This is a genomic window from Allobosea sp. 05T439 (assembly GCF_056396005.1).
In genome coordinates this window covers 55,857-113,093 of record NZ_JBFTKP010000011.1, presented here as the reverse complement: position 1 = coordinate 113,093, position 57,237 = coordinate 55,857, and the positions used below count along the sequence as shown (strand labels likewise).

Below are 57,237 nucleotides of genomic sequence, written 5' to 3'. Positions count from 1 at the left end.
GCGTCAGGACGTGCAGCAAGCGCATCCTCGGGCGTAATCTCCGGGTTCGGGTTGGCCAGCGCCAAGATCAGCGGACTCGCCGCCATGCGCTTGGCCATCTCGGGCTTCAGGACGCCGGCGGCAGACAGGCCGAGGAAGACATCGGCGTCGCCGATCACGTCGCTGAGCGTCCGCGCATCGGTCTCCTGCGCATAGACCTCCTTCCAGCGGTCCATCAGCGTGTTGCGGCCCTTGTGGACCACGCCTTCAAGGTCAGTGACCCAGATATTCCGGCGCCTGGCCCCGAGCTCGACCAGAAGGTTGAGGCAGGCAAGCGCGGCTGCGCCGGCGCCGGAGACGACGATCTTGACGTCGCCGATCTGTTTTCCCGCGAGATCGAGCCCGTTCAGGATCGCGGCGCTGACGATGATCGCGGTGCCGTGCTGATCGTCATGGAAGACCGGGATGTTCATCCGGGCCTTGAGCTGCTCCTCGATCTCGAAGCATTCGGGACCCTTGATGTCCTCGAGGTTGATGCCGCCGAAGGTCGGTTCCAGCGCCGCAACGACATCGACAAATTTCTCGATGTTCTTCTGGTCGACCTCGATGTCGAAGCAGTCGATCCCGGCGAATTTCTTGAACAGGACCGCCTTGCCCTCCATCACCGGCTTGGAGGCGAGCGGGCCGATATCTCCGAGGCCGAGAACGGCTGTGCCGTTGGTGATGACCGCGACGAGGTTCTGGCGCGAGGTCAGTTCGGCGGCTTCCGCGGGGTCGTCGACGATCGCCTCGCAGGCGGCAGCCACACCGGGAGAATAGGCGAGCGCCAGGTCGCGCTGGTTGCCGAGAGGCTTCGTTGCCTGGATCTCGAGCTTACCGGGCCGGGGCAGGCGGTGGTAGACGAGCGCGCCCGAGCGAAGATCCGTCGACAAGGTGCTTTTCATCGTCCTGCGTTCCTGGCTCCACGGCCCAAGGCCAAATCAGCTTGGAGGTCGCCCGGAAACGCGGTGCCGTCAAGCGTGCCGGGGGCAACAATCATTCAACCGAAACGACAGGATCGCTTCAGGCCGCCATCGCTCCGACGCCGCCGTCATGCAAGTGACAGGCCGCGACATGGCCGGACGCGATCGTTTTCAGCTCCGGCCGCTCCGCCTTGCAGCGCGGCCCGGCATGCGGACAGCGCGGGTGGAAATGGCAACCTGATGGCGGGTGCAGCGGCGAGGGGATCTCGCCGCTGACCGGCGCAAAACGCTTCTTGCGAGCCGTGATCGTCGGCACATTGGCGAGGAGTGCCTGGGCATAGGGGTGCTGCGGCCCCTTGAAGAGGGCGGCGGCGGGCGCGGCCTCGACGACACGGCCGAGATACATGATCACGACCCGGTCCGAGAGGTGCCGGACGACGCCGAGGTCGTGGCTGATGAAGAGGTAGGTCAGGTTGAGTTCGTCGCGCAGCTTCATGAAAAGATTCAGGACCTGGGCCTGAATCGAGACATCGAGAGCAGCCACGCTTTCGTCGCAGACGAGGAATTCCGGCTTCACCGCCAGTGCTCTCGCGATGCCGATGCGGGCACGTTGGCCGCCCGAGAACTGGTGCGGATAGCGCCGCTTGTAGGTCGGGTCGAGGCCGACGCGATTGAGAATATCGTCGACATAATCCGCCTGGCCGGCGCGTGTCGTCAGCCCGTGCACGACGGGCGCTTCGCCGACGATGTCGCTGACCCGCATGCGCGGGTTGAGCGAGGACATCGGGTCCTGGAAGATCATCTGGATGGCCAGCGTCGCAGCGTGGCGCTCCTCGGTGCCCATCTCGTCGGTATAGCGCCCGCGCCAGCTCACGCGGCCGGCGCTCGCCTTGTGAATCCCCGCGACGACCCGTCCGAGCGTTGATTTGCCGCAGCCGGATTCGCCGACCAGCCCGACGACCTCGCCGGCCCGGATCGAGAGATCGACGCTGTCGACCGCGTGCACGACCTCTTCGGTATTGCCGGCGCCGAACCAGTTCGCGAATTTCGCGGCCGCGTCGAGCGGTTTGGCGAAGCGCTTCGAGACGCTTTCGAGGGTGAGGATCGGTGTATCGTTCATGCCGCAACCCCGGTTCCGCTCAGGGGATGATGACAGCGCACGCCGCGCTCGCCGGGGAAAGCCGTCGTGGCTGGCGCGATCGTGAGGCAGTCGCCCTGAGCGTAGTCGCAGCGTGGGGCAAAGGCGCAGCCCTGCGGCAGGCGAGCGAGCGAAGGCGTCGAGCCCCTGATCTGGCGCAGCATCTCACCAGGGTCCCCCTCGCTCGGCAGCGAGCCGAGCAGGCCGGCGGTATAGGGGTGCAAGGGCGTGTCGAGCACGGGATCGACCGCGCCCGCCTCGACGATGCGGCCGGCATACATCACCGCGATCCGGTCGGCGAGCCCGGCGACGACGCCGAGGTCATGGGTGATCCAGACCAGGGCAGTCCCGGTTTCGGCACAGAGGGATTGCATCTCGGCAAGGATCTGGCTCTGGATGGTGACGTCGAGCGCGGTGGTCGGCTCGTCGCAAATGATCAGCGGTGGACGATGCAGCAGCGCGATCGCGATCGCGACACGCTGGCGCATGCCGCCCGAGAACTGGTGCGGATAGGCATTCAACCGCTCTTCGGGCGAGGGGATGCCGACTTTGGCGAGGGCATCCCGGGCGCGGGCCCGCGCTGCCTTGTGCGAGACCTTGTCATGGGCGGTGACGGCTTCGATCATTTGCGTGTCGATGCGCAGGACCGGGTTCAGCGTCATCATCGGATCCTGGAAGATCATCGCGACCTCGCGACCGCGGACCGTCCGGAATTCGTCTTCCCCGAGGCCGACGAGCTCCTTGCCGTTGAGCTTGATCGAGCCCTCGACAATGCGGCCGGGGGGATCGATCAGCCCCATGATCGAGAAGCCGGTGACCGATTTGCCCGAGCCGGATTCGCCGACCAGGCCGAGCACTTCCCCGCGACGGACATGGAACGAGACGCCGTCGACCGACTTCACCGTGCCGGCGCGGGTGAAGAAATGGGTCTTGAGATCGCTGACCTGGAGCACGTGATCGCTCATGGCTTCACTTCTCCAGGCGCGGGTTCAACACGTCGCGCAACCTGTCGCCGACCAGGTTGATCGAGACGATGGTCATGAGCAAGGCGAGGCCGGGGAAGACCGAGATCCAGTAGCTGCCCGAGATCATGTACTGGAAGCCGTTGGCGATCAGCACGCCGAGCGACGGCTCCGTTTGCGGCAGGCCGACTCCGAGGAACGACAGCGTCGCCTCCAGCGAGATCGCATGCGCGGTCTGCACGGTCGCGATCACGATGACCGGGGCGAGGCAGTTCGGCAGGATATGGCGGAAGACGGTGCGCGCATGGGAGAGGCCGAGCGACTGCGCCGCTTCGACATATTCCTTGCGGCGCTCGACCAGCGCGGAGCCGCGGACGGTGCGGGCGTAATAGGCCCATTGCACGATGACGAGGGCAATGATGATCTTGTCGACGCCCTTGCCGAGCGCAGCGACCAGGATCAGCGCGACGAGGACCGAGGGCAGCGATAGTTGCAGGTCGACGAGCCGCATGATCACGGTCTCGACCTTGCCGCCGGCATAGGCGGCGATCAGTCCGACGGTCATGCCGACGGTCGCGGCGATCAGCCCGGAGAAGGCCCCCACCATCAGCGAAATGCGCAGGCCGTAGAGAATGCCGGAGAGCAGATCGCGGCCGACACCGTCGGAGCCCAGCCACATCGTAAAGCCCTCGCCGGCCACGGCGCCTGGCGGCTGGCGGGAGTCCATCACATCGACCGCCGCGAGGTCATAGGGGTTTTGCGGGGCGATCAGCGGCGCGGCGAGCGCCAGCAGCACGATCGTCGCGAAGACCAGGAGGCCGATCAGCGCAACGCGATCCTCGATGAAGCTGCGGACGAAGCGCCGCAGCGGCGTCTCTTCCCTGGCCGGCGCGGTCGGGGTCGTCGTGACCGTGGGCAGACTGGTCTCGCTCACGTGCTGGCCTCCGTCAGGCGGACGCGCGGATCGAGCGCGGAATAAACCAGATCGACCAGCAGGTTGATCGTCACGAACAGCACGACGACAACCATGACATAGGCGACGATGACCGGTCGATCGAGCCGGGTGATCGCCTCCAGCAGGAGGCGGCCCATGCCGGGCCAGGCGAAGATCGTCTCCGTCACGACGGAAAAGGCGACGAGCGAGCCGAATTCGAGCCCGAGCACGGTGACGATCGGGATCATGATGTTCTTCAGGATGTGGACGCCGATGATCCGACACTGCGAAAGGCCCTTGGCACGGGCGAATTTGACATAGTCCATCAGGGCCGCCTCGCGTGCCCCGGCCCGTGCCAGGCGGATGACAAGCGAGATCTTGAGCAGTGCGAGGTTCAGCGCCGGCAGGGCCACATGCTGCCAGCCGTCGAGCGTCAGCAGCGAAGTCTCGATGCCGAAGACGGAGACGGTTTCGCCCCGGCCCGTGGCGGGGAACCAGCCCAATCCGACGGCAAAGGCGAGGATCAGCATCAGCCCGACCCAGAATGTCGGCAGCGAGAAGCCGAGGATCGAGATCGCCATGATCGCGCGCGAGGCCTTGCTCTCCGGTTTCAGCCCCGCATAGAGGCCAAGCGGCAGCCCGATCACGATCGCCATGAAAAGCGCGACAAGGGCGAGTTCCAGCGTCGCCGGCATGCGCGACAGGATGAGCTTGATCGCGGACTCGCCATGCACGAAGGAGCGGCCGAGATCGCCTTGCATGGCATTCTTCAGGAAGATCAGGAACTGTTCCCAGATCGGTCGGTCGAGGCCGAGCGAGCGGGCCGTTTCGGCGATCTGCTCCTGGTTCATCTCCGGCGAGACGAGCATGTAGATCGGGTCGCCGACGACGTTCACGCCGAAGAAGACGATGACCAGCATCGCGCCGATGACGAAGAGGGCCTGCGCCAGGCGACGAAGGATGAAGGCAGCCATCGGGTTGGTTCCTTCGCGAGCGGGATGGTGTGCGCGAACGCAGCGCTCAAAACAGCGTGGCCGGGTTTGCTCCGACCCTTCGGTGACCAGCGGTCATCGGCGAGAGGTTCCCGGGCCTGAGCCCGGGAACGACGTCAATCCGCCGACGCGGTCACTGCTTGGTGACGGAGGTCGCGAGCGTGTACTCGTCGGAGCGCGGCTCGACCTTGAAGCCCTTGCGGGCAGCCCAGGTGTTGAGCTGGAAATGTGTCGGGATCAGCCCGACATCGTTCATGCCGATCTCCATCGCCTCGCCGAAGATGGCATCGCGCTTCTTGTCGTCGACCGTGCGCAGGCCTTCCTCGACCTTCGCGTCGAAGGCCGGGTTGGAGTAGCGGCCGCGATTTGTCGCTCCCATGCCCTTCTGCGGGTTGAAGGTCGCAAGCAGCGCCTTGAGCGAGTCCGAGGACTCGCCCGTTCCGGCGGCCCAGCCGACGAGGATGAAGGAGAATTCCGGTACATTGCCCGCTGCGCCCTGCGAAGCGCGGGTGAAGAAGTTGGCCGGGGGCAGCGTCTCGACCTCGGTCTCGATGCCGAGCCGCGCGAACATCTGGGCGACGGCCTCGATGATCTTGGTGTCGTTGGTGTAGCGCCCGTTCGGCCCGTGCATCTTCATCTTGAAGCCGTTCGGGTACCCGGCCTCGGCCAGCAGCTTCTTGGCGCCGGCGAGATCGAAGGCGACCGGCTTCAGGTTCTTGGAGGTGCCGAAGAATGAATCGGGCAGGAGCTGGCCAGCGGGGATCGCCTCCTTCTCCATGATGCGCTCGACGATGCCTGGCCGATTGATCGCCATCGAAAGCGCCTTGCGGACGCGGACATCCCTCAGCGGATTCTTGATCTCGGAGCCGTCCTTGCCCTTGATGAAGGGGGAGACGTCGCGGAAATGGTCCATGTGGAAATAGACCACGCGGTTCGAGACCTGGCTGACGACATTCAGGTTCTTGTCGCCCTTGAGCTTGGCGACATCCGAGGTCGGAACGGCTTCGATCATGTCGACATCGCCGGCGAGCAGGGCCGCGACCCGGGTGGGCGCCGAAGTGACGACACGGAACGTCACCTTCTTCCAGAGATCCTTGCTGCCGCCCCACCAGCTGTCATTGGCGGTCATGACGACGCGGTCGCCCGAGACGAACTCGGCCTGCTTGTAGGGGCCGGTGCCGCCCGCCGCGCATTTGCCGGCGTTGAATTCCTCGGTGGTGGTGTCCTTGCACTTGGCGGAGATGACGCCGAAGGTCGAAAGATCGGTCGGCACCAGCGGCGCCGGCGCGGCGGTCTTGATGCGGATCGTGTAGTCGTCGACCTTGCTGATCTCCTTGCCGCGGACATAGGCCGAGAAGCTCGAGGGGCTCTTGGGCACGTTCGGMGCGCGCTGGAAGGTCGCGAGCACGTCGTCGGCGGTGAAGGGCGAGCCGTCATGGAACTTGACGTTCTGGCGGAGCTTGAACTCCCAGGTCGTGTCGTCGATCGCCTTCCAGCTTTCGGCGAGGCTGGGAACCAGCCGCTGCGAGGCGTCCTGGCCGACCAGCGGCTCGTAGATGTGCCGGGCCAGCATGTTGTTGGGGGTCAGGTTGTGATAGTGCGGGTCCATCGCGCTCGGCTCGGCCGAGATGCCGATGCGCAATTCCTGCGCGACAGCGGCACCCGCGACCAGAGACAGCGCCGCGGCCATGGCGGCGCGGCTGGCGAGTGTGGCGACGTTTCTCATTGAAAGAACCTCCCGAGTTCAGTGGATATTTTGGCGGATCGGAGCCGGCATGGCCAGCAGCCACCGCGTGGAGAATGTCCTTCTCCACGGATTCGTAGGGCCGGAGCATGCCTGCGCGTGGCAGGATGAGGACGGTAAAGGGCCTCAGAACGCCTTGAAGGTGATGATCGTGTGCGTGTCGGCGATCTCGGGGATCGACTGCACCTTCTGCGCTACGAAATGGCCGATATCGACATCCGCGGCGACGTGGAACTTGGCCAGGATGTCGTAATTGCCGGCGGTCGAATAAATCTCCGAGGCGATCTCGCGATCAGCGAGTTCGCTGGCGACCTCATAGGTCTTGCCGAGCTTGCATTTGATCTCGACGAAGAAGGTCTGCATCACGCGCTCCGAAAATCCTGTCCCTCTGGATAGAGCCTCGCGCCGGAAGATCAAGCGCCTGCGAGTTCGGCGAGGCGCTTGCTCATTGCACTGTCGGGGTCGGGAAGATCGGCAAGGACGGTGAAATGGTTCGCGCCGTCGATCTCGCCATACTGCGTCCTGACGCCTTCCAGGCCCCAGACATCGGTGATGCGGCGGCTCTGCTTCAGGTATTCATCGCTTTCGGCCCCGCCGACCACGGCGTCCATCAGCAATCCCGAGGGGGCCGGCCAGAACAATGGGCTCTCCCGCTCGGCCGATTCCATGTCGAGTCCGAGCGCCTTGTTGATGCTCGTCTCGGTCAGGGGCTTCAGGTTGTAGAGGCCGGAGATGCCATAGGCTGCCGGCACCAGCTGGTCCGGCAGGTCGGGGTCGACATTCTTCCAGTCGGTGGCGAGCAGGCAGGCGGCGAGATGCCCGCCCGCCGAATGGCCCGATGCGACGATCGGCCGGTTGAACTGCCGCCAGAGGGCCGCCGCCGCCTGCTGCAGCTCCCAGACGATGTGGCCGAGCTCGACCTGTGGGCACAGATCGTAGCCCGCGACCGCCATGGGAACGCCGAGCCGGTTCACGCCGCGCGCCATATGCGAGAAATAGGAGCGGTCGAGCGCCTGCCAGTAGCCACCATGGATGAAGAGCACGATGGCGTTGCCCTTGACCGCCTCGGGCTTGAACAGGTCGTAATGTTGCCGCTCGCCCGGGCCATAGGAGATGCCGAGTTCGCTGACCGCGATACCGCGATAGGCCGCAGCGTCCGCCTGCCAGCCGGCAATGATTCCGGGATGCTCCGGCACGCGGGCGCGGTTATTGTATTCTGTCTCGTAATCCGTCGACATGGCTGGCTCGGCTTCTCCGGCTCTGCGGCTGTGGACCACGTCCTGAATCGCAGGCCACGCCAGTCTGCGCTATGGCTTTTGACAGGTCGAGCCGCAAACGCCACAAGGCTGGGCACCATGTGCATGGCCTCTGCGAGCCTGGAGATCGTTATGGAAAACCCCGTTCTTGCCGAGGTGATGCGCGGCGCCGTCGTCGAATCGCGCCATCGCGGCGCTGCAATCGTGGTCGATGCGGACGGCGCTGTGGTGCTTTCGCTGGGGGATGTCGAGCGCCCCGTGTTCCCGCGCTCGGCGGTGAAGGCGATCCAGGCCCTGCCGCTGTTCGAGAGCGGCGCTGCCGACCGCTACGGTTTGACCGAAGCCGAGATCGCGCTTGCCGTCGCCTCGCATTCCGGCGAGCCGGCTCATGCCGAAACCTCGCTCGGCATGCTGAGGAAGGCCGGTCGGGATGCCGGTTGCCTCGAATGCGGCGCTCATTGGCCGATGAACGAGGCTGCGGCGCGCGCCATCTCCAAGGCGGGCCAGGAGCCGACCGCTCTCAACAACAACTGCTCGGGCAAGCATGCCGGTTTCGTCTGCCTCTCCTGCGGCCTGGATGAGGACCCGACCGGTTACGTGAAGGCCGGGCACGCCGTCCAGAAGGCGGTGCGCGGCGCGCTCGAAGAGGTGACAGGCGCGGCCCACTCCGCCGATCTCATGGGCACCGACGGCTGCTCGATTCCGACCTATGCCGTGCCGCTGACGTCGCTGGCGCTGGGCTTCGCCCGTCTCGGCTCCGGCCACGGGCTTGGGCCGAAGCGCGCCGAGGCCGCACTGCGCATCCGCAAGGCGGTCGCTGCTCACCCCTTCATGGTCGCGGGAACCGGCCGGTTCGACACGCGCGCGATGGAACTCCTGCGCGAGCGCATCTTCATCAAGACCGGCGCGGAAGGCGTCTATTGCGGCGCGATTCCGGAACTCGGGCTCGGCATTGCGCTGAAATGCGATGACGGGGCAGGGCGCGCGGCCGAGGTGGTGATGGCCTCGCTGATCGCGCGCTTCCTGCCGATGAGCGAGACGGAAGCGGCGAGCTTTGCGCCGCTGCGCGAAAGCGTCCTGAAGAACTGGAACGGCATCGAGGTCGGGCGCGTGAGGGCGGCAGCCAGCGCTTAAATCATCGGATCGGATATCGTATCCGGTCCGATCGTCTACCCTTTTATGATCGCGTCGGCCTTCCCGAAGAACCGCTATCCACTTTCGGGCCGGTGCTTCAGCTCACCGCGTTGTTCTCGACACGGATGCCGGTCGCCCGCTTGTCGGTGCCTTGCGTCAGGTCGCCAGTGACGATCTTGCCGTATTCKGTGCCGAGKACGGCACCGAGCTTCGCGTCCGCAATGACATTGTTGGCGATCAGGGCGTTGCGTTCCTTCGGCACCAGCGAGACCGATATGCCGATCCCGGTCTTGCGGACGATGTTGCCGGTGGCCACGAGGTTGCGCATGGCCCAGGACCAGCCGAGCGAGATGCCGACATCGCTGGCATTCTCCACGACATTGCCGGTCACGGTGGCCTCCGCCTCGACATGCACGCCCATGCCCCCGACCGGCTCCTTGCCTTTCGGGGCATAACCCTTCTGGGCGTTGCGGATGATGTTGTTGGCGACGACGGCGAGCCGCCCGCCATGGTCGAGATTGGTGACGTTTATTCCCATGGCGCAATCCTCCAGCAGATTGCCGCTGATGATGGCGCCCTCGAAGGCGAATTCCGAATAGAGCGCGGTCTCGCCGCAGCGCTTGCCCTGGTTGCCGATGATCTGCACCGTCGAACCGGAGTTGTTCCGGATGAAGGTGAGCGCGCAGTCGCGCAGGCTGTTGCTCTCGATGATGACGCCGCCGGCGCGGAATAGGCTGATGCCGTTGCCATTTGGCCCGTCGCCGCCGGAATCCGAACGGATACGGTTGATCCGGTTGCCGCGAATGAGTGACTGATCGTCCCCCGCCTGGCTGCGCCAGATCTGGATGCCGTTATTGCCGCAATCCTCGATCTGATTGCCTTGAGAGCCCGCGCGAATCGAGCGAGAACAGCGCCGATTCGCGCATGCTGCGAAACCTGCTGGCCTGGATCCGCCCCGCCGTTCGGGTCAGGACGAGGCCGACCGAGCTCGCATTGGCGAACTCGCATTCATTCAGGGTGAACTCCAGGACCTCCTCGGCTGCCACAAGTCCGGCTCGCTCGCTGGCGCGGATGTCGAGCCCGTCGAGACTGAGCCCTGTCAGCGCCGTGCGCTTGATGCGGCGGGCGATGAGCAGCGGGCCTGCTTGCGCCGCGACGAGCTGCGTGGCGCCGGGGACACCGACCAGCCGTGAGCCCTCGGGCAGGATGACGTTGGACACGCGGTAGCGCCCCGGCGGCAGCAGCAAGGGCGCGCCGCGCCTGGCCGCTTCCGCGAGCGCATTCTGAAGTGGCCGCGACTGATCGTCGGCGGAGCCGGGGCGAAGTCCGAAATGAGTGGCCTCCAGTCCGAGCTGACCGAGCGCGCGCACCGGTTCGCTCCGCATTGCCTGCTGCGCTGCCGCCGGAGCAACGGATCCTGCTGTCCCAAAAAAGGTCGCGGCGAGCAGGGAACGTCGAGAAATCGCCATGAGGGCCTCCATGACGCCGCAGGCGTACAAGCCGCGTGCCGGCCTGGTTGTACCGTTTCAGGCCCGCGCGCCGGCCGGCCAGCCCCATCCGTCGCGATCACTCACCTCAAAGGCCGAGCGCCCGCGCGATCTCGTCGGCCGCCAGGGTGGGGTTGAGTTCTCCTGCCCCTACGGCTGCTTCAAGCGCGGGGGTTCGTGCCTTGAGGACGGGATCATGCCGGAGCCTGGCGCGCAGGCGGTCTTCGACCATGGCCCACATCCATTTGACGTCCTGCTGGCGACGCTTCTCCTGGATCAGATTCCTCGCACCCATCCGCTGGCGATGATCCTCGACCTTCGCCCAGAGCGCGTCGAGCCCATCGCCCGTCAGCCCCGAGACCGTCACCACCGGAGTGGACCAGACGCTCGATACGGGGGCGAGAATGTGCAGGGCCGCGCGGTACTGCGCCGCTGCGGCCTTCGCCGCCACGGCTCCGGCACCGTCCGCCTTGTTGACGGCAATCATGTCGGCGAGCTCGATGATGCCCTTCTTGATGCCCTGCAATTCGTCGCCGGCGTTGGGCAGCATCAGCACGAGAAAGAAATCGGTGAGATCGGCGACCGCGGTCTCCGACTGGCCGACGCCCACCGTCTCGACCAGGATGACGTCGAAGCCGGCGGCCTCGCAGAGCAGCATCGTTTCGCGCGTCTTGGCTGCGACGCCACCGAGCGTGCCGGAAGACGGGGAGGGGCGGATATAGGCGCTGGGGTCGATGGCAAGGCGGGCCATCCGCGTCTTGTCACCCAGGATCGAACCGCCGCTCCGCGTCGAGGATGGATCGACCGCCAGCACGGCGACCTTGTGACCGAGCCCTGTCAGGTAGGTGCCGAGTGCATCGATGGTGGTCGACTTGCCGACCCCGGGAACGCCGGTGATGCCGACCCGGATCGATTTTCCGGTGTGCGGCAGCACCTGCTGGATCAGTGCATGGGCCTGCCTGCGATGATCGGCCCGGCGGGATTCCACGAGCGTGATGGCACGCGCCAGGGCCGCCCGTTCACCGGAGAGAATTGCATCGGCGAGGGTGGAGACGTCAGCCATGACAGGCACCTAGCAAGCCTTGGCCTCGGGCGACAAGCCGCGAGTTCGGTCATCACTGTGTCATCCGCGCCTCTTGAACATCCGCAACGTCAATGAGACGAGATCGGTCATGATGCGTGCGGCGTTCCGGGTTCGATTGATTGCGCTGGCCTTGCTGGCTCCACTTGGCCTCGCGGCATGCGGCGGCCCGCCCAGAGACCTGTCGCTTACCAGCGTCAATCCAGCCGATATCGTCGGGACCGTGCGGATTTTCGTGGCCTCGACCCGTGAGATGGGAGCGGAACCGCAATACTTCACCGGAGAACGGGGACGGCACCTCTCCTTCGCCAAGATCGATATCTCGGTGCCGAAGGCGCACAAGTCGGGTGAGCTCGAGCTTCCCGGCAGCTACGGCAAGACCAACCCGGCCGAGCATTTCGCGGTGACTTCGGTGGAGCGGATCAACCTCTCCCCGATTGTCGCGCGCGTCCGGCGCGAGATCGCGGCAAGGCCGGCAAAGGAGCGCGAGGTCCTCGTCTTCGTTCACGGCTACAACACGAGCTTTGCCGACGCGGCCTATCGTTTCGCCCAGATCGTCCATGACTCGGATTTCAAGGGCGTGCCGGTGCTGTTCACGTGGCCCTCGCGCGGGCAGCTATTGGCCTACCCTTACGACCGGGAAAGCGCCTTCTATTCCCGCGATTTCCTCGAGATGAACCTGCGCGCGATCGCCAAGGACCTCGGTCCGAGCCGCATCGACATCCTCGCCCATTCCATGGGAACGCAGCTGACGCTGGAAACCCTGCGGCAGGCATCCATTCGCGGCGACGGCAATTTCGGCGGAAAGCTCCGCAACGTCATGCTGGCTGCGCCCGATGTTGATCTCGATGTGTTCAAGACGGTGATGCGCGAGATCAAGACGCCGGTGACGGTCTTTGTCTCGGCCGACGACAAGGCGCTCGAATTTTCGCGCCGCTTCGCCGGCGACAAGAAGCGCCTGGGGGCGATCTCCGCGAGCGACAAGGATACGGTCGCGGAGCTGGCGAAATCCGGGGTCGATATCATCGATCTGTCCGAAGTCTCGACCAGCGACAGTCTCAACCACGGCAAGTTCGCCGCCTCACCCAAGGTCGTCCAGATGATCGGCAAGCGGCTGCAGGCGGACAGGGGAATCGCAATGCGCGGCCCTCAATTCGGCGATCGCCTGGGCGATATCGCCGACGGCGTGGTCGGCACCGTCGGCGGCTCGCTGGAGCTCGTGGTCACGGCCCCGGCTGCAATTATCCAGCAATAGAGCGGCTGTTGCACCAGGGACACGCGCGAGCCTTGCGCGAAGATTGCTGCAAGGTTGCCCCATTATGGCCGCGTTAGCTTGGCCTTAAGGCCGGGCTGGCCATTTCCGCCCGCATTCCTGCAACACTGGAATTCTCGATCGCCCATGTCCGCTGCGCGGCACGCCCCTTCCCGTCGCTTCGTTGCGCTTGCAGCGCTGCTTTCGCTCGCATTGTCGGCCTGCGCGCAGACAGAGGCGGCGATCTCGCCATTCTCGGAAACGGCCCATGCGGAGTCGTCCCCTTTCGGCAGGGAGCCGGTGCTCCTGGTCGCGACCACGCGAAAGTCTCTCGGTGACCGCGAGCCGTTCTTCGGGCCGGATCGCGGCACGGGCCTGAGTTTCGCCGAAGCGCGGCTTTCCCCTCCGGGACGCGGGGTTGTCGCGGCGACCGTCGGCAGCGACTGGCGCGTCGTCGGTGTCAGCAACCGGACCTCGACCAATGCGGCCCGTGCCTTCGGCGAGGCTGCGACCGGGCGTGACGTGCTGCTCTACGTCCACGGCTATAACGAGACATTCGAATCCGCCGCCCGCAGCGCCGGGCAGCTTTCGCATGCGCTGAAGTTCCAGGGGCGCACCGCGCTCTTCACCTGGCCCTCCGGCGGCAAGCTCTTCGACTACGGCTATGACCGCGAGAGCGCGCTGTGGTCGCGCGAGGGCTTCGTCCAGGCCTTGCGCGCCCTCGTCGCCAACCCGACCGTGGGGCGCATCCACATCGTCGCGCATTCGATGGGCACATTCCTGACGCTGGAAGGCCTGCGGGAGCTCCGGGACTCCGCCGACGTCTCCTCGCAGATCGGCTCGATCGTCTTCGCATCGCCCGATATCGACATCGACGCGTTCGAGCAGACGGTCTCGCGGCTGGGTCCGCTTGCCCAGCGCATGACCCTGATCATCGACCCCGATGACAGGGCCCTCGCCATCTCCTCGCGTATCGCCGGTGGCGTGGCGCGGGCCGGCGCGGCCGAGCGCTCGCGGCTCGAGGCTCTGGGCGTGCGTGTCGCCGACACTTCCGGCCGCGGCTGGAGCATGCTGAGGCATGATCTGTTCCTGACGGACAGCGAAGTGACGCAGGTGGTGCGGCGCGCCATGGACCGTACAGGCTCCTGAGGCTTGCGGAGCGGTTCGTCTTGGGGGCAGCATCGCGCTGCCTTCAGGGAGACGCCGATGCCACGAGTGTTGTTGCGCGCTGCGTGCCTGCTTGTGCTCATGCCTCTGGCCGGGCAGGCGCATGACCTGACCCCGTTCCAGGAAGCCGGGCGCTCGCATGTCCTGCATGAGGACGTTTCGCCCACCGGTACCGAGACCATCAACATCGAGACCTATGTGCCGCAGGCCTGCGCCGACAAGCGTTGCCCACTGGTGATCTCGCTGCACGGACTGCTGCGCAACGCCGCGTCGGCGCGCGACAGCTGGGTCGAGGCGGCAGACCGGCACGGCCTGATCATTGCCGCCCCGCATTTCGACAAGGAGCGCTTTCCGACACGCCTCTATCAGCAGGGCGGAGTCCAGGGGGAGCCGGACCGGGCGAAATGGGTCTACTCGGTCATCGAGCGCTTCTATGACCAGGCCTTGAAGAGCAGTCGTGTCACGGACACGGGCTATGTGCTGTTTGGCMATTCAGCCGGGGCGCAGTTCGTCCACCGCATGGCGATCCTGATGCCGGAGGCGCGGTTCTCGACAGCGGTCACCGCCAATGCCGGCTACTACACATTGCCTGTCGGCAAAGAGGCGGCCGGCGGCTTCAGCTACCCCTATTCGCTCGACGGCACGCCGGCGACCGAGGCGAGCACGAAGGCCGCCCTCGCCAAACCGACGCTGATCATGCTGGGCGACCAGGATACCGACCCGGGCCACCCGCAACTCAACAAGTCCAGGGGCGCAGAGGCGCAAGGCCCCAACCGCTTCGCGCGTGGAGAGAATTTCACGCGAGTTGCAGCCGCAGAAGCCAAGCGCCTCGGTGTTGCCAGCCCATGGCGCGAAATCGTCGTGCCGGGCGTCGGACACGAGCAGGGGAAGATGGCGAATGCGGCGGCGCAGGCGCTGTTTGGCGGCAGATAGGGCTCAGAGCGGTGGCAGGCCGTTGCGCTTCTTGATGGTCGCCATCGCGAAATTGGATTCGACCGAGTGGATGCATTTCAGCCGCGTGATCTTCTGCTTCAGGAAGCGCTCATAGCCCTCGATCCCGTCCGTCAGCACCCGCAACAGGTAATCCTGAGACCCGGTCATCAGGTAGCACTCGGCGACCTCGTTCCAGCTCTCGACGGCCTTCTCGAACTCGCTGATATGCTCCTGGGTCTGCTGGCTCAGGCGGATCGAGACAAAGACGCTGAAGGGTAGGCCATAGGCCTTGGGATCGACGACCGCGGCATAGCCCCTGATCACGCCCGTCTCTTCCAGTCGCTTCAGCCGGCGCAGGCAGGGCGTCGGCGACAGGCCGATCTTCTGTGACAGGTCCTGATTGGTGATGCGTCCGTCCTCCTGCAGCACGGCAAGCATACGGCGGTCTGTCGTATCGAGCATAAGATGCTCCTCGAATTCGATATCTGAGCAGGAAGATGCGCAAACGGGATGTAATCCCGACGGGATCATTCATGCAATGCCGCGCGGATCGGCCTAACCTGCCTTTCTGGTGCCGCAAGGTCGGCAGCCTGACCGGCAGAGGAGAGTGCGATGAGCCAGGACAATTATCACAAGGACCGCATCGCCAACCGCAAGCTCCATCCCGAGACGCTGATGATGGGCTATGGCTACTCGCCGGCGATGTCGGAGGGTTCGCTCAAGCCGCCGGTCTTCCTGACCTCGACCTTCGTTTTCGAGAGCGCGCAGCAGGGCAAGGATTTCTTCGACCTCACCTCGGGGCGCCGCCAGCTCAAGCCCGGCGAGAAGTCCGGCCTGGTCTATTCGCGCTTCAACCATCCGAACATGGAGATCCTCGAGGATCGCCTGGCAATCTGGGACGAGGCCGAACGCTGCGCGGTCTTCGCCAGCGGCATGGCGGCCATCGCAACGACCTGCTTCGCCTTCCTGCGCCCCGGAGACACCGTCATCCACAGCCGGCCGCTCTATGGCGGCACCGAGACGCTGCTGAAGAACCAGATGGGTGCTTTCGGGGTGACGCCGTTCGGCTTCACCGACGGCGTCGATGTCGCGCAGATGCGTGCGACCGCCAAGGCCGCCGCCGCCAAGGGGCGCGTCGGGATGATCCTGGTCGAGACGCCGGCCAACCCGACCAATGGGCTGGTCGATCTCGCAGCCTGCGCGATGATCGCCGACGAGCTCGAGAAGTCCCAGGGGCATCGCCCGCCCGTGGTGGTCGACAACACCATGCTCGGCCCGAAATTCCAGAAGCCGCTGCAGCATGGCGCCGATCTCTCGCTGCTGTCGCTCACCAAATATGTCGGCGGGCATAGCGATCTCGTCGGCGGCTCGATCAGCGGCAAGGATGCGCTCGTCCGCCAGGTCAAGGGCTGGCGCTCGTCGCTCGGCACGCAGCTTGATCCGAATTCCTGCTGGATGCTGATGCGTTCGCTGGAGACGCTCGACATCCGCATGAGCCGCGCCAACGAGAACGCCCGGCTGGTGGCAGAATATCTCGCGGGCCATCCCAAGGTTGCCAAGCTGCATTACCTTGGCGATCTGAAGGACGGCGATCCGCGCAAGCCGGTCTTCGACAAGCAGTGCTCGGCGCCGGGCTCGACCTTCTCCTTCGACGTCAAAGGGGGCGAGAAGGAAGCGTTCGCGCTGCTCGACAATCTCCAGATCATGAAGCTCGCGGTCAGCCTCGGTGGCACGGAGACGCTCGTCTCGCATCCCGCCGCGATGACCCATTCGGGTGTCGCCCGCGAGTTGCGCGAGGAGATCGGCCTCACCGATGCGCTGATCCGCATCTCGGTCGGCATCGAGAATATCGAGGATCTGATCTCGGATCTGGCGCAGGCCTTCGAGGCGGTCTGAGCGGGAGCTTCATGGCCGGTGTCGAACCGGCCATCCCTGCTTGCCATTTACGGGCATTCGGCCTCTGATTTGGCGCGGCATGCCGAGCGCGCCTAGACGCCCACTCTTCCCCAGCCCGGCAGCTTCAGTGCCGGCTGGCGGATGTCGAATCCGGTGACGAGCCCGAGCAGGTTGACCTCGACGCCTTCGACCCAGGCCAGCGTGATGCCGGCGACCCCGAAGAGCGAGACCTGGATGCCGGTGCGGCTCGGCGCCATGCCGAGAAACAAGCCGTCATCGCGCCAATCCTTCCCGATCGCCGTTGGCGGCAGGGCATGGGCGAGTTCGGGAATCTCGGCGAGCACGTGCTGCACGAAGCTGTTCGAATTGGGCCCCGGCCAGGCGGAATAGCTGCCTGACGTACTGTAGGCATAGCTCTGCACGGCAGCGCGAATGCGCGGAATCAGCGCCTCGGCTGCGTCGCCCTTCACCTCCGTCACCAGCTCCGGCACGTTGCCGAACCAGCGGCCATCGGCCTCGCGATGGTTGATGCGCACCGGATTGCCCCAGCCGACGACATCGAAGCGCGTATAGGCGCTCGCGCCCGCCTCCTTGACCACCACCCAGGAATGATGCGCGAAGATCCCGCGCCAGCGTCCGACGCGGGCGGCGAAGACATGGATCGTCGCCTCGGGCACGGTCGCTGCGGCCGGCAGGAGCCTGGCGCTGGACCAGTCCGCCCGGCGCCAGTCGGCGGCGAGCGGCTGCAGCTGCCACCAGGCCGCATGCGTTGCGACGGGCAGCAGGAAAAGGACGACAAAGAGAGTCAAGACGCGGCGCAGATGATGCATCGCAGGACGATAGTGAGCCCGATTGCGGCATCGCAAGAAAAGACACTGCGACATGACTTCACGAAAAGGTGGTTGAGGCTTCGCTGCAAGCTGATAGCGTGCCGCGCGCCGGGTGGAGATTCACCCGCTAAGGAGGGGCAGATTGGGTTCATCGGTACGGGGGCTGAAGGGCCTTGCGACAGCCATGGCGCTTGGATGGGCGCTGGTTTCGGGCACGGCCGCTAGCGCGCAGGACAAGCAGCTGCGCATTTTCAACTGGTCGGACTATGTCGATCCGGAGGTGCTCGATGCCTTCAAGAAGGAAACCGGCATCACCGTCGTCTACGACACCTTCGACCAGATGGAGACGGTCGAGACCAAGTTGCTCGCGGGCAAGACCGGCTATGACCTGATCGTGGTCACGGCCTCGTTCCTGCCGCGCCATATCCCGCTCAATCTCTACACGCCGATCGACACGGCCAAGGTTCCGAACCTGAAGAACGCCTGGCCCGAGATCCAGCAGCGTCTCGCGAAATATGATCCCGGCAACAAGTTTGCCGTGAACTACATGTGGGGCACGACCGGCATCGGCTACAACGTCGCCAAGATCAAGGAGCGGCTCGGCCCCGACGCGGTGATCGATTCCTGGCGCATCCTGTTCGAACCCGACCAGCTCAAGAAGCTCTMGAATTGCGGCGTGCACGTCCTCGATGCGGTCGAGGAGATGTTCCCGGCGGCGCTGCGCTATCTCGGCCTGAATCCGGATTCGAAGAACGAGGCGGATCTGAACAAGGCCGGCGAATTGCTGCGCAAGATCCGCCCGCACATCCAGAAATTCCATTCCTCGGAATACATCAACGCTCTCGCCAATGGCGATATCTGCCTCGCGGTCGGTTATTCCGGCGACATCCTGCAGGCGAAAAAGCGGGCGGAAGAGGCCAAGAACAAGGTCGAGATCGCCTATTCCATCCCGAAGGAAGGCGCGCTGATGTGGTTCGATTCCTTCGTCATTCCGAAGGATGCCGCCAATCCGGATGCGGCGCTGAAGTTCATCGATTTCGTCAACCGGCCCGAGATGGCGGCGAAGAATTCCGACTTCATCCAGTATGCCAATGGCAATATCGCTTCAAAACCGCTGCTTTCGGCGGCGGTGCGCGACAATCCCGGCATCTATCCCTCGGAAGCCGTGATGAGCCGGCTCTACACGATCACTCCCTACGATCAGAAGAGCCAGAGGGTGGTCAACCGGCTCTGGACCCGCATCAAGACCGGCAAATGAACGCGCGCGATGCCGGGGCTGCGGCTCCGCTCCGGGCGAAGCGCAAGGCTTCGCCCGGCAGCGTTCGCCGGGCCTTCCAGCCATGGAATGACCCGGCGGCAGAGCCGCTGGTGGTCTTCCGAAATGTCACCAAGCGCTTCGACATGGTGACGGCGGTCGACAACCTGTCGCTTGCGCTCTACCCGCGCGAATTCTTCGCGCTGCTCGGCGCGTCTGGATGCGGCAAGACCACATTGATGCGCATGCTGGCAGGGTTCGAGCAGCCGGATGCCGGCGAGATCCTGCTCGACGGCGTCGACATCACCGCCGTGCCGCCGCATCGCCGGCCGATCAACATGATGTTCCAGTCCTATGCGCTGTTCCCGCATCTCAGCGTCGGCGACAACATCGCCTATGGCCTGAGACGGGAAGGGCTGCCGCGCGAGGAGATCACGCGCCGCGTCGCCGAGATGCTGGCTCTGGTCAAGCTCGACGGGCTCGAGAAACGTCGCCCGGACCAGCTGTCCGGCGGCCAGCGCCAGCGCGTCGCATTGGCACGCTCGCTCGCCAAACGTCCGAAGCTCCTGCTGCTCGACGAGCCGATGGCGGCGCTCGATCGCAAGCTGCGCGAGTCGACGCAGTTCGAGCTGATGGATCTGCAGAGCGAACTCGGCCTCACCTTCATGGTCGTCACCCACGACCAGGACGAGGCGATGACCATGGCCGACCGCATGGCGGTGATGAACCATGGCCGGCTCGTCCAGATCGGCCCGCCCGATGAGATCTACGAGGCGCCGACCAGCCGCTACGTCGCGGAATTCGTCGGGGACATCAACATCCTCGAAGGTCGTGTGACATCCGTCGCCGGCGAGATCGTACGGGTCGAGACGGCGATGGCCGGCGCGGTCGAGCTCGACGAGGAGACGGCCTCGCTTGCCACGGGAGAGACGATCTTCGTGGGCCTCAGGCCCGAAAAGATCACGCTCAGCCATGACGAGCCGGTGCAGGCGGTCAACAAGGTCGCCGGCGAGATCTGGGATATCGGCTATCTCGGCGATTTCACCATGGTGCAGGTCATGGTCGGCGGCGATGACGGGCAATTGCTCAAGGTTGCGCTTGCGAACCGCACCCGCCGGATCGAGCGTCCCTTCGCCTGGGAGGACAGGGTCTGGCTCTCCTGGGATGTTGAGGCCGGGCTGGTCCTGCCGCCATGAGGACGGGGAATGCTTCGGCGCGCCGGCTCGGCCGCCTGGTCGTGGCCGTACCCTATCTCTGGCTGCTGCTGTTCTTCCTGGCGCCCTTTGCGATCGTCCTGCGCATGGCGTTCTCGGACGCCGCGACCGATCTGCCGCCCTATGCGCCGCATTTCCAGGGCTTCTCCCAGCTCGGCGAGTTCATTGCTGCGCTGGACCTCGAGAACTTCAAGCTCCTTGGTGACGACCCGCTCTACTGGCAGAGCTATCTTTACTCCCTGCGTATCGCCGCGCTGACGACGCTGATCGCGCTCGCGATCGGCTATCCCCTGGCCTATGCGATGGCGAGTGCGCCGAGGCGCTGGCAGGGCATCCTGCTGGTGCTGGTCATCCTGCCGTTCTGGACCTCCTTCCTGATCCGCGTCTACGCTTGGATCGGAATCCTGCGGCCCGACGGGCTGCTCGACACGGTCCTGACGGGCATGGGTGTGACGAGCGAGCCGCTGCGGTTGCTCAACACGGAAGCCGCCGTACTGATCGGCATGGTCTATTCCTACCTGCCCTTCATGGTGCTGCCGCTCTTCGCGACGCTGCAGAAGCTCGATCGCTCGCTGCTGGAGGCTGCCGCCGACCTCGGTGCCCCGGCATCGACCGCCTTCGCGACGGTGACGCTGCCCCTGTCCATCCCCGGCATCCTGGCGGGTTCGGTGCTTGTCTTCATTCCGGCGGTCGGCGAGTTCGTCATTCCCGATCTGCTCGGCGGCCCCGATACCGTGATGATCGGCAAGGTGCTCTGGAGCGAATTCTTCTCGAACCGCGACTGGCCGCTTGCCTCCGCCGTCGCGGTCGTCCTGCTGTTCGTGCTGGTCGCGCCGCTCGCTTTGCTGCAGCGGGCGCGGCTGACGCGGGGAGGGGCGGCATGAAGCGGCTCGGTCCCGGCTTGATCATGGCGCTGGTGGCGGGCTTCGCCTTTCTCTACCTGCCGATCCTCGCGCTCATCGCCTACTCCTTCAACGCCTCGCGGCTCGTGACGGTCTGGGGCGGGTTCTCGACGCATTGGTATGGCGCGCTGATGGCGAATGAGCCCTTGCTCACCGCAGCTTGGCTCAGCATCCGTCTCGCTTTCGTCTCGGCGACGGTCGCCACCGCGCTCGGGACCTTGGCCGCGCTGGCGCTCGCACGCTATGGCGCCTTTCGCGGGCGCACCCTGTTCTCCGGCATGGTGCTGGCGCCGCTGGTGATGCCGGAGGTGATCACCGGCCTGTCGCTGTTGCTACTCTTCGTCTCGGCGCAGGTAGAGCGCGGCTTCTGGACCGTCACGATCGCCCACGCCACCTTCAGCCTCGGCTTCGCCTGCATTGTCGTGCAGTCGCGGCTCGCCGGCTTCGACCGTTCGCTGGAGGAAGCGGCGCGCGATCTCGGCGCCACTCCTGTCGTCACCTTCTGGACCGTGACCCTGCCGCTGATCTGGCCGGCGGTCGCCGCCGCCTGGATGCTCGCCTTCACGCTCTCGCTCGACGATCTCGTGATTGCCAGCTTCACGACCGGGCCGGGCGCGACGACCCTGCCGATGCGGCTCTATTCGGCAGTCAGGCTGGGCGTCTCTCCTGAGATCAATGCGGCCTGCACGATCATGATCGGCGCAGTCGCGCTCGTCGTCATTGCGGCTTCCCTGCTCCTGAAGCGCGATCAAATGGCCAGCGCTTGAACGGCTGGTGAATAGCCCCCTCAAGGGCCGTTCAGACGGAACCTGCGAATGTCGGTGTCAGGCAAGGGGATCGCCCGGGCCGCCACACAGGATCAGGACCATGTTCCGCAAACTCGCCTCAGCCGGCCTCGCGACCTTCATCATCGGCGCTGCGACCCTGGGCGCGGCAAGCCTGGCGGGGACGGGCTCCGCCGCAGCCTTTGACGGCCGCTGGGATCGCTATCAGGAGCGCCCGGCCTATGGCTGGCGCCCGGCACCGCCCGCGTTCCACGGCTATTGGGGACAGCGTCAGTGGCGCCGCTTCGGCGAGGACGACCGGCGCTATGCCCGCCCTCGTCACTACGAGAGCTACGGCTACGGCTGGCGTTGATCTCGTGTAGCGACAGCTGGTGATCATGGCGCGGGCGCGGCTCTTCCAGCCGCGCCCGTCTGCTATTCCGCAGCGGTGCGCTGGCTGTAGCCGAGCCGCTGGTTGAGTTCCTCGAGCAGCTTCTCGGCCGCATCGGCGATCACGGTACCCGGCGGGAAGATCGCGCTCGCACCGGCTTCGATCAGCGCCTCGAAATCCTGGGGCGGGATCACGCCGCCAACCACGATCATGATGTCGGGCCGGCCGGCCTTGCCCAGCGCCGCCTTCAGCTCTGGCACCAGCGTCAGATGCCCGGCCGCCAGCGAGGAGACGCCGACGATATGGACGTCGTTCTCCACGGCCTGCCGCGCGGCTTCGTCCGGCGTCGCGAAAAGCGGTCCGATATCGACGTCGAAACCGAGATCGGCGAAGGCCGACGCGATCACCTTCTGACCGCGGTCATGCCCGTCCTGGCCCATCTTGGCGACGAGGATGCGCGGCCGGCGACCATCGGCCTCCTCGAAGGCTTCAGTCATCATCTGCACGCGTGTCACCGCCGGATTTTCCATGCCGACCTCCCGCTTGTAGACGCCGGAAATCGACTTGATCTCGGCCCGGTGCCGCCCGAAGACTGTCTCCATCGCCATGGAAATCTCGCCGACGGTCGCCTTGGCGCGGGCCGCCTTGACCGCGAGATCGAGCAGGTTGGCGTCGCCGGCGGCACCATGGGTGAGCGCCGTCAGCGCGGCTTGTGTCTCGGCTTCGTTTCGCTCGGCCTTGAGACGACGGAGCTTGTCGAGCTGCTGGGTGCGAACCGAGGCATTGTCGACCTTGAGCACATCGATCGAGGCCTCGTTCTCCGGCTTGAAGATATTGACCCCGATGATCGCCTGCTGCTTGCCGTCGATGCGCGCCTGGGTCTTGGCGGCCGCTTCCTCGATGCGCAGCTTCGGAATACCGGCCTCGATCGCCTTGGCCATGCCGCCGAGCGCCTCGACCTCCTGGATATGGGTCCAGGCCTTGGCCGCGAGTTCGGCGGTGAGCCGCTCGACATAGTAGGAACCGCCCCAGGGATCGATGATCCGGCTCGTGCCGCTCTCCTGCTGCAGCAGGATCTGGGTGTTGCGGGCGATCCGGGCGGAAAAGTCGGTCGGCAGCGCCAGCGCTTCGTCGAGCGCATTGGTGTGGAGCGACTGGGTGTGGCCCTGCGTCGCCGCCATCGCTTCGATCATCGTGCGCGGCACGTTGTTGAACACATCCTGCGCGGTCAGAGACCAGCCGGAGGTCTGGCAATGCGTGCGCAGCGGCAGGGATTTTTCGTTCTGGGCGCCGAAATCCTTGACGAGCTTGGCCCAGATCAGCCTGGCCGCGCGCAGCTTTGCCACTTCCATGAAGAAGTTCATGCCGATGGCCCAGAAGAAGGAGAGCCGCGGCGCGAAGACATCGACGCCGAGACCGGCCTGCTGCCCGGCGCGGATATACTCGACGCCATCGGCAAGCGTGTAGCCGAGTTCCAGGTCCTGCGTCGCTCCCGCCTCCTGCATGTGATAGCCGGAAATCGAGATCGAGTTGAATTTCGGCATGTTCGCCGAGGTATAGGCGAAGATGTCGCCGATGATCCGCATCGAGGGCGAGGGCGGGTAGATATAGGTGTTGCGGACCATGAACTCCTTGAGGATGTCGTTCTGGATGGTCCCCGAGAGCTTGGCCGCCGGCACGCCCTGTTCCTCGGCCGCGACGATATAGAGCGCAAGAACCGGCAGGACCGCGCCGTTCATCGTCATCGACACGCTCATCTGATCGAGCGGGATGCCGGAGAACAGCGTCCGCATGTCGTAGATCGAGTCGATCGCGACGCCTGCCATGCCGACATCGCCACCGACGCGCGGATGGTCGCTGTCATAACCGCGATGGGTCGCGAGATCGAAGGCGACCGAGAGCCCTTTCTGCCCGGCGGCGAGATTGCGCCGGTAGAAGGCGTTCGAATCCTCCGCCGTGGAGAAGCCGGCATATTGCCGGATGGTCCAGGGCTGGTTGACATACATGGTGGGGTAGGGGCCACGCAGATAGGGCGGCAGGCCCGGCAAGCTGTCGACGAAGCCAAGCCCGTCGCGGTCGGCCGCGCTATAGATGGCTTTGACCGGGATGCTCTCCGGCGTCAGCCAGGGCTCCATTGCCGGGGCCGGAACCAGGGCCGCTGCCGGGGTGCGATCGTCGAAGGCGAGCGTCGTGAAATCCGGGATCGCGGTCATGGCTTTCTCCCGTCGGTCCTGTCCCACCAATGGTGGAAATGATGCACCGGTCCATGGCCATGGCCAACCGGAACCTGGTCGGCGGCAGCGATGGCTGCCGAGATATAGGTCTTCGCCTGGCCGACCGCTTCGGGCAGCGCCAATCCCTTGGCCAGGCCGGACGCGATCGCCGAGGACAACGTGCAGCCGGTGCCGTGGGTATTGCGCGTATCATGGCGCGGCGCGCTGAAGCGCTGGCGCTGGCCTCCGGCCAGGAGCAACAGATCCGTGCTGGTCTCGCCGCTGCCATGCCCGCCCTTCAACAGCACGTTTTCGGCGCCGAAGCCGATCAGCCTCTCGGCCTGTTCGTCGATCGCCGCATCGCTTGTCGCCATCGCGGAGCCAAGCAGCGCCGCTGCTTCCGGCAGGTTGGGCGTGACCAGCGTCGCGAGCGGGAAGAGCAGGCGGCGGATGGCGTCAATGGCGTTGTCCTCGAGCAGACGAGCCCCTGAAGCAGCGACCATCACCGGGTCGAGCACGATGTTGCGTGCCTTGTGTCGAACCAGGCCCTCTGCAACCGTCGCGATCAGTTCGGCCGTGGCGAGCATGCCGATCTTCACCGCCGCCACGTCGAGATCGGAAAAGACGGCGTCGATCTGCTGGGCGACGAAACTGGCCGGTACGGCGTGGATGGCGGTGACGCCCGTGGTGTTCTGCGCGGTCAGCGCGACGATGACGCTGGCGCCATAGACCTGATGCGCCGCAAAAGTCTTGAGATCGGCCTGAATTCCGGCGCCGCCGCTGGAATCGGAGCCGGCAATGGTGAGGGCGATGGGCGTCAAGGCACTGCTCTCCGTATCAGGCAGCCGCGATCGCCTGCGCCTGTTCAAGCGCGGCGACGACATCGGCTCCCGCAAAAACGAACGCGGCCACACCGGCCTGGTTCAACGCATGTTCCATTTCACCGGGCTTGCCGGCGAGCCAAACCGTCGCGCCCTGGGCGCGCAGCGCCTCCGAGGCGGCAACCGCTTCTGCCGCATAGCCGGCGTCCGAGCCGCAGAGGCAGGCGAGGCGCGCGCCCGAGGCCCGATAGGCCGCAACCAGTGCCGGAATGTCGGTCCCGCCATTGCCGGGGAAGCCGTCATGGCCCGGAGCCGAGAGGCCTCCGGCCTCGAACAGGTTCCGCGCGAAGCCGGCGCGCCCCGTGAAATCGGCGACAGGCCCCAGCGTCGCGAGGAAGACGCTCGGGCGCTTGCCGCGCTCCTGCGTCAGCACATCCGCCTTGTCGCGCAGGGCCTCGAACGCCTCGGCCAGCCGCATTGAGGGCAGCGCTTCGACCTTCAGCCCATCCTGTTCAGGAGCCGTCGAGGCATCCGCGCGCGTCGCACCCGTTGCAAGCTGGCTGATCAACACCGCTTGCTCCTGACCGGCTGCCCTGGTCGTGGATGGCGAGGAGCGTGTCCGCTCGACCGGCGCGATGTCGAGCACCTTGACCGGAGCCTCTGCGAGATTCGGGAACTCGCTGGTTCCCGTGATCGGCTCCCGGCGGGTCGCGATGGCCTTGGCGCGAATATCGCGCTGTCGGGCAAGGCCCTGCTGGACATGTCCGTTGGTGAGTGCCGCGACGATGCCGGGCCGGCCGTCACTGGCTTCGCGCTCCAGATCCTGCATTTTGGTCCAGGCCTGCTCGCATAGCGCCTGGGTCAGAGCCTCGAAACCGCCAGCCCCTGCGGCGGGGTCGGCGACGCGCCAGAGATTGGCTTCCTCCAGCAGGACGAGCTGGGTGTTGCGGGCGACGCGGCGGGCAAAGGCGTCGGGCAGGCCGAGCGCGGCGGTGAATGGCAGGACGGTGAGAGAGTCCGCCCCGCCTATGCCGGCCGAGAAGGTTGCGACCGTCGCACGCAGCAGATTGACCCAGGGGTCGCGCCGGGTCAGCGAGCGCCATGCCGTCTCGGCGTTCAGCACCATGGGCTTGGGATCAAGCCCGCACGCCTGCTGCACGCGCTGCCAGAGCAGCCGAGCGGCCCGGAGCTTGGCGATGGTCATGAACTCGTCGGTATCGGCGAGGAGGACGAAGGATATGGCGTCGCGGGCCTGATCGAGCGACATGCCGTCGGCTTCCAGCGCACGCAGATAGGCGATCGCGGTCGCCATGACCGCGCCGAGTTCCTGCGCCTCGCTCGCGCCAGCCTCCTGATAGGGGCGTCCATCGGCCGTGAGGAAGGGGCCTGCGAATCCGCGCGCCTTCAGTGCGTCGATCGTCTCGACAAGGCGGCKACCGATTTCGGGCCAGGAGGCCGCGAACACGCCCTGGCTGGCCAGGATGCCGATCGGGTCGAGCCCGAAGTCGATTGTCGTCGTCGCGGGGTCTAGTCCACGACGCTCGACAAGCGCGGCAAGCAGGAGCGCATTGATGCGGCCGCCCGCCGCGGGGTCGATCCGCAAGTTGATCAGGTCGAGCATCACGCCGTCGAGCGCGGCATCCAGCGTGGCGACATCATCGGCGACAAGCCCATAGCCTCGGGCCGCGCGGGCGCCGGCAAAGCTGAGAACGAGCGCGTCAGCGCCGCCTTCGAGATCGGCGAGCGCCAGGTCGCGGGCCTCTGCGGGGGAGGGGTGGTCGACCCGCGTGCTGACATGCCAGCGCCCGGCCTGTGACCGCGCCGGCCGCGTCTGCGGGCTGACTGCCGCATAGAGCGGTTCGATGCGGATGCCGTCGGCGGTCCGCCCGACGAGGCGCTTCTTGAAGTCGGCACCCTTCAGAACCTTGTCGACGGCGGCGCGCCACTGCGCCTGATCGGGCAGCGGAAAGGCCTCCATGAAGGGCAGATCGGATGTCGAGGCCGAGTTCATGCGCGCCGGTCTCCCTGCTTGCGGCATGCTGCAATTGCGAATGCGTGATGCCACGTGCGCAGACGCACCGCCATCCCTACTTCGTCCAACGCCGCGTGCGCAAACCCCCGGCCGAAACGAAAAACGCCGCCCGTTGCCGGGCGGCGTTCCGACCTCAAGCCGGAATGGCGATCAGACGAACTGGCCGAGCCCGGGAATCGCTCCGACGATCGCGCCCATCGCGTCTTCGCCGGCCTTTTCGCGGCCGACCGCGAACATCTCCTTGGACACGCTCTGGATCTGGCCCATCGAGAGCCCGGCGCCCATCAGTTGCCCGCCGAGTGCCATGACGCCGCCGCTACCGCCCATCAGGCCGCCAACCATGCCCATCAGGCCGCCTTTGCCGCCATTGGCGGAATCAGCGAGCTCCTGTGCGCCGGGCAGGGCGGACATCAATTGTTCGATCTCTGCGGCGGGGCCTTCCTTCTGCAGGAAGGCGAGGATGATGCCGATCGCCTTGCGGGCGAGGCCTTCATCAAGACCGGAAGCCGCCACGATGCGGGAGATCAGTTCATCCATCGGTTTGTCCTCTTCAAGGGGTCGGCCTGTGCCGCTGGGCGATAGTTTACATATTTACGATCTGAATCAAACAGGGTTCAGGCTTCCGCCGGTCGGCCCGTTTCGCTACACCCATCGCCTGACGCTTCGACAACAGCATAGGCGAATCTCATGGCGGATGACGGCACGATTCTGATCGGCAAGAGCTGGAAGCCCGAATCGCTCCTGCTCAAGCTTGCCAATCGTCATGGCCTGATCACCGGCGCAACCGGCACCGGCAAGACGGTGACATTGCAGGTTCTGGCCGAAGGCTTTGCGCGTCACGGCGTTCCCGTCTTTGCAGCCGACATCAAGGGCGACCTGTCCGGCGTCGCCGCGCCGGGCGATTCGAAGCCGCCCTTCCTCAAGCGCGCCGAGGAGATCGGCGTGACCTACCAGCCCGACCAGTTCACCACCGTATTCTGGGACGTGTTCGGCGAGCAGGGCCATCCTGTCCGCGCCACCATCTCGGAAATGGGGCCGCTGCTGCTCTCGCGCCTGCTCGATCTCAACGACACGCAGGAGGGGGTGCTCAACATCGCCTTCCGCATTGCCGACGAGCAGAAGCTGCTGCTGCTCGACCTCAAGGACCTGCGCGCGATCCTCTCCTTCATCGCTGAGAACGCGCAGTCGCTGACGACGAAATACGGCAATGTCACGGCCCAGTCGGTCGGGACGATCCAGCGCTCCCTGCTGGTGCTGGAAAACCAGAAGGGCGATCTGTTCTTCGGCGAGCCGGCGCTCGACATCAACGACCTGATGCGGACCGACCGTGACGGGCGCGGCGTCATCAACATGCTCGCGGCCGACAAGCTGATGGCCAATCCACGGCTCTATGCCACCTTCCTGCTCTGGCTGCTCTCGGAGCTGTTCGAGCAACTGCCGGAGGTCGGCGATCTCGACAAGCCGAAGCTGGTGTTCTTCTTCGACGAGGCTCACCTGCTCTTCAACGGCGCGCCGAAGGCGCTGCTGACGGCTGTCGAGCAGGTCGTCAGGCTGATCCGCTCGAAGGGCGTCGGCGTCTACTTCGTCACGCAGAACCCGCTCGATATTCCCGACACGGTTCTGGCCCAGCTCGGCAACCGTGTGCAGCACGCGCTGCGCGCCTTCACGCCGCGCGATCAGAAGGCGGTCAAGGCGGCCGCCGAAACCTTCCGCCAGAACCCCAAATTCAAGACCGAGGAAGCGATCACCCAGCTTGCGGTCGGCGAGGCGCTGACCTCGACGCTGGAGGGCAAGGGCACGCCGACCATGGTCGAGCGCACTCTGATCGCGCCGCCCATGGCGCAGGTCGGCCCGGTCTCGGCGCAGGAGCGTGCCCAGTGCATGCGCGATTCCGGCTTTGCCGGGAAATACGACACGATGATCGACCGCGAGTCGGCCTATGAAGAACTGATGAAGCGCAAGGGCCTGAACGCCGATGGCTCGCCGGTCGAGGCCTCGACTGGCGGCGGCGGCATCATGGATACGATCGGTGGCTGGCTCGGGGATGCCGTCGGCAATGGCGAGCGGCCGAAGACCGGCCCGGGCAGCCGGGGCGGGAGGCTTCCGCCCAGCATGACGGAAAAGATCATTACGTCGGCAGCCCGTTCGGCCGCCTCGACGATGGGGCGCCAGATCGGCTCGGCCATCCTGCGCGGAGTGCTCGGATCGATGATGGGCGGGCGAAAATAGCCGGCGACGCGGGGCAGCCATGCCGGCCGGCCTGCTGGCGCCGGCCCCGTGGCTTGTCATGATGATGCAACCTAAAATCCGCTCATGCCTTGAGCCCATAGTGAGATCGAGCGACATGCCCAAGCTTCCTGCGATTCTCTCCCGCCTCGATGCCGAACTGGATGCCTCGCTGGCCCGGTTGGCGTCGTGGATCGCGATACCGTCGATCGCCACCGATCCGGCCTATGCCGCCGATAGCCGCCGCGCCGCGGAATGGCTGCGGGACGATCTCGAATCGCTCGGCTTCAAGGCCTCGCTGCGCGAAACGCCCGGCCAGCCGATCGTCGTCGGCCATCGGCCCAAGCCTGGTGCGCCGCATGTGCTGTTCTATGGCCATTACGACGTCCAGCCGGTCGACCCGTTGAACCTGTGGGAGAGCGACCCCTTCAAGCCCGTGGTCAAGGAGATCGCGCCCGGCCGCAAGGTCATCACGGGGCGCGGAGCCTGTGACGACAAGGGCCAGGTGATGACCTTCATCGAGGCCTTGCGGGCGACGCTGAAGGAAACCGGCGACCAGCCGGTCGGCATCACCATCCTGGTGGAGGGCGAGGAGGAGTCCGGCTCTCCCAATCTGCCGCCCTTCGTCTCGGCGAATGCCGAGGAGCTCAAGGCCGATGTGGCGCTGATCTGCGACACCGGCATGTGGGACCGGGAAACGCCGGCCATCACCGCCTCGCTACGCGGGCTGGTCTATCAGGAGGTGACGATCAACTGCGCCGACCGCGACCTGCATTCGGGCCTGTTCGGTGGCGCCGCCGCCAATCCGATCCATGTGCTCTCACGCATCGTCGCGGCGCTCCACGACGAGACCGGGCGGATCACCATTCCCGGCTTCTATGACGGGGTCGAGGAACCGACCGCCGAGCAGAAGGCGGATTGGCAGGCGCTCGGCCTGACCGAAGCGGAATTCCTCGGGGGGATCGGCCTGAAGCACTCGATCGGGGAGAAGGGCCGGATGCTGATCGAGCAGATCCAGTCGCGCCCGACCTGCGACGTCAACGGCATCTGGGGCGGCTATATCGGCGAAGGCACCAAGACGGTGATCGCGGCCAAGGCTTCGGCCAAGATCTCCTTCCGCCTCGTCGGCAAGCAGGATCCGCAGAAGATCGCGGCCGCCTTCCAGGCCTTTGTGCGGGCGCGACTGCCGGCGGATGTCACGGCTGAGTTCGTAGCGCATGGCGCCTCGCCGGCGATCGCCGTTCCCGTCGATTCGCCGGCCCTGCTCAAGGCGCAGGCCGCGCTGACCGAGGAATGGGGCCGCAAGGCGGTGACCATCGGCTCGGGTGGCTCGATCCCGGTCGCCGGGGACTTCAAGCGCACGCTCGGCATGGACACTCTGCTCGTCGGCTTCGGTCTCGATGATGACCGCGTTCACTCGCCGAACGAGAAATACGACCTCTCTTCCTTCCACAAGGGCCAGCGTTCCTGGGCCCGCATCCTGCAGGCGCTGGGCGCATGAAATCGGTTTGTATCTTTTGCGGCTCCAACCCGGGCAATGACGAGGTCTACGCCGCCGGCGCCCGGGCCATGGGCGCCGAGATCGCCAGGCGCGGGCTGACGCTCGTCTATGGCGGCGGTGCTGTCGGTCTCATGGGCACCGTTGCCAATGCGGCGCTCGCGGCCGGAGGCGAGGTCCACGGCATCATCCCGCGCGCGCTCCGCGAAAAGGAGATCGGCCATAACGGGCTGACCCGGCTCGAAGTGGTCGACACCATGCACACGCGCAAGGCGAGGATGGCCGAACTCTCGGATGGCTTCATCGCGATGCCGGGCGGCATTGGCACCTTCGAGGAGATTTTCGAGATCTGGACCTGGGGCCAGCTCGGCATTCACACCAAACCACTCGGCTTCCTGAATATCGGCGGCTTCTACGATCCGCTCGCGACTTTCCTGGACAACACGGTTGAGGCCGGCTTCCTGAAGCAGAACCACCGCGCCATGGCCATGACGGATACCGAGCCGGCGACCCTGCTCGAAAGGATGGATCAATATGTTCCGTCCGCGACGTTCAAATGGGTGGAGAAGGAGGAGACCTGAGTCTCCTTCAACCGCCGCGCTTCCCCGTGGTCTGCCCTCTGCAGCCCGGCTCGGGCGTTCCCGGCCGGGTTGTGAACCTCACGCGTCGCGCGGCCCTGCCGACGCGAGCGGACGGAGTTCCCCCGCCTGAGCCGCCGGGTTCGGCTCAGCGGCTGAACCACCAGCTATAGCTGGCGCGCGGCGCGACCGGGGCCTCCTGGCGCCCGCCTTCGCCAAGCGCCAGAAGCCGGCCGCTGGCCTCGGTGATCCAGGAGCGGTGCTCGCTGATCGGCGTAATGGCGGTGAAACCGCCGCAAATCCGTCTGACGCGCGAATTCAGCGGGCCGCTCGACCAGCTGACGATGCCGACCAGATCCCGCGAGGCCGCCGAGCCGCGCAGGACGGGGCCGCCGGAATCGCCACGGCAGGCACCCGCGCCAGGCGTCTCGCCCAGTGCCTGCGTGTCGACCGCGACCTTCACCGTGTTCGACGTCGTGTAGTTTCCGGCATTGACGAGCGGCGTCTCCCGCAGCCGCCGCGCGGTGCGCTTGTTGTTCTCGGACGAGAGGCCATAGCCTGCCATCGTCACGGTCTCGCCCTGCCAGAGACCGCTGCCCAGCGAGAGTGGTTCGATATCGGCGGGAAGGGGAGAGGCGAGCCTGAGAACGGCGAGATCGGTCCCGGGCTGGGTGCGCGGCGTGGTGCCGGGAACGAAGCTCGGATGCGGCAGGACCCCGATCACCGGGTGGCTGCGCTCGCGAAAGCGCGTATCCAGGCTCACCACACGGACGGCCCCACCGCCCATCAGGCAGTGCGCCGCGGTCAGGACGAGTTCAGGCGCKATCGCCGCGCCGGAACAGAGCTCGCCGCGGCTGGTCTCGACCCTGACCGTCCACGCGCGCGGGCCATCGAGCCCTCGCGAAGGAGCGCCACCGACGACGGCCGCTGCCGGGGAGGCTGCCGCGCAAAGTGCTGCGGCAAGGGCAAGGATCGGAGCACGAGACATCATGAAGCAACCGCCGGGTTCACATTGCCACTCTATGGCCTGTTTCGAGCCAGTCCAGTGTTTCGATCAGCGACCGGTTGTCCAGGATGCGCTCTCGCCCCATTGCGACAAGGTGCGGTCGATCCAGTTTCGCTGCGGCGCGACGAGAACGCCCTGGCTGAGCAGGCCGCAATTCCTGCCCTTCGGACCAGTGGACCAGCTTGTCACCGCGATGACGCCGTCACTGCCCTGCCAGATCGGGCCACCGGAATCGCCCTGGCAGGCGCCGGCGCCGGGACGACTGCCCGCACCAGCAGGATCTGCCGCCCAGAGCAGGATTTTGCCTGGTCCATAGGGCTCGACCGTCGCCAGAGTGGCGGATCGATAGGTGCCGGTGGTGCGGGCCTCTCCCTCCCGGGAGACCCCATAGCCCGCAAGCGTTATCTCCGAACCGGCGGGTGGGAGGCCGCCATCGATCAAGGCGGCGGGCGAGAAGCGCGACGGGAGCGGCGCGGAGAGGCGCACCAGGGCGAGATCAATTGAGCGGCGCCGCGCCGTGATCGCCTTCGCATCGAAGCCGGGATGGAACGAGACCGTGGCAGGGGCGATCAGCACCGGTTCGCCGCTGCCGTCCTTCCAGTGGATGCGCAGCTCGACGCCGCCATCGGCGCAATGGGCCGCGGTCAGGATCGTTCGCGGTGACAGGACGATCCCGGAGCAGACGCCGCCGCGCGCATTGAGAACCATCAGCGTCGACGCGGCAGACGGTCCGCCGTCGCGTCCGCCGAGCACGGCCAGGGCAGGCGTTGCCGCCAGAATCGCTGCGAGCGCGAGCCCGCCAGGGCCAATCGAACCTCTGACGCTCATCGGATCTCCTCTCCTCGTGTGCTGGGAGCGATAGCGCGTCGAACCGCATAATTGAACCTGGAATCGGAGCCGGCGGCTGACGCTGGAGGGTCTTGTTCGTCAGGCCAGCCAGCGGCGCGCGCGGCCGGCGAGGTGCGGAAATGCCGGACTCCGCGAGACGGGCGTCTGCAAACCGAGATTGAGATCGCCGATGCTCAGATCCGCAAGGTTGTGGGCAAGGGGCAGGAATGGCGTGGACGGCTGGCGGTGMACTGGCATATCCTGACGATACGCGAGCCGCCCATTCATGGCGTGTTCAGTTGCTCGGGATTAGCGAATGTCGATGATGCCCGTCGAAACGATCTTCGCCCTGACACTGCTTGCCCAGCCCCTCCCGATTGTCACGATCGACAGCCAGGAGCCCATCTCCTGCCTGTCGGCGGACGAGATGCGCGAGGCGGTGTCGGATGGGCGGGTGATCCAGCCGGCCCAGGCCTCCAGGCATGCGCGCAACGCCGCGCCGGGGGAGGTCGTCCGTATCAGGCTGTGTCGCCAGGGCGATGATTTCGTCTATGTTGTAACGACGTTGAAGCGCGACGGTCGCGTGGCCCGGGTGACGCTCGAGGGCCAGTCCGGCAAGGTCTCAACCATTCGCTGAGCGGCAGCCTTCAGGCGAAGGCATCCGGCCCCGGGACATCAAGACAGGAGTGAGCCGACGTGAGACTGCTCGTCGTCGAGGACGACAAGGACCTCAATCGCCAGATCGTGACCGCGCTGGAGAATGCCGGCTATGCCGTCGACAAGGCGTTCGACGGCGAGGAGGGCCTCTATCTCGGAGAAACCGAACCCTATGATGCAGTGATCCTCGATCTCGGCCTGCCGAAGGTCGATGGCGTGACTGTGCTCCAGGGTTGGCGCCGGGCCGAGAAGACCATGCCGGTTCTGATTCTGACTGCACGGGATCGCTGGAGCGACAAGGTCTCGGGCTTCGATGCGGGCGCCGACGACTATGTCGTCAAGCCGTTCCATATCGAGGAACTGCTGGCCCGCGTCCGGGCGCTGCTGCGCCGCGCGGCCGGCCATGCCACCTCGGAGCTGACCTGCGGCCCGGTGCGGCTCGACACGCGCGCCAGCCKGGTCGTCGTCGACGGCAATCCGGTCAAGCTCACCTCGCACGAGTACCGGCTGCTGGCCTATCTGATGCATCATCAGGGGCGTGTCGTCTCGCGTACCGAGCTGGTCGAGCATCTCTACGATCAGGATTTCGACCGGGACTCCAACACCATCGAGGTTTTCGTCGGCCGTCTCCGCAAGAAGCTCGGCGTCGAGATCATCGAGACCGTCCGTGGGCTTGGCTACATCGCCGCTGCGCCTGCCAAGGTCTGACGACGGTCCATGCCGGGCAAATCGCATCGCTATTCGCTCGGCGCTCGCCTCTTCCTGTCGGCGGCAGTGTGCTGCGCGCTGGTGCTGGCGCTCGCCGGGTTCGGCCTGACGACATTCTACCGTCGCTCGGCTGAGCGTGGCTTCGACGAGCGACTCAGCGTCTACATCAAGGAACTGGTCGCGGATCTTGCCGCGCCGCCGGAAACCGAACGCCAGGCGATCGGCGATCTCGGCGAGCCGCGTTTCGATCTGCCGCTATCCGGCTGGTACTGGCAGATCGTCAGGCTCGATGGCGAAAAGCCCGTGGTGCGCACCTCGCGCTCTCTCGTCGGCGGGCAGTTGCCGAAGCTTCTCGACCAGCAGCTGACGCCGAATGCGCGCGGCTTGCGTGAGAGCTATGTCTCTGGGCCGGACGAGAGAGGCCTGCGCATCATCGAGCGCGAGATCGATGTCGGCGAGGATGGCCGCTTCATCGTCGGCGTCGCGGCCCCCGCCGACGAGATCGAAGGCGACATTCGTGATTTCCGCCTGGCGCTGACGCTGACCTTCCTGCTGCTCGGGCTCGCGCTCGTGGCTTCGACCCTGATCCAGGTTCGCTTCGGCCTGCGCCCCCTCGTCAGGCTTGGGACAGCGGTCGGCTCGGTGCGAACCGGCGAGGCCGCCCGGATCGCCGGAAAATACCCGCCTGATCTTGCGCCACTGGCTGGCGAACTCAATCAGCTCATCGACGCCAACCGCGAAATCCTGGAACGGGCCCGGACCCAGGTCGGAAATCTCGCCCACGCCCTGAAGACGCCGCTCAGCGTGATGCTGAACGAAGCCGAGGCAAGCGATCCGCATCTGCCGCAGACGGTGCGGAACCAGGCGGCGATCATGCGCGACCAGGTGCAGTATTATCTCGACCGCGCGCGGGCGGCTGCACTCTCCGGCGCGCTCGGCAGCGTCACCGAGGTTGCGCCCTCGCTCGACGCGCTGATCCGCACCTTTGCCAAGATCTCGCAGGGGCGCGGCATCACCGGCATGCACCACGTCCCGCCCCATGTCCGCTTTCGCGGCGAGCGGCAGGATCTGGAGGAAATGCTCGGCAATCTGCTCGACAACGCGTTCAAATGGGCGCGTTCGACGGTCGAGGTGAGCCTGACCCCCGAAGCCGAAGAGGGGCGGATCGCGCTGCTGATCGACGATGATGGTCCCGGGCTGCCGTCCGAGGCCGTGCTCGACGTGCTCAAGCGCGGCCGTAGGCTCGACGAGACGACGCCGGGCTCCGGCCTCGGGCTCTCGATCGTGGTCGATCTCGCCAAGCTCTATGGCGGCGAGCTCACGCTCGAGCGCTCGCGCCTCGGTGGCCTGCGGGCGCGCCTGCTGCTTCCTTCGGTCTGACGGTGCCGACGTGACCCTTTGTCGCCATCGGCAGACATGATACGGCGTCAGCGATTGGCTATGAACGCGACATGCTGATCTGGATCATCTTTGCGGCAATGACGGCGGCGGCGGTTTTCGCCTTGCTCTGGCCCCTTGGGCGCGGAGACGCGAACGCGTTTGCCGAGGTCACCGACGCAAAGAGTCTCTATCGCTCCCAGCTTGCCGAGATCGACCGCGATTTTGGCCGCGGGCTGATCGGCGGCACCGAGGCGGACGCTGCGCGCGCCGAGGCCGGCCGCAGGTTGCTGCGTGCGGCGGACGGGGAGGCTGTCCCCACGGGAGACAGCGAGCCTGCGCTGCGTCGGCGGCGTGCAGCCTCGGCGATCGCACTGTCCTGCGTGCCGCTCTTTGCTCTTCTGCTCTATGGCGCCCAGGGCTCGCCCGAGCGACCGGATCAGCCGCTCTCGGCGCGGCTGAAATCGGACCCTTCTCAGGATTTTGCGCTCGCGGTCAGCCGCATCGAGGCCCATCTGGCGGCCAACCCCGGCGACGCGCGGGGCTGGTCCGTCGTGGCGCCGGTCTATTTGCGCCAGGGTCGTTACGACGAGGCGGCGCGGGCCTTCGCGGCGGCGCTGGAGCATGGCGGAGCCAATGCCGAATTGCTGGCCGGCCTTGGCGAGGCGCGTGCGCTTGCCGCAGGCGGCGTGGTGACGGCTGAAGCGCGCCAGCCCCTGACCGAAGCGGTCAAGCTCGATGGCGGCAATGCCCGGGCCCGCTTCTTCCTGGCGATTGCCAAGGAGCAGGACGGTGACAGTGCCGGCGCGATTGCGGATCTGCGCGCTCTGCTCGCCGATGCTCCAGCTGATGCGACCTGGGTCGGGACGGTGCGCCTGCGCCTGGAGGGGCTGGAGGCCGCACCGTCCACCGGCGCCTCGATCGCGGCGTTGCCGCCGGGCGAGCAGCAGCTCGCGATCCGGGGCATGGTCGATGGTCTTGCCGAGCGCCTCAAGATGGGCGGCGGCACCTTCGCCGAATGGACGCGACTGATCCGTTCGCAGGTCGTGCTCGGCGACAAGCCGGCAGCGCGAGAGGCGATCATCGCGGCCCGCCAGCGCTTCGCCGATGATGGTGCGGCGCTTGGCCAACTCGATGCCCTGGCCGGAGAACTCGGATTGCGGGAGCCCGCGCCATGACCGCCACAGAACCGTCGCGAGTCTTGGCGCCGCGCCGCGGGATGAGCCGCAAGCAACGTCGCCTTGCCCTGATCGGAGCGGCAGGCGCAGTCCTGTGCCTTGCCGCCGGCCTCGTGCTCTTCGCCATGCGCGATTCGATCGTCTTCTTCTACGGACCGACGGAAATCGCCGAAAAGGGGCTGCAGCCCGGCACGCGCATGCGGCTCGGCGGCCTCGTCGAGACGGGGTCCGTGTCTCGCGGGCCTGGCCAGCGCGTGACTTTCGCCATTACCGACAGCAAGACCACTGTCCAGGTGAGCTATGATGGCCTCCTGCCGGATCTCTTCCGCGAAGGGCAGGGCGTCGTCACGGAAGGCGTGCTTGAGGCCGCAGGCCGGTTCCGAGCGGATTCGGTTCTCGCCAAGCATGACGAAACCTACATGCCGCGCGAAGTCGCGGACGCACTGAAGAAGCAAGGCCATTGGCAGCCCGGCGACGCCGGTGCGCAGAAGCCGCAGCGGTGAGGGCAGGATGATCGTCGAGATCGGACATTTCGCGCTCGCGCTGGCGCTGGGTGTCGCCGTCGTCCAGGCGCTCGTCCCACTCTGGGGCGTCTCGCGGCGGGATGCCGCCTTGGCTTCGGTCGGCCCGACGGCGGCGGTGACCTGCTTCCTGCTGGTCGCCTTCTCCTTCCTTGCGCTCGTCGTGTCCTATGTGCGCTCGGATTTTTCGGTCGAGAACGTCGTCGCCAATTCGCATTCGGCCCAGCCGTTGATCTACAAGGTGACGTCGACCTGGGGCAATCACGAAGGCTCCATGCTGCTCTGGGTGCTGATCCTGACGCTGTTCGGCGCGCTGGTCGCCGTGTCGCGCCGGTCTCTGCCGACGCGTCTCAGGGCCGGAACACTGGCGGCGCAGGGCTTCGTCACGGTCGCCTTCCTGGCTTTCGTGCTCCTGACCTCGAACCMGTTCCGGCGGCTCGATCCGGCGCCGGGCGAGGGCCAGGATCTCAACCCGATCCTTCAGGATCTCGGCCTCGCGATCCACCCGCCGCTGCTCTATGTCGGCTATGTCGGCTTCTCCATCACCTATGCCTTCGCCGTCGCCGCCTTGATCGACGGGCGCATCGATGCGGTCTGGGCGCGCGCTGTCAGGCCGTGGACGCTGCTGGCCTGGGTCTTCCTGACGCTCGGCATCGCGATGGGGTCCTACTGGGCCTATTACGAGCTTGGCTGGGGCGGCTGGTGGTTCTGGGACCCGGTCGAGAATGCCTCGCTGATGCCCTGGCTGGCCGGCACCGCGCTGATTCACTCCACCGTGGTGATGGAGAAGCGCGATGCGCTGAAGGTCTGGACGATCCTGCTCGCGATCCTGACCTTCTCGCTCTCGCTGCTCGGTACCTTCATCGTTCGCTCCGGCGTCCTGACCTCGGTGCATTCCTTCGCCAGCGATCCCGGGCGCGGCCTCTTCATCCTTGCGATCCTGGTCTTCTTCGTCGGCGGCTCGCTGGCGCTCTTCGCCTGGCGCGCGCCGCTGCTGCGGCAGGGCGGCCTCTTCGCCCCGATCTCGCGGGAGGGCGCGCTGGTCGTGAACAATCTCTTCATCGCGACCGCCTGCGCGACCGTCTTCATCGGTACGCTCTATCCGCTGGTGCTGGAGATGCTGACGGGCGACAAGATTTCCGTCGGCCCCCCGTTCTTCAACGCCACCTTCGTACCCGTGGTCGTGCCTCTGCTGCTGCTGCTGCCGATCGGCCAGACGCTGGCCTGGAAGCGCGGTGACCTGCTCGGTGCGGCGCAGCGCATGTCGGCTGCTCTCGTGCTCGCAATCGTCTCCGGGCTTGCGGTCGTCGCGGTCATGCGTGGCGGCCCCGTCCTGGCGCCGCTTGGTATCGGGCTTGGCGTCTTCCTCATCGCAGGTGCGGCCTGGGATATCGGCGAGCGCGTGGTGCGGCGGGCGAGCGGCGCCTCGGCGATGCTGTCGCGCGCAATCGGCCTGCCGCGTTCGGCCTGGGGTACGGCCTTCGCCCATGCCGGCGTCGGCCTCAGCGTGATCGGTATCGCGGCTGCCGCATGGAGCGCGGAGGGGATCGGCGTGCTGAAGCCGGGCGAGAGCCTGACCAGCGGCCGCTATACCGTGGTCCTGGAGACGGTCACGCCGCGCAAGGGCCCCAACTTTACCGAGGATGTGGCGCGCTTCCGCGTTTCTGCCGGCGACAGACAGCTGAAACCCGTCGAGGCGATGAAGCGGGTCTATACCGCCCGCGCCATGCCGACGACGGAGGCCGGCATTCGGACCGACGGCCTCAGCCAGGTCTATGTCAGCCTTGGCGAGCCGCAGGGCGGCGGAATCGCGGTCAGGGTCTATGACAAGCCGCTCATCCTGCTGATCTGGATCGGTGCCGTCGTCATGGCTTTCGGCGGAGCGCTGTCGCTGACCGACCGGCGCTTCCGTCTCGCCGTGCCGCGGCGTGCCGCGACGCGCGCCGTCATCCAGCCGGCGGAGTGAACGCATGCGTCGCGTCCTTGCCTTGCTGATGCTCGGCCTGCTCTGCGCCAGCCCGGTCAGGGCGGTGCAGCCGGACGAGGTCCTGCCGAACGCCACGCTCGAGCAGCGGGCGCGCCAGATTTCCGGCGGCCTGCGCTGCCTCGTCTGCCAGAACCAGTCGATCGACGATTCCGACGCGCCACTTGCCCGCGACCTGCGCATCCTCGTGCGCGAGCGGCTGGTGGCCGGAGATACGGATGAGGCCGTGCGCGATTTCGTCGTCGCACGTTACGGCAATTTCGTCCTGCTCAGTCCTCCCCTCAATATCCGCACCATTGCGCTGTGGGTCGCGCCGTTCCTGATCCTTGCCTTCGGCCTTGCCTATCTCGGCCGGAGAAGCCGGCTGATGCGGACGTCGGCCGGGCAGCAGACGAAACCCCTGAGCGACGACGAACAGGCACGGGTTGATGCGCTGATCAGGCGGGACGGCAACTAAGGCATCGGCCCGAAGGGCGGATTACACTCTTCGGGAAATCCGCCGCAAACACCGACGCTCAGGTCAGATGGAGATGCCGCACTGACTCTGCATCTCGCCCGTTATGGCAGGGCCCAGGTTGGCGCTCCAATCCACAAAGCCGGTACGGATCGGCGATGGCCTGAACGTCGCGTGCTCGGCGAAGACCCGGGCAAAGCAGGCCGCCTTGTCTCCTGAATATCCGCGCTGAGCCGCGATCTTCGTGCCCGCAAGGTAGGCTCCGCCCTGGGTTTGGGGCCCCGCATAGGTGTTGCGGCCTGCGATGCGGGCGGGCTTGCGGGCCGCGAGATCGGCCAGCCGGTCGACGCCGCAGCGGCGGCGGAGCTCGGCATTGTAGGCCGGTGTCGAGGGAGCAAACCAACCTCGGTTTCCGCTGGCTTTCTCGACCACGACGGCATGCCGTGCAAACACCTGCGCGTAGCATTCCGCGTTCGCGTAGCCGCGCTTCTGGGCGAGCCGCAAACCGGATTGGTAGGCCGTGATGGTTTGCGAGGAGGCGGCACTGATGCCCAGTGCGAGGGCGGCAATCGCCGCGAATGTGAGAACGCGCATCGTCAAGGCCAGTCCGGCAAAGTCATCGTCCCCCATGAGACAGGAGCGCCGTCTCAATCGTCAAGCGCACTGGGGGCGCCGTCCGCTCAACCTTACAAAAACGTCATCTCGGCGCGAAAACGGGGTAAGGCGCCACCCGTCATGGTCACGACACCAAGCAGGGAATGCCCCTGCCGTCAGTCGCAGAGGTAAAACCATGACGACCCCTACCACTTCCAAGTCCATCCTCAAGCGCGGCGCCTTGATCGCCGGTGCGGCCACGCTGGGCATCGGTCTTGCCGCTGGTCTCGCGGATGGCGCTCTCATGCAGAATCACAGCGCCTTTGCCCAGCCGATCCAGCTCTCCGGCGTCCAGACCCAGCTCCCGTCCTTTGCGGACATGGTCGATCACGTGAAGCCGGCTGTCGTTTCCGTTCGCGTCAAGACCAGCGTCGCTGCCGCCTCCGCCGAGGATGGCGAGAGCGGCATCGAAGGTCTGCCGCCCGGCCACCCGCTCGAGCGCTTCCTCCGCCGTTTCGGTGAAGAGGGTCAGGGCCAGGGCCAGGGCCCGCGTCAGGGCAAGCCGCAGCCGCGTCAGGGCATGTCGCAGGGTTCGGGCTTCTTCGTCAGCCAGGACGGCTATGTCGTGACCAATAACCACGTCGTTCAGAACGCGACCGAGGTCCAGCTCGTCACCGATTCCGGCAAGACGCTTGCGGCCAAGGTCATCGGCACCGATCCGCGGACCGATATCGCCTTGCTGAAGGTCACCGAGGAGGGCAACTACCCCTTCGTCCAGCTCGCCAAGACGAAGCCGCGCATCGGCGACTGGGTGCTGGCTGTCGGCAACCCCTTCGGCCTCGGCGGCACCGTGACCGCGGGCATCGTCTCGGCCCAGGGGCGCGACATCGGCTCTGGTCCCTATGACGACTTCCTGCAGATCGATGCGGCCGTGAACCGCGGCAACTCGGGTGGCCCGACCTTCAACCAGAAGGGTGAGGTCGTCGGCGTGAACACCGCGATCTACTCGCCGTCGGGCGGCAATGTCGGCATCGCCTTTGCCGTTCCCGCTGCCACGGTCGACAGCGTCGTCGCCTCGCTGAAGAAGGATGGCTCCGTGGCCCGTGGCTTCATCGGCGTCCAGATCCAGCCGGTCACCGCCGAAGTCGCCGATGCGATCGGCCTCAAGGAGCCCCATGGCGCCCTGATCGCCGAGGCGCAGGCCAATGGTCCCGCCGCCAAGGCAGGCATCAAGCGTGGTGACACGATCATCGCCGTCAATGGCGACAAGGTCGCCGACGCCCGCGATCTCTCCAAGAAGATCGCGGTCTTCGCACCGGGCACCAAGACGACCCTGACCGTGTGGCGCGACGGCAAGGAGCGCGAGGTCAGCTTCGAGGTCGGCCGTCAGCCGGCCGCCTAAACAAGGTTGGGCAGGCTTCCTGGCCTTCAGTCGCCCCTGCCAGGTAAACCAGCCTTAACGCGGCAGGCCGGATGTATTCATCCGGCCTGCCGTTTTTCAGTTTCCTGAGGTAACCTGCCGTCATGCGACTCCTTATCGTTGAAGACGACGCCGAAGCGGCGGCCTATCTCGTCAAGGCCTTTCGCGAGGCTGGGCATGTTGCCGATCATGCCGCCGACGGCCTGCAGGGCTATGCGATGGCGGAGGGGGGCGGCTATGACGTTCTGGTGGTCGATCGCATGCTGCCGCGCCTCGATGGCCTGTCGCTGATCCGTTCGCTCAGGGAGCAGAACGATGCGACGCCGGCGCTGATCCTGTCGGCGCTCGCGCAGGTCGATGACCGCGTCAAGGGCTTGCGTGCCGGCGGCGACGACTATCTGCCGAAACCTTATGCCTTCTCCGAGCTGCTGGCGCGCGTCGAGGTGCTGTCGCGGCGGCGTGCGGCGCCGGCCTCGGAGCCGACGACCTATCGCGTCGGCGATCTCGTGCTCGACCGGCTGGCCCACCGGGTCACGCGCGGCGACAGCGAGATACCGCTGCAGCCACGCGAATTCCGCCTGCTCGAGTATTTGATGAAGCATGCCGGGCAGGTCGTGACGCGCACGATGCTGCTCGAAAATGTCTGGGACTATCATTTCGATCCGCAGACCAACGTCATCGACGTGCATGTCTCGCGGTTGCGTTCGAAGGTCGACAAGGGCTTCGAGCATCCGATGATCCACACCATTCGCGGCGCGGGATACATGGTTCGTGACACGACCCGCTGACATCGTCTCGCCGGGCTCCGGTGCGTCTCAGGCTCCGAAGAGGAAGCAGCGCTTCCTGCCGAACCTGTTCCGCACCACCGCCTTCAAGTTGACCGCGATTTATCTCGTCATCTTCGCGCTCTTCGCCGGGTTTGTGCTCGGCTATGTCGCCTGGAATGCCAAGCGGCTGCTGGATGACCAGATCCGATCGACGATCGACGCCGAGATCCAGGGGCTCGCCGAGCAGCAGCGCCTGGGTGGCATCAGGCGCCTCGTCAATATCATCGAGCGGCGTTCGCGCGCGCCGGGCGCTTCGCTTTATCTCGTGACGACGCCGGTCGGCGAGCGTCTGGCCGGAAATGTCGAGGCACTGCAGCCGGGCGCTCTCGACCTGCCGGGTGAGAGCGAGATCGAATATTCCCGCAGCAGCGACGCGCTCGACTCGCCGAGCCGCGCCATCGTCCGGGTCTTCGTGCTTCCGGCCGGCTTCAGGCTGCTCGTCGGCCGGGACCTCGAGGAACGGGATCGGCTGGGCGTGGTGATCCGGCGGGCGGCCGGCTGGTCGCTTCTGCTCGTCTTCGTGCTGGGCTGCTTCGCGAGCTGGTTTGTGGCGCGGCGCGTGCTCAAGCGCATCGACGACATGACCGATACCGCGCAGACCATCATGGCGGGGGATCTCAAGGGGCGGCTCGCGATCTCCGGTACCGGCGACGAGCTGGATCGGCTGGCGCTCAATCTCAATGCCATGCTCGACCGGATCGGCGAGTTGATGTCTGGCATGCAGGAGGTCTCCGACAATATCGCGCATGATCTCAAGACGCCGCTGACACGTCTGCGCAACCGGGCGGAGGAGGCGCTCCGGACCGCCCAGTCGCCGGACGAACTCCGCGGCGCACTGGATGCGTCCATCGATGAGGCCGACAATCTGATCCGCGTCTTCAATGCGCTGCTGATGATCGCGCGGCTGGAAACGGGGCGGATCAATGACAGCATGGCCGAATTGGATCTCTCGGAGGTTGTTTCGGGGCTCGCCGAGCTCTACGAACCCTTGGCGGAAGAGGCGGGTCTTGAGATCGTCACCGAGGTTACGCCTGACCTGCGCGTATTGGGCAATCGCGAGCTGATCGGACAGGCGCTCGCCAACCTGATCGACAATGCCCTGAAATATGGCAAGCCGACCGGGGAGGCCGCCCCCATCGTGCGCGTTGCCGCCGGGGTGGTCGGGCAACAGATCGAGCTCTCCGTGACCGATAATGGGCCAGGTATTCCCGAGGCCGACCGCGGTCGCGTTCTCGAGCGCTTCGTCAGGCTGGATCAGAGCCGCAGCAAGCCCGGCTTCGGGCTCGGCCTCTCGCTCGCGGCCGGCGTCGTCCGGCTCCATGGCGGCCAGATCAGGCTCGAGGACAATGCGCCGGGCCTGCGCGTTGTCATGCTGTTGCCGGAAGCTCCGCCCAAGCCTGTGGAAACAGCCGGGGAAGGAGCGCTTCCCGCCTCGACAGCGCAGGCGAACCCTGCTGGCCTCCAGTCGGCTTGATCGGCGGGGTTATGCAATGGACGGGCAGCTTTGCGAGAGAGTTTCGAGCGCGCCCGTCCTGCCGGCGCGGGCCAAGGCCGATGCGCTCATCGCGCATGACCTGATCGATCGCCTGCGGGACGAGAAGGCCGCCCAGGCTCTCGCCGCCCATTTCGCGGACTATCCGCGTTCGACCGAACTCGTCGCTGGTCTGCTGGCGCATTCGCCTTTTCTCGCGCAGGTCATGCGGCTTGATCCCGAAGGGCTGCTCGCCTCCCTGACCTTGCAGCCGGAAGCGCGGCGGGACGCCCTGCTCGGTGATATCCAAGCTCTGGGTGCCGCCGCCGAATGCGAGACCGGCGAACTGATGCGGGGCTTGCGGCGCTTTCGCCAGGCCATGGCGCTGCTCGTGGCGCTCGCCGATATCGGCGGCCTCTGGGATGTCGAGACGGTGACGGCCGCCTTGACCGCGACCGCCGACATGGCGGTGCGGCTGGCGGTTGCGCATGCATTGCGGCAGGCGGCCGACCTCGGGCGGATTACCCTGGCCGATCCAGCCAATCCAGGCCCGGGCTCAGGCCTCGTCGTGCTCGCGCTGGGCAAGCACGGCGCCKGCGAGCTGAATTACTCCTCCRACATCGATATCGTCGTCTTCTTCGATCCCGAAGCGGCCGAGGCCGCGGGCGTCGCCGAGCCATCGAGCTTCTTCGTCAAGCTGACGCAACAGGTCGCCCGGATCATCCAGGAGCGGACCCCGGACGGTTACGTCTTCCGCGTCGATCTCAGGCTGCGGCCCGATCCCGGCTCGACGCATGTCGCCGTCGCGCTGCCGACCGCCTATTCCTACTATGAGACCGTCGGTCAGAACTGGGAACGGGCGGCGATGATCAAGGCGCGTCCCGTGGCGGGCGACCTCGAGCTCGGCCACCGCTTCATCCGCGATCTCGCCCCCTTCATCTGGCGCAAATATTTCGACTTCGCCGCGATCGCCGACATCCATGCGATGAAGCGCCAGATTCAGACGGTGAAGGGCCACGAGACCGTTGCGGTCGCCGGCCATAACGTGAAGCTCGGGCGCGGCGGCATCCGCGAGATCGAGTTCTTCGTGCAGACACAGCAGCTCGTCTTCGGCGGCAGGCGTCCGGCTTTGCGCGGTGCGCGGACCCTCGACATGCTGGCCGAACTGAACCGCGAAGGCTGGATCACGCCCCAGGCGCGCGACGAGCTCGGCGAATCCTATCGCTTCCTGCGCACGATCGAGCACCGCCTGCAGATGCGCAATGACGAGCAGACGCAGACGCTGCCGACGCAGAAGGCCGATCTCGAGGCCTTTGCCCGTTTCTGCGGCTATCCCTCGACGGCCGCTTTCGGCAAGGCGCTGACGGCTCATGCCAAGCGCGTCGAAGGCCATTATGGGCTGCTGTTCGAAGAAGGTCCGAGCCTGGCGAGCGAGGCAGGCACATTGAGCTTCACCGGCACCGAGCTTGATCCCGATACGTTGGAAACGCTGGGCAAGCTCGGCTTTCGCGCCCCGAAAACCGTGGCGGAGACCGTGCGCGGTTGGCATTTCGGCCGCCGTGCTGCCGTCACCAGTGCGCGCGCCCGTGAGGTGTTGACCGAGCTGACGCCGGCGCTGCTCGTGGCGCTGGGCCGCACGGCCGATCCCGATGGTGCACTCGCCCATCTCGACAACGCCTTCGTTCGGATGCCGGCGGCTGTCGAACTGCTGACCCTGCTGCGTTCGCATGGCTCGCTCTTGACGATCTTCGCCGAGATTCTTGGCAGCGCCCCTCGCCTGGCCAAGGTCGCCGCCCTGCACCCGCATGTGCTCGACGGAGTGATCGACCCGGCCTTCACCTCATCCGTGCTCGATGGCGAGGCGGTCGCGCGGCGCATTCGCGCCGCTGTCGGGACGCCGCCGCCCAGCGTGGAGGACGGGCTCGATCGACTGCGCGACGCGGCCCGGMAGGAGAACTTCCTCGTCGGGGCGCGGCTGCTTTCGGGCGTCTATGCCGCCCAGCAGGCCGGTCAGGCCTATTGCGCGGTGGCCGATGCCTGCCTGTGCGTCGCCTTCGACGACACCAAGACGGCCTTCGCAGAAGACCATGGCGTGGTCGAGGGGGCGGAGACGGTGGTCCTCGGGCTCGGCCGGCTCGGGGCGGGCGAGCTGACGCCGTCCTCCGATCTCGACCTGATCCTGCTCTATGACCGACCTGCTGCATCTGAGGTCAGCACCGGGCGCAAATCGCTCGATCCGGTGACCTGGCATATCCGGTTCACGCAGCGCCTCGTTGCGGCCCTGACGGTGCCGACGCGGCGTGGCACGCTCTACCAGGTCGACATGCGGCTGCGGCCCTCCGGCAACAAGAGCCCGGCCGCAACCCAGTTCGCCGGCTTCGAGGCCTATCACGGCGGCGAAGCCGAGATCTGGGAGGAGATGGCGCTGACGCGTGCCCGCGTCATCACCGGCGATGCTGGGCTCGCGCGCCGCACTGAAGCGGCGATCGCGGCCATCCTGGGCCGCAGGCGCGAGCCGGCCAAAGTCGCTGCGGCGGTTGCCGATATGCGGGCGCTGATCGCCAGGGAGAAGGGTGAAAGCGATCCATGGGATCTCAAGCTTGCTGCGGGCGGGCTGACGGATCTGGATTTCCTGGCGCAGTTCCTGATCCTGGCTCACGCCAGCGCTCATCCCGGGCTTCTGGTACGCGATACCGCGTCGGTCTTCGTCGCTGCGCGCGAAGCCGGGCTGCTGGCGCAAGCAGATGCCTCGGTTCTCGTGGAGGCGCACCGTCTGATTGGCGACGTGCAGCTCTGGCAGCGCTTCACCGTTGAGGAGGCCTTCGATCCGAAGGCGGTGCCGGAGCGTGTGCTGCGCCGGATCGCGACGGCCGTTGGCCGGCCGGATGCCAAGGTGCTGCGCGCAGAACTGGACGAAACGCGGAGCGCCGTGCGCGGAATCTTCAAGCGGGTGCTGGGCGCAGCCCGTCAGGGCTGAGGGAGCCTTACGCAGCCTGGGCGTTGATCCGCCCGGCGCCCCCGTTCAGGGGCAGATGCACCATCACGATCGTGCCAGCGCCGCTGGTCGAGCGCAGGCGCAGCGAGCCGCCATGGAGCTCCGTCAGGGACCGGGCGATGGCGAGACCGAGGCCGGAGCCGCCATGGCTGCGGATGAGCTCGCCCTCGACCTGCTCGAAGGGCCGGCCGATACGGTCGATCTTCTCCTTCGGGATGCCGATGCCGGTATCCTCGACATAGATGTTGAGCGCGTCCGGCACCTGCCGCGTGCGGATGGCGACGCGCCCGCCGGTGGGGGTGAACTTGATCGCGTTGTCGAGCAGGTTCTGGAGAATCTGGTAGAGCGCATGCGGATCGGCGACGAGGTGCAGGTTCTTGGCCCCCTCGACGGTCAGGGTGAGGTCCTTGCGCGCGATCTGGTCCTGGGCCTCATGCACGGCCTCGGCCACGACGAGGTCGACCGCGACATCGGAGGCTTCCAACCGGCGCTTGCCGGATTCCAGCCGCGACATGTCGAGGATGTCGTTGATCACGCTGAGCAGATAGCCGCCGCTGGTGCGGATGTCGCGGACATACTCGACATAGCGTTCGCTGCCGAGGGCACCGAACATCCCGTTCTCCATGATCTCGGAGAAGCCGATGATGGCGTTGAGCGGCGTGCGCAGCTCGTGGCTCATATTCGCCAGGAATTCCGACTTGGCGCGGTTGGCGGTTTCGGCGGCAGCCTTCTGCTCGAGATAGCGCTCGGCGAGATCGGCGAGTTGCTGAGCCTGCGCCTCGAGCTTCTGGCGTGAGGCCTTGAGATTGGTGACATGCATCAGGAGTTCATGCTCGGACTGGGTGAGCCGCTCTTCCTGCTGCTTCAGCGTGGTGATGTCGGTGCCGACCGAAACCGAGCCGCCATCCTTCGTGCGGCGTCCGTTGATCTGGAGCCAGCGGCCATCGGAGAGGCGCGCCTCGTAGGAGGTGCCGTTCTCGCGGGAGTGGCGGGTCGGCTCGCGGTCGATATTGGGCTGGGCGCTGAGGCTCATCACCTCTTCGTGGCTCACGCCCCGATGGACGGCTTCGGCGGAAAGCTGGTGCAACTGCTGGTATTTGGCGTTGCAGAGCACGAGACGATTATCCGCGTCCCAGAGCACGAAGGCTTCCGAGATGGCCTCGACGGCATCGCGCAGGCGGGCATCGGCTGTCGCGGTCTGCTCGGCCATGCGGCGTTGCTCGGAGATGTCGACTGCGATGCCGACGAGGTGCTGCGAATGGGTGCGCCGGTCGGTGACCAGCTCGGCGCGGGCCTTGAGCCAGACCCAGCCGCCATTGACGTCGCGAACCCGGAATTCCTGGTCGAGATGGTCGGCCTCGCCGCGGCTGATCGCGTCGGCGAGCGCGTAGAGATCGACATCGGCCGGATGGATGAAGGCATTGACTTCGCCAAAGGACATGAAGTCGCCGGCGCGGTCATAGCCGAGCATCGCATACATCGAGTCCGACCAGTAGATGCGGCCGCGCGCGAGGTCCCAGTCCCAGAGGCCGCAATGGCCGCGGTTGAGCGCGGTATCGATACGTTCGCGCACGCAGTCGCAGTCCTCGTCGGCGGCGCGGGCGCGCTTCGACTGCATCAGGAAGGCGACGGTAAGGGCAGAAAGGACCAGCGCGGCCGAGCCGAACAGGATGGTGAGCGCGCGACTGCGCTCATTCCAGAGCGACAGCACCCGCGACGCGGGTTGCAAGACCGCAACCTGGCCGAGCGGGGCGGCGAGGTTGCGGACGGTCGCGAAGGTCTCAAGGCCGCCTGGGAGGACGATCTTCATGACGCCGGCCCGGTCGCCGAACACGGTCAGCGGCTGGGTCTGGCCAAGGAAATCGACCAGCGTGCGCCGGGCCTGTCCAATCACCGGCTCGCTGGCGATGACCTGACCGCTGGCATCGCTGACATGGACGAGGCGGCCATGTGAGGACAGGTGCTTGGTCGCAAGTGCGGCAAGAACAGTTGCAGGTGCCGCATCGATCTTTGTCGCGATGTCGAGTTCTCGCGCGATCAATGACGCGACGAGGTCGAGATCAGATATCGCATCCGACAATGCATCGTCACGCATCGCGGAGGTCTGGATATAGGCGCCGGCACCGAACAGGACAAAAAAGCCGAGGACGAGGGCAGGAATGACTTTGCGAAAGGTCGGCTCAGCCTTCTCAAACCGCTGGTAGAGCGGATGAGTCAGCGATCTTGCGACACCCAGAATCGTGCCTGCGCGCGTTGCCGCGCAGGTCGCGTTCGCACGCGCCATGCCCGTTCCCCCTTCGGATAACAGTACCGTCAGTAAGATCGGGAGACGTGCCGCATCCCCTCGAATCACCGCCAGTTGAATCCGACCGAATCGGTTTGTCTAGCTTTGAGTTGAATCAGGGGCTCAGAATTCACCCTATGGTTGTAGTAATTCATAGAATGAATCTTGTGCGGGTAATAAATCGTTAACGAACTGGACAGGCGGTGCGCGCCCCGCCTCTCAGGCGAGTGCGCGCTCTGCGATATCGGCGACGTCCCGCGACAGATTGGGGGTGCGCGACACCATGGTGAGGGCCGCCTGAGCGAGGCCGCGACGGCCCGGCTCCAGCGTGCGCCAGGTCTTGAAGGAACCGAGCAGGCGCGAGGCGATCTGGGGATTGGTCCGATCGAGCGCGATCACGATATCCGCCACGAAATCATAGCCGGCGCCATCGGGTCGGTTGAACTGCGTCAGGTTGGCGGCAAACCCGCCGATGAGCGAGCGGACGCGGTTCGGGTTGCCGAGCGAGAAGGTCGGGTGCCGCATCAGGTCCTTGACGCGGCCGAGCGTGCCGGGCTCGGCGATCAGAGCCTGCGCCATCAGCCATTTGTCGAGCGCGAGCGGCTCAGCCGCATAGCGCTCTGCGAAGCGCCGGATCAGGGCTTCGCGAGCCTCGCCCGGGATCAGCGTCATGGCGGCGAGTGCCGCAAGCCGGTCGGTCAGGTTGTCGGCGGCGCTGAACTGGGTGTCTGCGAGGCGCGCGCTGGTCTCGGGGGCGCCGATGGCGAGCAGTCCCAGCGCTTCGTTGCGCAGCGCCCTTCGCCCGGCTGCCGTGGCATCCGGCGAATAGAGGCTCTTATCGTCAAGCGCGTCGCGCAGGCTCGAAAGCCTGTCGGCCAGTGTCTTGCCGATCTGTGCCGAGAGCGCGCGGTGGGCCGCATGGATCCGGTCGGGATCGACATCCCGACCGATCTCGCGGGCGATATCGGCGGCGGCGGGCAGGCGCAGCACCTGGGCGGCAAAGGCAGGGTCGGCAAGCGCATGATCGCGCAGGAAGGCGTCGAGCGCTCCGGCGAGTTCCGTGGCCTTGTCGGCAAGCCCGGCGGCGCTGAGAGCTCCGCGCCCGGCGCTGGTCAACGCGCGCGTCGCGACCGTTTGGAGCGCTTGCCAGCGATTGAAGGAATCGCTGTCCGCAGAGAACAGGCGCAGCAGATCGGCATCGGCAAGATCGAGCTCCAGCCGCGCCGGGGCCGAAAAGCCGCGCAGCAAGGACGGGATCGGCGCCTCGTCCAGGCCCGTGAAGGTCACTGACAGCGACGGTTGGTCGAGCACGATTAGCCCGTCGCCCGCATAGGCATTCGAGTTGCTGTGGAGCGGCAGGTCGCCGGCCTTGCCGACGAGGCCGAGCGCGATCGGCAGCGCCACCGGCGCTTTCTGGGGCTGGCCGGGGGTCGGCGGCGTGCTCTGGGCGAGATCGAGCGTATAGCTCCTTGCGGCAGCATCGTAGCGGCCGGAGGCGACGATCGTTGGGGTGCCCGCCTGTTCGTACCAGCGCGCGAAATGGCTGAGATCCTGGCCCGAGCTCTCGGCGAAACAGGCCAGGAATTCCTCGATCGTCGCGGCGGTGCCATCGCAGCGCTCGAAATACAGATCCATGCCGCGCTTGAAGGCCTCGTCGCCGATCAGGACCTTGAGCATGCGGATCACCTCCGCGCCCTTCTCATAGACGGTCGGCGTGTAGAAGTTGTTGATTTCCTTGTAGGCGCGCGGCCTGACGGGGTGGGCGAGGGGCCCCGCATCCTCGGAGAACTGGGTTGCGCGCAGGGTCCGCACATCGGCGATGCGCTTCACCGGGCGGGAGCGCTCGTCGGAGGAGAATTCCTGGTCGCGGAAGACCGTGAGGCCTTCCTTCAGGCACAGCTGAAACCAATCGCGGCAGGTGATCCGGTTGCCGGTCCAGTTGTGAAAATACTCGTGCGCGATGATCGCCTCGATGCTGGCATAATCGCCATCGCTGGCGGTTTGCGGATCGGCCAGCACATATTTGTCGTTGAAGATGTTGAGGCCCTTGTTCTCCATCGCGCCCATGTTGAAATCCGACACGGCGACGACGTTGAACACGTCGAGATCATAGTTCCGGCCGAAGACGCGTTCGTCCCAGCGCATGCAGCGCACCAGCGAGTCCAGCGCCCAGCCGGCGCGGCTGCTCTTGCCGGGCTCGACATAGACGGCGAGCTCGACCTTGCGGCCATCGGCGGTGACATAGTCCTCGCGAACATGGTCGAGCGTGCCGCCGACCAGGGCAAACAGATAGGCGGGCTTGGGATGAGGGTCGTGCCAGACCGCGAAATGCCGGTCGGTGCCGGCGACATCCCCGGTCGCGACCCGGTTGCCGTTCGAGAGCAGGACCGGAGCCTCGGCCTTCTTCGCCTCCAGGCGCACGGTGTAGACCGACATCACGTCGGGGCGGTCGAGGAAATAGGTGATCCGGCGGAAGCCATCCGCCTCGCACTGGGTGCAGTAGACGTTGGACGAGCGATAGAGCCCCATCAGCTTGGTATTGGCCGAGGGGTTCAGCACCGTCTCGATGGTGAGGGTTAAGCCGCGCTGCGGTGGCGCGAGCACGGTCAGTCCCTGCGGCGTGGCGCTGTAGGCCGCAGCATCCAGCGTGGTTCCATCGAGCTTGAGCGAGACCAGCGTCAGCTCGTCCCCGTCGAGGACCAGCGCCGATCCCGGCTGCCCGGCCGGATTCGGCCTGAGGCCAAGCTGGGCCCGCACCTTCGTTTCATGCGCATCGAGAACGAAGTCGAGATCGACCGTATCGATCAGCCAGTCGGAGGGACGATAATCCTCGAGACGGATCAGGGGGGTATCTTCGGCGCGCATGGACAACCCTGGCGAAAACGACATCTGAGCCTTGTCTGTAGCCCGAGCCCCCTTCCGCTGAAAGTCCGTGCGCGCTGATCAGGCAGGCTGGCGCAGATGCGCAGGCTCGGCATGGCTGACCAGCCGGCAGACCTGCGGGCGCGCGATCCGGACGGCGCGCTCGATCGCGTCGACCGCGGCATGGACCGCCGCGACGTCGAGCGCCGGATCGACACGGCAGTGATAATTCACCACGAGACCGTTCGGGGTCTGGCGCACGCGGACGCTGTGGATGTCGTGGATCGGGCCGTCGAGTCCCGCGGCCTCCTTGGCAAGCGCCTTGCCGATATCCTCCACCGCGTCCCATGCGGCATTGTGGCCCGGCGGCGTGCCGGTTTCCATGGGCTCGATATGGGTCTCGACCTCTGTCTCGCCGCCGAACTCGGCGCGGATCGCGGTCTCGAGCCGGGTCGCGATCTCATGCGCCTCGCCGAGCGGCAGCCGGGAATCGACCTCCATATCGAGGCTGACCGAGAGTCGGTCGCCGATGCTGTGCACGGTGACGTGGTGCACCGGGATCTTGAGCTTGAGCGCGATCAGCAGAACCCGCTCGAGCGCGGTCTCATCATCGACCTGGATCGGGTTGGCGGTGACGGTGATCTCGGCCCCTGGCTCGACCTCGCGCAACGCCAGCACGAGCGCGTCCTTGATGGCGACGACACGGTCGAGCGGGAGCGTCCGCGAGACGCGAATTCCGATCTCGCCATGGGTCTGGCCGCCCGAAGGCCGAACCTTCAGCCATTCCACGGCGACGACGCCGGGCACAGCCCCGGCTGCGGCGGTCAGGCGCTCGCTCAGCCCGGCGGGGGCAGCGTCGAGCAATGTATTGATCGTGCGGCGCCCGAGCTTGAAGGCGGAATAGGCCATGAAGGCTGCGATCGCGAAGGCGGCGATCGTGTCGGCCCGCCCAAAGCCGAACCAGGCGGCGATGAGGCCGACGAGAACCAGGGCCGAGCCGACGAAATCCGCCGAAAAATGCGTCGCCTCGGCTGCCAGTGCCTCGCTGCCCGTTTCCGCCGCGACCTTGCGCAGCGAGTGCCAGCGGATCGCGTCGACGATCATGGAAAAGAGGATGACGCCAAGCACGATGGGCATGACGGTAACGGCGTCGACCGTACCGCTCCACAGCCGGCTGATCGCCTCCCAGAGGATAGCTCCGGCCAGCGTAAAGAGGATCGCGGTCTCGACCAGCGCCGCCAACGCCTCGACCTTGCCATGGCCGTAATGGTGCTCCGCGTCGGCCGGCTTGTCGGCCGCCCGCACCGCGAACCAGGTGAACAGAGTCGAGCCGATATCGATCAGCCCCTGCAAGGCATCGGTCAGCAGGGCGAGCGAGCCGGAGAGGATCGCAGCGATGCCCTTGGCTCCGGTCAGCAGGAGCGTCGCMATCACCGACAGCAAGGCAGCACGCTGCTTGATGCTGGAAATTGTCGCGGCGTCGGGGCGTTTCGTGTCCACGTCTTGCGTTCTCGTCATGGCCCGCCTCGCGCGCCGCCTCTTGGAAAGCAGAGCGTCTGGCCCGATTTAGGAGCGAGATCAACCCGGCCGAACAAGGGGAGCCCCAAGCATGCGATATCTCCACACCATGGTGCGTGTCACCGATCTCGACGCGTCACTCGATTTCTACGTGAACATGTTCGGCCTTGTCGAAACCCGCCGCATCGAAAATGAGAAGGGACGCTTCACGCTGGTCTTCCTGGCTGCGCCGGATGACGCCGCCGACGCCAAGGGCGCCGAAGGCAGCCGTGGCCGCCCCACGCTGGAGCTGACCTATAACTGGGATCCGGAAGTCTATACCGGCGGCCGCAATTTCGGTCACCTCGCCTATGAGGTCGACGATATCTACGCGACCTGCGACAAGCTGATGAAGGCGGGCGTCACGATCAACCGCCCTCCGCGCGACGGAAACATGGCTTTCGTCCGCTCTCCCGACAACATCTCGATCGAGATCCTGCAGAAGGGGCCCGCCAAGGCGCCGGCCGAGCCGTGGGCGAGCATGCCGAATACCGGGGTTTGGTGAGGGCCGAGGCGCCGGGCTCAAACGCCGGGCCCAAGCGCCAGACCCATGCGTGTGACCGTTGAGCACGGCGATGAAATCGGGCACGAGAGGGCGCGGCTTCGGCCGCGTTTCCTTGCTGGTGGTGTGATGCCCATGACCAAGCCTGCTATCGCCGCGACCCTTTCGGACGGCACGCCGATCCACGACATCGTGCTTCGCTCGCCCGGTGGGGCCGAGGCGCGTGTCATGGACTGGGGCGCGACGCTGCGCGATCTGCGCGTGCCGCTGACGAGCGGCCAGCCGCAGCGTGTCGTACTCGGGCTCGCCGATCCCGCCGATTATCCCCAGCACGCCTCGCATATGGGCGCGATCGCCGGACGCTTCGCCAACCGCATTGGCGGCGGGCGCTTCACGCTCGACGGCAAGACCTATCAGTTGCCTCTGAACGAGAACGGCCGGCATTCGCTGCATGGTGGCGGGCAGGGCTTTGGCAAGCGGCCCTGGACGATCCTGCATCATGACGCGGCAAGCGTGACGCTGGCCCTGGTCTCGCCTGACGGTGATGCCGGCTATCCCGGTGCGCTGAATCTCTGGTGCCGCTACAGCCTTGTCGGGGCAGCAACGCTGCGCATCGAACTCACCGCCACCACCGATGCGCCGACGATCGTCAATCTCGCGCATCACTCCTATTTCAAGCTCGATGATGGTCCCGACATTCTCGACCACGAGCTCGAGGTCCGCGCCAATCTGATGACGCCGGTCGATGCCGACCTGATCCCGGACGGATCGCTCGTTCCGGTTGCCGGCACGCCCTTCGATTTTCGCAAGCCGCGCGCGGTCCGCTTCGCAAACCCCGACGGCACGCGCTTCTGGTTCGATCACGACTATGTCCTCCTCCGCGACCAGTGTGAGCCGAGCGCGCTCGCCGGGCTGACGCTCGCCCATGCCGCGATCTTGCGCTCGTTGCGCAGTGGGCTCGCGATGCAACTCTGGACGACGGAGCCGGCGCTCCAGGTCTATGACGGCTTCAAGCTCAACACTGCCGTGGCGGGGCTCGATGGCCAGCCCTATGGTCCGAATGCCGGCATCGCGCTGGAACCCCAGCACGTGCCGGACTCACCCAATCTGCCGCATTTTCCCACGACCGTGCTGCGCCCCGGCGAGGTCTACCGGCAGGTCAGCGAATATCGCTTCAGCGGTTGAAATCCATGGCCGGCGTCTTCAGTCTCGGCATCGCAACCCTCGACTATGTCTACAGCGTCGAGACCATGCCGACGCGTGGCGAGAAATATCGCTCACGCGATCTGGCGGTGGTCGGTGGCGGCTGCGCCGGCAATGCCGCGGTCGCCATCGCGCGGCTTGGCGGTCAATCCTGGCTGGCGACCCGGCTCGCGGACGATCGTGTCGGCGACGAGATCGTGGCTGAGCTCGCAGACGAGGGCGTCAATACCCGCTTTGCCTTGCGCGCCGTGGGGTTGCGCTCACCGGTTTCAGCCATTCTTGTCGATGCCGCTGGCGAACGCATGGTCGTCTCCTATTCCGATCCGGCGATGCCGGAGAGCGCCGAGTGGCTCCCGAAAACCCTGCCGGATGGGGCGAAGGCGGTGCTCGCCGATACGCGCTGGGGCGAAGGAGCGCTCGCGGCGCTGAGGCTTGCGCGCCAGGCCGGTATTCCGGGCCTGCTCGATGGCGACCGTAGGCCGCCTCATCCCGATCTCGTGGCGACCGCAAGCCATGTCGCCTTCAGCGCCCAGGCCTTGCGTGAGGTTTCGGGGGAGGAGGATCCGCGCCTTGGCCTCGCCCGGGTCGGGCAGGGTGCAGCGACCTGGCTTGCCGTCACGCTCGGCAAGGAAGGGGTGCTCTTCATCGAAAATGGCGAAGTCGCGCATCTGCCGGCCTTCGCGGTCGAGACCGTCGACACGCTTGGCGCAGGGGATGTCTGGCATGGGGCTTTTGCGCTGGCGCTGGCCGAGGAACAGGACGAGCGCAGCGCCATCCGCTTCGCCTCGGCGGCCGCTGCGATCAAATGCACGCGCTTTGGCGGTCGCGCCGGCGCGCCGACGCGCGGCGAGGTGATGCGCTTCCTGATCGAGACCGGCCCCGGCTGAAGCGGCGCCCGTGGAACGGGCAGCGCCTGCCTGAAATTTGGGCGGCGCTGACGGCGCCACCTCTTGCCCGGCGAGGCCGCAGGCGGAGAATGGCTGAAGGTTCATTCGCGCCAGGGCCTTCGATGTTCGCGCCGCCGCTTCCGGCCTCTGCCGATCCGCTGTTGCCGGCCTATGTTCGGGCCAATGGCGGCGTGCGCCTGCGTTTCGCCAGGGTCGGCGAAGTGACGCGCCGGCTCGAGCTCGCCGAGTCCGGCGGCTACCGCGCCCGCTTCCCCGACACC

General features: G+C 66.2%; 52 protein-coding genes (2 of these 52 running past the window's edge). 28 read left to right on the top strand and 24 right to left on the bottom strand.

Going from position 1 to position 57,237, the window contains the following annotated elements:
• The 8 genes from AC1DIO_RS15125 to AC1DIO_RS15090 form a co-directional block, all read right to left on the bottom strand.
• A protein-coding gene (locus tag AC1DIO_RS15125; protein ID WP_476853611.1) for an NADP-dependent malic enzyme crosses the window boundary here: on the bottom strand, positions 1-923 show its 5' end (the start). It extends 1,375 nt beyond the left edge of the window; only the first 923 of its 2,298 coding nucleotides appear in the window; its start codon is at positions 921-923; its stop codon lies off the left edge, out of view.
• A gap of 118 nt (positions 924-1,041) precedes the next feature.
• The gene (locus tag AC1DIO_RS15120) at positions 1,042-2,061 is read right to left on the bottom strand and encodes an ABC transporter ATP-binding protein (protein ID WP_476853610.1); all 1,020 of its coding nucleotides are present in this window, start codon (positions 2,059-2,061) and stop codon (positions 1,042-1,044) included.
• Positions 2,058-3,044 (bottom strand): ABC transporter ATP-binding protein, encoded by a 987-nt coding sequence (locus tag AC1DIO_RS15115; RefSeq protein ID WP_476853609.1) that lies wholly within the window; start codon positions 3,042-3,044, stop codon positions 2,058-2,060. Before AC1DIO_RS15115 ends, AC1DIO_RS15120 begins: the two co-directional genes overlap by 4 nt.
• Positions 3,045-3,048: 4 nt before the next feature.
• Positions 3,049-3,975, bottom strand: a complete 927-nt coding sequence (locus AC1DIO_RS15110) for an ABC transporter permease (RefSeq protein WP_441489121.1) — start codon at positions 3,973-3,975, stop codon at positions 3,049-3,051.
• The gene (locus AC1DIO_RS15105; RefSeq protein WP_441489122.1) at positions 3,972-4,949 is read right to left on the bottom strand and encodes an ABC transporter permease; all 978 of its coding nucleotides are present in this window, start codon (positions 4,947-4,949) and stop codon (positions 3,972-3,974) included. Before AC1DIO_RS15105 ends, AC1DIO_RS15110 begins: the two co-directional genes overlap by 4 nt.
• Before the next feature lie 151 nt (positions 4,950-5,100).
• On the bottom strand, positions 5,101-6,693 hold the full coding sequence (locus AC1DIO_RS15100; RefSeq protein ID WP_476853608.1) for an ABC transporter substrate-binding protein: 1,593 nt from the start codon (positions 6,691-6,693) through the stop codon (positions 5,101-5,103).
• 144 nt (positions 6,694-6,837) lie between these two features.
• Positions 6,838-7,074, bottom strand: a complete 237-nt coding sequence (locus tag AC1DIO_RS15095) for an Lrp/AsnC ligand binding domain-containing protein (protein WP_038361355.1) — start codon at positions 7,072-7,074, stop codon at positions 6,838-6,840.
• A gap of 50 nt (positions 7,075-7,124) precedes the next feature.
• Entirely contained in the window at positions 7,125-7,949 is an 825-nt protein-coding gene (locus tag AC1DIO_RS15090; RefSeq protein ID WP_476769287.1) for an alpha/beta hydrolase, read from the bottom strand.
• 150 nt (positions 7,950-8,099) lie between these two features.
• On the opposite strand from AC1DIO_RS15090, the gene AC1DIO_RS15085 reads away from it, so the two are divergent.
• Positions 8,100-9,101, top strand: coding sequence for an asparaginase (locus AC1DIO_RS15085; protein ID WP_441506627.1), 1,002 nt, complete (start codon positions 8,100-8,102; stop codon positions 9,099-9,101).
• A gap of 97 nt (positions 9,102-9,198) precedes the next feature.
• On the opposite strand, the gene AC1DIO_RS15080 is transcribed toward AC1DIO_RS15085, so the two are convergent.
• The 3 genes from AC1DIO_RS15080 to meaB all read right to left on the bottom strand — a co-directional run bounded on the left by AC1DIO_RS15080 (position 9,199) and on the right by meaB (position 11,651).
• Positions 9,199-9,942 carry a TIGR03808 family TAT-translocated repetitive protein gene (locus tag AC1DIO_RS15080; RefSeq protein ID WP_476853654.1) on the bottom strand — a complete coding sequence of 248 codons (744 nt, stop codon included), beginning with the start codon at positions 9,940-9,942 and terminating at the stop codon, positions 9,199-9,201.
• Positions 9,943-9,952: 10 nt separating this feature from the next.
• The gene (locus tag AC1DIO_RS15075; protein WP_476853607.1) at positions 9,953-10,570 is read right to left on the bottom strand and encodes a TIGR03808 family TAT-translocated repetitive protein; all 618 of its coding nucleotides are present in this window, start codon (positions 10,568-10,570) and stop codon (positions 9,953-9,955) included.
• Positions 10,571-10,676: 106 nt separating this feature from the next.
• Entirely contained in the window at positions 10,677-11,651 is a 975-nt protein-coding gene (meaB, locus tag AC1DIO_RS15070) for a methylmalonyl Co-A mutase-associated GTPase MeaB (RefSeq protein WP_476853606.1), read from the bottom strand.
• A gap of 109 nt (positions 11,652-11,760) precedes the next feature.
• Between meaB and AC1DIO_RS15065 the strand changes: the two genes are divergently transcribed.
• The 3 genes from AC1DIO_RS15065 to AC1DIO_RS15055 all read left to right on the top strand — a co-directional run bounded on the left by AC1DIO_RS15065 (position 11,761) and on the right by AC1DIO_RS15055 (position 15,021).
• Entirely contained in the window at positions 11,761-12,924 is a 1,164-nt protein-coding gene (locus AC1DIO_RS15065; RefSeq protein ID WP_476853605.1) for an alpha/beta hydrolase, read from the top strand.
• Positions 12,925-13,068: 144 nt separating this feature from the next.
• Positions 13,069-14,070, top strand: a complete 1,002-nt coding sequence (locus AC1DIO_RS15060) for an alpha/beta hydrolase (protein ID WP_441489129.1) — start codon at positions 13,069-13,071, stop codon at positions 14,068-14,070.
• Between the two features lie 57 nt (positions 14,071-14,127).
• Positions 14,128-15,021: an alpha/beta hydrolase family protein gene (locus AC1DIO_RS15055; RefSeq protein WP_476853604.1), complete on the top strand. Its 894-nt coding sequence runs from the start codon at positions 14,128-14,130 to the stop codon at positions 15,019-15,021.
• Positions 15,022-15,024: 3 nt separating this feature from the next.
• Here AC1DIO_RS15055 and AC1DIO_RS15050 read toward each other — a convergent pair whose 3' ends face one another.
• Positions 15,025-15,483: an Lrp/AsnC family transcriptional regulator gene (locus tag AC1DIO_RS15050; RefSeq protein WP_441489131.1), complete on the bottom strand. Its 459-nt coding sequence runs from the start codon at positions 15,481-15,483 to the stop codon at positions 15,025-15,027.
• Between the two features lie 150 nt (positions 15,484-15,633).
• Here AC1DIO_RS15050 and AC1DIO_RS15045 point away from each other — a divergent pair, with 150 nt between their 5' ends.
• Positions 15,634-16,917 (top strand): cystathionine gamma-synthase family protein, encoded by a 1,284-nt coding sequence (locus AC1DIO_RS15045; RefSeq protein ID WP_069877282.1) that lies wholly within the window; start codon positions 15,634-15,636, stop codon positions 16,915-16,917.
• A 92-nt stretch (positions 16,918-17,009) separates the two neighbouring features.
• Here AC1DIO_RS15045 and AC1DIO_RS15040 read toward each other — a convergent pair whose 3' ends face one another.
• Positions 17,010-17,726, bottom strand: a complete 717-nt coding sequence (locus tag AC1DIO_RS15040; RefSeq protein ID WP_476853603.1) for a DUF3750 domain-containing protein — start codon at positions 17,724-17,726, stop codon at positions 17,010-17,012.
• A gap of 205 nt (positions 17,727-17,931) precedes the next feature.
• On the opposite strand from AC1DIO_RS15040, the gene AC1DIO_RS15035 reads away from it, so the two are divergent.
• From AC1DIO_RS15035 to AC1DIO_RS15015, 5 genes are all read left to right on the top strand, one after another.
• Positions 17,932-19,005 (top strand): polyamine ABC transporter substrate-binding protein, encoded by a 1,074-nt coding sequence (locus AC1DIO_RS15035; protein WP_476853653.1) that lies wholly within the window; start codon positions 17,932-17,934, stop codon positions 19,003-19,005.
• A complete protein-coding gene (locus AC1DIO_RS15030) occupies positions 19,002-20,198 on the top strand; it encodes an ABC transporter ATP-binding protein (RefSeq protein ID WP_441506620.1) in 1,197 nt (398 codons plus the stop codon). The genes AC1DIO_RS15035 and AC1DIO_RS15030 overlap by 4 nt, the downstream gene beginning before the upstream one ends.
• Before the next feature lie 35 nt (positions 20,199-20,233).
• Complete coding sequence (locus AC1DIO_RS15025) at positions 20,234-21,100, top strand: ABC transporter permease (protein ID WP_476853652.1); 867 nt, start codon at positions 20,234-20,236, stop codon at positions 21,098-21,100.
• Positions 21,097-21,885, top strand: coding sequence for an ABC transporter permease (locus AC1DIO_RS15020; RefSeq protein ID WP_441489134.1), 789 nt, complete (start codon positions 21,097-21,099; stop codon positions 21,883-21,885). Before AC1DIO_RS15025 ends, AC1DIO_RS15020 begins: the two co-directional genes overlap by 4 nt.
• A gap of 100 nt (positions 21,886-21,985) precedes the next feature.
• The gene (locus AC1DIO_RS15015; RefSeq protein ID WP_069877276.1) at positions 21,986-22,255 is read left to right on the top strand and encodes a hypothetical protein; all 270 of its coding nucleotides are present in this window, start codon (positions 21,986-21,988) and stop codon (positions 22,253-22,255) included.
• Positions 22,256-22,317: 62 nt separating this feature from the next.
• Here the strand turns inward: AC1DIO_RS15015 and scpA are convergent, their stop codons facing one another.
• The 4 genes from scpA to AC1DIO_RS14995 form a co-directional block, all read right to left on the bottom strand.
• A complete protein-coding gene (scpA, locus tag AC1DIO_RS15010; protein WP_441506619.1) occupies positions 22,318-24,486 on the bottom strand; it encodes a methylmalonyl-CoA mutase in 2,169 nt (722 codons plus the stop codon).
• Positions 24,483-25,307 (bottom strand): bifunctional hydroxymethylpyrimidine kinase/phosphomethylpyrimidine kinase, encoded by an 825-nt coding sequence (gene thiD, locus AC1DIO_RS15005; protein ID WP_441489136.1) that lies wholly within the window; start codon positions 25,305-25,307, stop codon positions 24,483-24,485. Before thiD ends, scpA begins: the two co-directional genes overlap by 4 nt.
• A gap of 16 nt (positions 25,308-25,323) precedes the next feature.
• Complete coding sequence (locus AC1DIO_RS15000; RefSeq protein ID WP_476853602.1) at positions 25,324-27,318, bottom strand: methylmalonyl-CoA mutase family protein; 1,995 nt, start codon at positions 27,316-27,318, stop codon at positions 25,324-25,326.
• Between the two features lie 171 nt (positions 27,319-27,489).
• On the bottom strand, positions 27,490-27,876 hold the full coding sequence (locus tag AC1DIO_RS14995; protein WP_441489138.1) for a DUF2267 domain-containing protein: 387 nt from the start codon (positions 27,874-27,876) through the stop codon (positions 27,490-27,492).
• A gap of 150 nt (positions 27,877-28,026) precedes the next feature.
• On the opposite strand from AC1DIO_RS14995, the gene AC1DIO_RS14990 reads away from it, so the two are divergent.
• The 3 genes from AC1DIO_RS14990 to AC1DIO_RS14980 all read left to right on the top strand — a co-directional run bounded on the left by AC1DIO_RS14990 (position 28,027) and on the right by AC1DIO_RS14980 (position 31,644).
• Positions 28,027-29,568 (top strand): helicase HerA-like domain-containing protein, encoded by a 1,542-nt coding sequence (locus tag AC1DIO_RS14990; protein WP_441489139.1) that lies wholly within the window; start codon positions 28,027-28,029, stop codon positions 29,566-29,568.
• 115 nt (positions 29,569-29,683) lie between these two features.
• Complete coding sequence (locus AC1DIO_RS14985) at positions 29,684-31,066, top strand: dipeptidase (protein ID WP_476853601.1); 1,383 nt, start codon at positions 29,684-29,686, stop codon at positions 31,064-31,066.
• Entirely contained in the window at positions 31,063-31,644 is a 582-nt protein-coding gene (locus AC1DIO_RS14980; RefSeq protein ID WP_069877270.1) for an LOG family protein, read from the top strand. Before AC1DIO_RS14985 ends, AC1DIO_RS14980 begins: the two co-directional genes overlap by 4 nt.
• A gap of 145 nt (positions 31,645-31,789) precedes the next feature.
• Here the strand turns inward: AC1DIO_RS14980 and AC1DIO_RS14975 are convergent, their stop codons facing one another.
• The 3 genes from AC1DIO_RS14975 to AC1DIO_RS14965 form a co-directional block, all read right to left on the bottom strand.
• Positions 31,790-32,632, bottom strand: coding sequence for a S1 family peptidase (locus AC1DIO_RS14975; protein ID WP_441489141.1), 843 nt, complete (start codon positions 32,630-32,632; stop codon positions 31,790-31,792).
• Between the two features lie 63 nt (positions 32,633-32,695).
• Complete coding sequence (locus AC1DIO_RS14970; protein WP_441506616.1) at positions 32,696-33,475, bottom strand: S1 family peptidase; 780 nt, start codon at positions 33,473-33,475, stop codon at positions 32,696-32,698.
• 99 nt (positions 33,476-33,574) lie between these two features.
• Entirely contained in the window at positions 33,575-33,763 is a 189-nt protein-coding gene (locus AC1DIO_RS14965) for a hypothetical protein (RefSeq protein ID WP_441506615.1), read from the bottom strand.
• Positions 33,764-33,791: 28 nt separating this feature from the next.
• Between AC1DIO_RS14965 and AC1DIO_RS14960 the strand changes: the two genes are divergently transcribed.
• The 7 genes from AC1DIO_RS14960 to AC1DIO_RS14930 all read left to right on the top strand — a co-directional run bounded on the left by AC1DIO_RS14960 (position 33,792) and on the right by AC1DIO_RS14930 (position 40,357).
• The gene (locus AC1DIO_RS14960) at positions 33,792-34,112 is read left to right on the top strand and encodes a PepSY domain-containing protein (protein WP_069877267.1); all 321 of its coding nucleotides are present in this window, start codon (positions 33,792-33,794) and stop codon (positions 34,110-34,112) included.
• A gap of 59 nt (positions 34,113-34,171) precedes the next feature.
• A complete protein-coding gene (locus tag AC1DIO_RS14955) occupies positions 34,172-34,840 on the top strand; it encodes a response regulator transcription factor (RefSeq protein WP_476853600.1) in 669 nt (222 codons plus the stop codon).
• Between the two features lie 9 nt (positions 34,841-34,849).
• Complete coding sequence (locus AC1DIO_RS14950) at positions 34,850-36,220, top strand: ATP-binding protein (protein WP_476853599.1); 1,371 nt, start codon at positions 34,850-34,852, stop codon at positions 36,218-36,220.
• Between the two features lie 71 nt (positions 36,221-36,291).
• The gene (gene ccmI / locus AC1DIO_RS14945; protein ID WP_476853598.1) at positions 36,292-37,395 is read left to right on the top strand and encodes a c-type cytochrome biogenesis protein CcmI; all 1,104 of its coding nucleotides are present in this window, start codon (positions 36,292-36,294) and stop codon (positions 37,393-37,395) included.
• Positions 37,396-37,436: 41 nt separating this feature from the next.
• Entirely contained in the window at positions 37,437-37,898 is a 462-nt protein-coding gene (gene ccmE, locus AC1DIO_RS14940; protein WP_441489234.1) for a cytochrome c maturation protein CcmE, read from the top strand.
• A gap of 7 nt (positions 37,899-37,905) precedes the next feature.
• Positions 37,906-39,882, top strand: a complete 1,977-nt coding sequence (locus AC1DIO_RS14935; protein ID WP_476853597.1) for a heme lyase CcmF/NrfE family subunit — start codon at positions 37,906-37,908, stop codon at positions 39,880-39,882.
• A 4-nt stretch (positions 39,883-39,886) separates the two neighbouring features.
• Positions 39,887-40,357: a cytochrome c-type biogenesis protein gene (locus tag AC1DIO_RS14930; RefSeq protein WP_441489146.1), complete on the top strand. Its 471-nt coding sequence runs from the start codon at positions 39,887-39,889 to the stop codon at positions 40,355-40,357.
• 63 nt (positions 40,358-40,420) lie between these two features.
• Here AC1DIO_RS14930 and AC1DIO_RS14925 read toward each other — a convergent pair whose 3' ends face one another.
• A complete protein-coding gene (locus tag AC1DIO_RS14925) occupies positions 40,421-40,948 on the bottom strand; it encodes a hypothetical protein (protein ID WP_476853596.1) in 528 nt (175 codons plus the stop codon).
• 196 nt (positions 40,949-41,144) lie between these two features.
• Here AC1DIO_RS14925 and AC1DIO_RS14920 point away from each other — a divergent pair, with 196 nt between their 5' ends.
• From AC1DIO_RS14920 to AC1DIO_RS14905, 4 genes are all read left to right on the top strand, one after another.
• Positions 41,145-42,350, top strand: a complete 1,206-nt coding sequence (locus tag AC1DIO_RS14920) for a S1C family serine protease (RefSeq protein ID WP_441489148.1) — start codon at positions 41,145-41,147, stop codon at positions 42,348-42,350.
• A gap of 122 nt (positions 42,351-42,472) precedes the next feature.
• Entirely contained in the window at positions 42,473-43,156 is a 684-nt protein-coding gene (locus tag AC1DIO_RS14915; protein ID WP_043241143.1) for a response regulator transcription factor, read from the top strand.
• A 55-nt stretch (positions 43,157-43,211) separates the two neighbouring features.
• Positions 43,212-44,669, top strand: coding sequence for a HAMP domain-containing sensor histidine kinase (locus AC1DIO_RS14910; RefSeq protein WP_441489235.1), 1,458 nt, complete (start codon positions 43,212-43,214; stop codon positions 44,667-44,669).
• A 16-nt stretch (positions 44,670-44,685) separates the two neighbouring features.
• Positions 44,686-47,643 carry a bifunctional [glutamine synthetase] adenylyltransferase/[glutamine synthetase]-adenylyl-L-tyrosine phosphorylase gene (locus AC1DIO_RS14905; protein WP_476853595.1) on the top strand — a complete coding sequence of 986 codons (2,958 nt, stop codon included), beginning with the start codon at positions 44,686-44,688 and terminating at the stop codon, positions 47,641-47,643.
• Positions 47,644-47,650: 7 nt separating this feature from the next.
• On the opposite strand, the gene AC1DIO_RS14900 is transcribed toward AC1DIO_RS14905, so the two are convergent.
• From AC1DIO_RS14900 to AC1DIO_RS14890, 3 genes are all read right to left on the bottom strand, one after another.
• Positions 47,651-49,945 (bottom strand): PAS domain-containing sensor histidine kinase, encoded by a 2,295-nt coding sequence (locus AC1DIO_RS14900; RefSeq protein ID WP_441489150.1) that lies wholly within the window; start codon positions 49,943-49,945, stop codon positions 47,651-47,653.
• A gap of 219 nt (positions 49,946-50,164) precedes the next feature.
• Positions 50,165-52,810, bottom strand: a complete 2,646-nt coding sequence (pepN, locus tag AC1DIO_RS14895) for an aminopeptidase N (RefSeq protein ID WP_476853594.1) — start codon at positions 52,808-52,810, stop codon at positions 50,165-50,167.
• Positions 52,811-52,888: 78 nt separating this feature from the next.
• Positions 52,889-54,325 (bottom strand): cation diffusion facilitator family transporter, encoded by a 1,437-nt coding sequence (locus AC1DIO_RS14890; RefSeq protein ID WP_476853593.1) that lies wholly within the window; start codon positions 54,323-54,325, stop codon positions 52,889-52,891.
• Between the two features lie 91 nt (positions 54,326-54,416).
• Between AC1DIO_RS14890 and AC1DIO_RS14885 the strand changes: the two genes are divergently transcribed.
• The 4 genes from AC1DIO_RS14885 to AC1DIO_RS14870 form a co-directional block, all read left to right on the top strand.
• Positions 54,417-54,869 carry a VOC family protein gene (locus AC1DIO_RS14885; protein ID WP_441506607.1) on the top strand — a complete coding sequence of 151 codons (453 nt, stop codon included), beginning with the start codon at positions 54,417-54,419 and terminating at the stop codon, positions 54,867-54,869.
• A 132-nt stretch (positions 54,870-55,001) separates the two neighbouring features.
• Entirely contained in the window at positions 55,002-56,051 is a 1,050-nt protein-coding gene (locus AC1DIO_RS14880) for an aldose epimerase family protein (protein ID WP_441506606.1), read from the top strand.
• A 5-nt stretch (positions 56,052-56,056) separates the two neighbouring features.
• Positions 56,057-56,956: a PfkB family carbohydrate kinase gene (locus tag AC1DIO_RS14875; protein ID WP_476770115.1), complete on the top strand. Its 900-nt coding sequence runs from the start codon at positions 56,057-56,059 to the stop codon at positions 56,954-56,956.
• Between the two features lie 89 nt (positions 56,957-57,045).
• Positions 57,046-57,237, top strand: the 5' end (the start) of a protein-coding gene (locus AC1DIO_RS14870) for an urease accessory protein UreD (protein ID WP_441506604.1). 699 nt of this gene lie beyond the right edge of the window; the window shows 192 of its 891 coding nt (coding positions 1-192); its start codon is at positions 57,046-57,048; its stop codon lies off the right edge, out of view.

Bases quoted from the DNA above. Each gene is read 5' to 3' on its own strand.
- AC1DIO_RS15120 (WP_476853610.1), bottom strand. From the start codon at position 2,061: ATGAACGATACACCGATCCTCACCCTCGAAAGCGTCTCGAAGCGCTTC.
- AC1DIO_RS15115 (WP_476853609.1), bottom strand. From the start codon at position 3,044: ATGAGCGATCACGTGCTCCAGGTCAGCGATCTCAAGACCCATTTCTTC.
- AC1DIO_RS15105 (WP_441489122.1), bottom strand. From the start codon at position 4,949: ATGGCTGCCTTCATCCTTCGTCGCCTGGCGCAGGCCCTCTTCGTCATC.
- AC1DIO_RS15095 (WP_038361355.1), bottom strand. From the start codon at position 7,074: ATGCAGACCTTCTTCGTCGAGATCAAATGCAAGCTCGGCAAGACCTAT.
- AC1DIO_RS15090 (WP_476769287.1), bottom strand. From the start codon at position 7,949: ATGTCGACGGATTACGAGACAGAATACAATAACCGCGCCCGCGTGCCG.
- AC1DIO_RS15085 (WP_441506627.1), top strand. From the start codon at position 8,100: ATGGAAAACCCCGTTCTTGCCGAGGTGATGCGCGGCGCCGTCGTCGAA.
- AC1DIO_RS15075 (WP_476853607.1), bottom strand. From the start codon at position 10,570: ATGGCGATTTCTCGACGTTCCCTGCTCGCCGCGACCTTTTTTGGGACA.
- meaB (WP_476853606.1), bottom strand. From the start codon at position 11,651: ATGGCTGACGTCTCCACCCTCGCCGATGCAATTCTCTCCGGTGAACGG.
- AC1DIO_RS15065 (WP_476853605.1), top strand. From the start codon at position 11,761: ATGATGCGTGCGGCGTTCCGGGTTCGATTGATTGCGCTGGCCTTGCTG.
- AC1DIO_RS15060 (WP_441489129.1), top strand. From the start codon at position 13,069: ATGTCCGCTGCGCGGCACGCCCCTTCCCGTCGCTTCGTTGCGCTTGCA.
- AC1DIO_RS15050 (WP_441489131.1), bottom strand. From the start codon at position 15,483: ATGCTCGATACGACAGACCGCCGTATGCTTGCCGTGCTGCAGGAGGAC.
- AC1DIO_RS15045 (WP_069877282.1), top strand. From the start codon at position 15,634: ATGAGCCAGGACAATTATCACAAGGACCGCATCGCCAACCGCAAGCTC.
- AC1DIO_RS15030 (WP_441506620.1), top strand. From the start codon at position 19,002: ATGAACGCGCGCGATGCCGGGGCTGCGGCTCCGCTCCGGGCGAAGCGC.
- AC1DIO_RS15020 (WP_441489134.1), top strand. From the start codon at position 21,097: ATGAAGCGGCTCGGTCCCGGCTTGATCATGGCGCTGGTGGCGGGCTTC.
- AC1DIO_RS15015 (WP_069877276.1), top strand. From the start codon at position 21,986: ATGTTCCGCAAACTCGCCTCAGCCGGCCTCGCGACCTTCATCATCGGC.
- scpA (WP_441506619.1), bottom strand. From the start codon at position 24,486: ATGACCGCGATCCCGGATTTCACGACGCTCGCCTTCGACGATCGCACC.
- AC1DIO_RS14995 (WP_441489138.1), bottom strand. From the start codon at position 27,876: ATGGATGAACTGATCTCCCGCATCGTGGCGGCTTCCGGTCTTGATGAA.
- AC1DIO_RS14990 (WP_441489139.1), top strand. From the start codon at position 28,027: ATGGCGGATGACGGCACGATTCTGATCGGCAAGAGCTGGAAGCCCGAA.
- AC1DIO_RS14985 (WP_476853601.1), top strand. From the start codon at position 29,684: ATGCCCAAGCTTCCTGCGATTCTCTCCCGCCTCGATGCCGAACTGGAT.
- AC1DIO_RS14980 (WP_069877270.1), top strand. From the start codon at position 31,063: ATGAAATCGGTTTGTATCTTTTGCGGCTCCAACCCGGGCAATGACGAG.
- AC1DIO_RS14970 (WP_441506616.1), bottom strand. From the start codon at position 33,475: ATGAGCGTCAGAGGTTCGATTGGCCCTGGCGGGCTCGCGCTCGCAGCG.
- AC1DIO_RS14960 (WP_069877267.1), top strand. From the start codon at position 33,792: ATGTCGATGATGCCCGTCGAAACGATCTTCGCCCTGACACTGCTTGCC.
- AC1DIO_RS14950 (WP_476853599.1), top strand. From the start codon at position 34,850: ATGCCGGGCAAATCGCATCGCTATTCGCTCGGCGCTCGCCTCTTCCTG.
- ccmI (WP_476853598.1), top strand. From the start codon at position 36,292: ATGCTGATCTGGATCATCTTTGCGGCAATGACGGCGGCGGCGGTTTTC.
- ccmE (WP_441489234.1), top strand. From the start codon at position 37,437: ATGAGCCGCAAGCAACGTCGCCTTGCCCTGATCGGAGCGGCAGGCGCA.
- AC1DIO_RS14930 (WP_441489146.1), top strand. From the start codon at position 39,887: ATGCGTCGCGTCCTTGCCTTGCTGATGCTCGGCCTGCTCTGCGCCAGC.
- AC1DIO_RS14925 (WP_476853596.1), bottom strand. From the start codon at position 40,948: ATGCGCGTTCTCACATTCGCGGCGATTGCCGCCCTCGCACTGGGCATC.
- AC1DIO_RS14920 (WP_441489148.1), top strand. From the start codon at position 41,145: ATGACGACCCCTACCACTTCCAAGTCCATCCTCAAGCGCGGCGCCTTG.
- AC1DIO_RS14915 (WP_043241143.1), top strand. From the start codon at position 42,473: ATGCGACTCCTTATCGTTGAAGACGACGCCGAAGCGGCGGCCTATCTC.
- AC1DIO_RS14900 (WP_441489150.1), bottom strand. From the start codon at position 49,945: ATGGCGCGTGCGAACGCGACCTGCGCGGCAACGCGCGCAGGCACGATT.
- pepN (WP_476853594.1), bottom strand. From the start codon at position 52,810: ATGCGCGCCGAAGATACCCCCCTGATCCGTCTCGAGGATTATCGTCCC.
- AC1DIO_RS14885 (WP_441506607.1), top strand. From the start codon at position 54,417: ATGCGATATCTCCACACCATGGTGCGTGTCACCGATCTCGACGCGTCA.
- AC1DIO_RS14880 (WP_441506606.1), top strand. From the start codon at position 55,002: ATGACCAAGCCTGCTATCGCCGCGACCCTTTCGGACGGCACGCCGATC.
- AC1DIO_RS14875 (WP_476770115.1), top strand. From the start codon at position 56,057: ATGGCCGGCGTCTTCAGTCTCGGCATCGCAACCCTCGACTATGTCTAC.